The organism is Streptomyces sp. NPDC127190 (genome assembly GCF_042672505.1).
GTDB lineage: Bacteria > Actinomycetota > Actinomycetes > Streptomycetales > Streptomycetaceae > Streptomyces.
Map to the genome: position 1 here is coordinate 1 of NZ_JBHXVE010000026.1, position 57,671 is coordinate 57,671.

General features: G+C 72.7%; 50 protein-coding genes, 1 rRNA gene and 1 pseudogene (1 of these 52 running past the window's edge). 37 read left to right on the forward strand and 15 right to left on the reverse strand.

All coding sequences use genetic code 11. The features are described from left to right. Positions 1–92, forward strand: a 5S ribosomal RNA gene (gene rrf / locus ACFVIU_RS30680); the annotation flags it as partial. Between the two features lie 30 nt (positions 93–122). On the opposite strand, the gene ACFVIU_RS30685 is transcribed toward rrf, so the two are convergent. Then, positions 123–962 (reverse strand): hypothetical protein, encoded by an 840-nt coding sequence (locus ACFVIU_RS30685; protein ID WP_385846611.1) that lies wholly within the window; start codon positions 960–962, stop codon positions 123–125. 42 nt (positions 963–1,004) lie between these two features. Between ACFVIU_RS30685 and ACFVIU_RS30690 the strand changes: the two genes are divergently transcribed. Next, positions 1,005–1,775 carry a hypothetical protein gene (locus ACFVIU_RS30690; RefSeq protein WP_385846604.1) on the forward strand — a complete coding sequence of 257 codons (771 nt, stop codon included), beginning with the start codon at positions 1,005–1,007 and terminating at the stop codon, positions 1,773–1,775. Positions 1,776–1,857: 82 nt separating this feature from the next. On the opposite strand, the gene ACFVIU_RS30695 is transcribed toward ACFVIU_RS30690, so the two are convergent. After that, complete coding sequence (locus ACFVIU_RS30695; RefSeq protein ID WP_385846489.1) at positions 1,858–3,141, reverse strand: DUF1015 domain-containing protein; 1,284 nt, start codon at positions 3,139–3,141, stop codon at positions 1,858–1,860. A 73-nt stretch (positions 3,142–3,214) separates the two neighbouring features. Between ACFVIU_RS30695 and ACFVIU_RS30700 the strand changes: the two genes are divergently transcribed. The 4 genes from ACFVIU_RS30700 to ACFVIU_RS30715 are packed head-to-tail and all read left to right on the forward strand — an operon-like array spanning position 3,215 to position 7,223. Continuing rightward, positions 3,215–4,243 carry an HAD hydrolase-like protein gene (locus ACFVIU_RS30700; RefSeq protein ID WP_385846491.1) on the forward strand — a complete coding sequence of 343 codons (1,029 nt, stop codon included), beginning with the start codon at positions 3,215–3,217 and terminating at the stop codon, positions 4,241–4,243. Positions 4,244–4,291: 48 nt separating this feature from the next. After that, entirely contained in the window at positions 4,292–5,335 is a 1,044-nt protein-coding gene (locus ACFVIU_RS30705; RefSeq protein WP_385846492.1) for a FecCD family ABC transporter permease, read from the forward strand. Then, positions 5,332–6,378, forward strand: a complete 1,047-nt coding sequence (locus ACFVIU_RS30710) for a FecCD family ABC transporter permease (protein WP_385846493.1) — start codon at positions 5,332–5,334, stop codon at positions 6,376–6,378. Before ACFVIU_RS30705 ends, ACFVIU_RS30710 begins: the two co-directional genes overlap by 4 nt. Next, on the forward strand, positions 6,375–7,223 hold the full coding sequence (locus ACFVIU_RS30715) for an ABC transporter ATP-binding protein (protein WP_385846495.1): 849 nt from the start codon (positions 6,375–6,377) through the stop codon (positions 7,221–7,223). Before ACFVIU_RS30710 ends, ACFVIU_RS30715 begins: the two co-directional genes overlap by 4 nt. Here ACFVIU_RS30715 and ACFVIU_RS30720 read toward each other — a convergent pair. After that, complete coding sequence (locus ACFVIU_RS30720; RefSeq protein ID WP_385846496.1) at positions 7,207–7,554, reverse strand: sterol-binding protein; 348 nt, start codon at positions 7,552–7,554, stop codon at positions 7,207–7,209. The genes ACFVIU_RS30715 and ACFVIU_RS30720 overlap by 17 nt on opposite strands. Before the next feature lie 42 nt (positions 7,555–7,596). Here ACFVIU_RS30720 and ACFVIU_RS30725 point away from each other — a divergent pair, with 42 nt between their 5' ends. The 6 genes from ACFVIU_RS30725 (at position 7,597) to ACFVIU_RS30750 (ending at position 15,174) form a co-directional block, all read left to right on the forward strand. Further along, complete coding sequence (locus ACFVIU_RS30725) at positions 7,597–7,884, forward strand: hypothetical protein (protein ID WP_385846497.1); 288 nt, start codon at positions 7,597–7,599, stop codon at positions 7,882–7,884. A gap of 7 nt (positions 7,885–7,891) precedes the next feature. Beyond that, on the forward strand, positions 7,892–8,707 hold the full coding sequence (locus ACFVIU_RS30730; RefSeq protein ID WP_385846498.1) for a TlyA family RNA methyltransferase: 816 nt from the start codon (positions 7,892–7,894) through the stop codon (positions 8,705–8,707). After that, positions 8,704–9,609: an NAD kinase gene (locus ACFVIU_RS30735; protein WP_385846499.1), complete on the forward strand. Its 906-nt coding sequence runs from the start codon at positions 8,704–8,706 to the stop codon at positions 9,607–9,609. The genes ACFVIU_RS30730 and ACFVIU_RS30735 overlap by 4 nt, the downstream gene beginning before the upstream one ends. 180 nt (positions 9,610–9,789) lie before the next feature. Beyond that, positions 9,790–11,349, forward strand: a complete 1,560-nt coding sequence (locus ACFVIU_RS30740) for a protease pro-enzyme activation domain-containing protein (protein ID WP_385846501.1) — start codon at positions 9,790–9,792, stop codon at positions 11,347–11,349. A 145-nt stretch (positions 11,350–11,494) separates the two neighbouring features. After that, positions 11,495–13,213, forward strand: coding sequence for a DNA repair protein RecN (gene recN / locus ACFVIU_RS30745; protein WP_385846605.1), 1,719 nt, complete (start codon positions 11,495–11,497; stop codon positions 13,211–13,213). An 824-nt stretch (positions 13,214–14,037) separates the two neighbouring features. After that, positions 14,038–15,174 carry a glycosyltransferase family 4 protein gene (locus tag ACFVIU_RS30750; protein WP_385846502.1) on the forward strand — a complete coding sequence of 379 codons (1,137 nt, stop codon included), beginning with the start codon at positions 14,038–14,040 and terminating at the stop codon, positions 15,172–15,174. Positions 15,175–15,181: 7 nt separating this feature from the next. Here ACFVIU_RS30750 and ACFVIU_RS30755 read toward each other — a convergent pair whose 3' ends face one another. The 3 genes from ACFVIU_RS30755 to ACFVIU_RS30765 form a co-directional block, all read right to left on the reverse strand. Further along, positions 15,182–16,840 (reverse strand): PucR family transcriptional regulator, encoded by a 1,659-nt coding sequence (locus ACFVIU_RS30755; RefSeq protein WP_385846503.1) that lies wholly within the window; start codon positions 16,838–16,840, stop codon positions 15,182–15,184. 44 nt (positions 16,841–16,884) lie between these two features. Next, positions 16,885–18,267, reverse strand: coding sequence for an FAD-binding oxidoreductase (locus tag ACFVIU_RS30760; RefSeq protein WP_385846504.1), 1,383 nt, complete (start codon positions 18,265–18,267; stop codon positions 16,885–16,887). Between the two features lie 135 nt (positions 18,268–18,402). Next, positions 18,403–20,205, reverse strand: coding sequence for a glycoside hydrolase family 15 protein (locus ACFVIU_RS30765; protein WP_385846606.1), 1,803 nt, complete (start codon positions 20,203–20,205; stop codon positions 18,403–18,405). A 571-nt stretch (positions 20,206–20,776) separates the two neighbouring features. On the opposite strand from ACFVIU_RS30765, the gene ACFVIU_RS30770 reads away from it, so the two are divergent. From ACFVIU_RS30770 to ACFVIU_RS30820, 11 genes are all read left to right on the forward strand, one after another. After that, complete coding sequence (locus tag ACFVIU_RS30770) at positions 20,777–22,444, forward strand: CTP synthase (protein WP_385846607.1); 1,668 nt, start codon at positions 20,777–20,779, stop codon at positions 22,442–22,444. 84 nt (positions 22,445–22,528) lie between these two features. Beyond that, the gene (locus ACFVIU_RS30775) at positions 22,529–23,155 is read left to right on the forward strand and encodes an NUDIX domain-containing protein (protein ID WP_385846506.1); all 627 of its coding nucleotides are present in this window, start codon (positions 22,529–22,531) and stop codon (positions 23,153–23,155) included. 164 nt (positions 23,156–23,319) lie between these two features. Next, the gene (locus ACFVIU_RS30780) at positions 23,320–25,386 is read left to right on the forward strand and encodes a tetratricopeptide repeat protein (RefSeq protein ID WP_385846507.1); all 2,067 of its coding nucleotides are present in this window, start codon (positions 23,320–23,322) and stop codon (positions 25,384–25,386) included. A gap of 149 nt (positions 25,387–25,535) precedes the next feature. Next, positions 25,536–26,651: an alanine dehydrogenase gene (gene ald / locus ACFVIU_RS30785; RefSeq protein ID WP_385846608.1), complete on the forward strand. Its 1,116-nt coding sequence runs from the start codon at positions 25,536–25,538 to the stop codon at positions 26,649–26,651. A 426-nt stretch (positions 26,652–27,077) separates the two neighbouring features. Continuing rightward, on the forward strand, positions 27,078–28,211 hold the full coding sequence (locus ACFVIU_RS30790) for a ParA family protein (protein WP_385846508.1): 1,134 nt from the start codon (positions 27,078–27,080) through the stop codon (positions 28,209–28,211). Then, positions 28,196–28,744 carry a hypothetical protein gene (locus tag ACFVIU_RS30795; RefSeq protein WP_385846509.1) on the forward strand — a complete coding sequence of 183 codons (549 nt, stop codon included), beginning with the start codon at positions 28,196–28,198 and terminating at the stop codon, positions 28,742–28,744. The genes ACFVIU_RS30790 and ACFVIU_RS30795 overlap by 16 nt, the downstream gene beginning before the upstream one ends. 858 nt (positions 28,745–29,602) lie before the next feature. Next, entirely contained in the window at positions 29,603–30,580 is a 978-nt protein-coding gene (locus ACFVIU_RS30800; RefSeq protein ID WP_385846609.1) for a segregation and condensation protein A, read from the forward strand. Then, on the forward strand, positions 30,577–31,227 hold the full coding sequence (gene scpB, locus ACFVIU_RS30805; protein ID WP_385846510.1) for an SMC-Scp complex subunit ScpB: 651 nt from the start codon (positions 30,577–30,579) through the stop codon (positions 31,225–31,227). Before ACFVIU_RS30800 ends, scpB begins: the two co-directional genes overlap by 4 nt. Then, entirely contained in the window at positions 31,227–32,348 is a 1,122-nt protein-coding gene (locus tag ACFVIU_RS30810; protein ID WP_385846511.1) for a pseudouridine synthase, read from the forward strand. Before scpB ends, ACFVIU_RS30810 begins: the two co-directional genes overlap by 1 nt. A gap of 54 nt (positions 32,349–32,402) precedes the next feature. Further along, positions 32,403–33,422 carry an ADP-ribosylglycohydrolase family protein gene (locus ACFVIU_RS30815; protein WP_385846512.1) on the forward strand — a complete coding sequence of 340 codons (1,020 nt, stop codon included), beginning with the start codon at positions 32,403–32,405 and terminating at the stop codon, positions 33,420–33,422. A 4-nt stretch (positions 33,423–33,426) separates the two neighbouring features. Then, complete coding sequence (locus ACFVIU_RS30820) at positions 33,427–34,176, forward strand: DNA polymerase beta superfamily protein (RefSeq protein ID WP_385846513.1); 750 nt, start codon at positions 33,427–33,429, stop codon at positions 34,174–34,176. Here the strand turns inward: ACFVIU_RS30820 and ACFVIU_RS30825 are convergent. After that, positions 34,102–34,854: a DNA polymerase beta superfamily protein gene (locus ACFVIU_RS30825; protein ID WP_385846514.1), complete on the reverse strand. Its 753-nt coding sequence runs from the start codon at positions 34,852–34,854 to the stop codon at positions 34,102–34,104. The genes ACFVIU_RS30820 and ACFVIU_RS30825 overlap by 75 nt on opposite strands. A 22-nt stretch (positions 34,855–34,876) precedes the next feature. Beyond that, a complete protein-coding gene (locus tag ACFVIU_RS30830; protein WP_385846515.1) occupies positions 34,877–35,296 on the reverse strand; it encodes a Rieske (2Fe-2S) protein in 420 nt (139 codons plus the stop codon). A 146-nt stretch (positions 35,297–35,442) separates the two neighbouring features. On the opposite strand from ACFVIU_RS30830, the gene aroH reads away from it, so the two are divergent. The 5 genes from aroH to der all read left to right on the forward strand — a co-directional run bounded on the left by aroH (position 35,443) and on the right by der (position 39,891). Continuing rightward, a complete protein-coding gene (gene aroH, locus ACFVIU_RS30835) occupies positions 35,443–35,805 on the forward strand; it encodes a chorismate mutase (protein WP_385846517.1) in 363 nt (120 codons plus the stop codon). Further along, positions 35,802–36,887 (forward strand): prephenate dehydrogenase, encoded by a 1,086-nt coding sequence (locus ACFVIU_RS30840; RefSeq protein WP_385846518.1) that lies wholly within the window; start codon positions 35,802–35,804, stop codon positions 36,885–36,887. The genes aroH and ACFVIU_RS30840 overlap by 4 nt, the downstream gene beginning before the upstream one ends. A gap of 118 nt (positions 36,888–37,005) precedes the next feature. Beyond that, positions 37,006–37,701 (forward strand): (d)CMP kinase, encoded by a 696-nt coding sequence (cmk, locus tag ACFVIU_RS30845; RefSeq protein WP_385846519.1) that lies wholly within the window; start codon positions 37,006–37,008, stop codon positions 37,699–37,701. Beyond that, complete coding sequence (locus ACFVIU_RS30850; protein WP_385846521.1) at positions 37,659–38,342, forward strand: lysophospholipid acyltransferase family protein; 684 nt, start codon at positions 37,659–37,661, stop codon at positions 38,340–38,342. The genes cmk and ACFVIU_RS30850 overlap by 43 nt, the downstream gene beginning before the upstream one ends. Positions 38,343–38,415: 73 nt before the next feature. Then, positions 38,416–39,891 carry a ribosome biogenesis GTPase Der gene (gene der, locus ACFVIU_RS30855; RefSeq protein ID WP_385846522.1) on the forward strand — a complete coding sequence of 492 codons (1,476 nt, stop codon included), beginning with the start codon at positions 38,416–38,418 and terminating at the stop codon, positions 39,889–39,891. Positions 39,892–39,951: 60 nt separating this feature from the next. On the opposite strand, the gene ACFVIU_RS30860 is transcribed toward der, so the two are convergent. Both ACFVIU_RS30860 and ACFVIU_RS30865 read right to left on the reverse strand, forming a co-directional pair. Beyond that, a complete protein-coding gene (locus ACFVIU_RS30860; protein ID WP_385846523.1) occupies positions 39,952–40,359 on the reverse strand; it encodes a hypothetical protein in 408 nt (135 codons plus the stop codon). A 55-nt stretch (positions 40,360–40,414) separates the two neighbouring features. Next, positions 40,415–41,197: a hypothetical protein gene (locus ACFVIU_RS30865; RefSeq protein WP_385846524.1), complete on the reverse strand. Its 783-nt coding sequence runs from the start codon at positions 41,195–41,197 to the stop codon at positions 40,415–40,417. A gap of 542 nt (positions 41,198–41,739) precedes the next feature. Between ACFVIU_RS30865 and ACFVIU_RS30870 the strand changes: the two genes are divergently transcribed. Further along, entirely contained in the window at positions 41,740–42,435 is a 696-nt protein-coding gene (locus ACFVIU_RS30870) for a transglycosylase family protein (protein ID WP_385846526.1), read from the forward strand. A 396-nt stretch (positions 42,436–42,831) separates the two neighbouring features. Next, entirely contained in the window at positions 42,832–43,047 is a 216-nt protein-coding gene (locus ACFVIU_RS30875) for an I78 family peptidase inhibitor (RefSeq protein ID WP_385846527.1), read from the forward strand. Between the two features lie 92 nt (positions 43,048–43,139). On the opposite strand, the gene ACFVIU_RS30880 is transcribed toward ACFVIU_RS30875, so the two are convergent. After that, a complete protein-coding gene (locus ACFVIU_RS30880) occupies positions 43,140–44,165 on the reverse strand; it encodes a phosphatase PAP2 family protein (protein WP_385846529.1) in 1,026 nt (341 codons plus the stop codon). 238 nt (positions 44,166–44,403) lie between these two features. Continuing rightward, a complete protein-coding gene (locus tag ACFVIU_RS30885) occupies positions 44,404–45,588 on the reverse strand; it encodes a mannosyltransferase family protein (protein ID WP_385846530.1) in 1,185 nt (394 codons plus the stop codon). 265 nt (positions 45,589–45,853) lie between these two features. Between ACFVIU_RS30885 and ACFVIU_RS30890 the strand changes: the two genes are divergently transcribed. Both ACFVIU_RS30890 and ACFVIU_RS30895 read left to right on the forward strand, forming a co-directional pair. Next, positions 45,854–47,500: an MFS transporter gene (locus ACFVIU_RS30890; protein ID WP_385846532.1), complete on the forward strand. Its 1,647-nt coding sequence runs from the start codon at positions 45,854–45,856 to the stop codon at positions 47,498–47,500. A 93-nt stretch (positions 47,501–47,593) separates the two neighbouring features. Next, complete coding sequence (locus ACFVIU_RS30895; protein WP_385846533.1) at positions 47,594–48,784, forward strand: acyl-CoA dehydrogenase family protein; 1,191 nt, start codon at positions 47,594–47,596, stop codon at positions 48,782–48,784. A 37-nt stretch (positions 48,785–48,821) separates the two neighbouring features. Here the strand turns inward: ACFVIU_RS30895 and ACFVIU_RS30900 are convergent, their stop codons facing one another. Next, a complete protein-coding gene (locus ACFVIU_RS30900; RefSeq protein ID WP_385846534.1) occupies positions 48,822–49,265 on the reverse strand; it encodes a cell division protein SepF in 444 nt (147 codons plus the stop codon). A gap of 266 nt (positions 49,266–49,531) precedes the next feature. On the opposite strand from ACFVIU_RS30900, the gene ACFVIU_RS30905 reads away from it, so the two are divergent. Continuing rightward, positions 49,532–50,620: a DUF5685 family protein gene (locus tag ACFVIU_RS30905; protein ID WP_385846535.1), complete on the forward strand. Its 1,089-nt coding sequence runs from the start codon at positions 49,532–49,534 to the stop codon at positions 50,618–50,620. Between the two features lie 29 nt (positions 50,621–50,649). Here ACFVIU_RS30905 and ACFVIU_RS30910 read toward each other — a convergent pair whose 3' ends face one another. Continuing rightward, entirely contained in the window at positions 50,650–50,898 is a 249-nt protein-coding gene (locus ACFVIU_RS30910) for a hypothetical protein (RefSeq protein WP_385846536.1), read from the reverse strand. Here ACFVIU_RS30910 and ACFVIU_RS30915 point away from each other — a divergent pair, their 5' ends adjacent. Both ACFVIU_RS30915 and ACFVIU_RS30920 read left to right on the forward strand, forming a co-directional pair. Then, on the forward strand, positions 50,899–51,576 hold the full coding sequence (locus ACFVIU_RS30915; RefSeq protein ID WP_385846537.1) for a teichoic acid biosynthesis protein C: 678 nt from the start codon (positions 50,899–50,901) through the stop codon (positions 51,574–51,576). 293 nt (positions 51,577–51,869) lie between these two features. Beyond that, on the forward strand, positions 51,870–52,769 hold the full coding sequence (locus ACFVIU_RS30920) for a S1 family peptidase (protein WP_385846538.1): 900 nt from the start codon (positions 51,870–51,872) through the stop codon (positions 52,767–52,769). Here the strand turns inward: ACFVIU_RS30920 and ACFVIU_RS30925 are convergent. Then, entirely contained in the window at positions 52,748–53,890 is a 1,143-nt protein-coding gene (locus ACFVIU_RS30925) for a DUF3533 domain-containing protein (protein ID WP_385846539.1), read from the reverse strand. The two genes, ACFVIU_RS30920 and ACFVIU_RS30925, sit on opposite strands and share 22 nt — an antisense overlap. Before the next feature lie 130 nt (positions 53,891–54,020). Here ACFVIU_RS30925 and ACFVIU_RS30930 point away from each other — a divergent pair, with 130 nt between their 5' ends. Further along, positions 54,021–57,437, forward strand: a complete 3,417-nt coding sequence (locus tag ACFVIU_RS30930; protein ID WP_385846540.1) for a DNA polymerase III subunit alpha — start codon at positions 54,021–54,023, stop codon at positions 57,435–57,437. Beyond that, a pseudogene (locus ACFVIU_RS30935) lies at positions 57,434–57,671 on the forward strand (hypothetical protein); its annotated part runs 195 nt beyond the window's last position; the annotation flags it as partial. The gene ACFVIU_RS30930 and the pseudogene ACFVIU_RS30935, both read left to right, overlap by 4 nt.

The following is a 57,671-nucleotide window of genomic DNA, read 5'->3' on the forward strand; positions in this document are numbered from 1 at the left end:
CGCCCGGTTACATTCCGAACCCGGAAGCTAAGCCTCACAGCGCCGATGGTACTGCAGGGGGGACCCTGTGGGAGAGTAGGACACCGCCGAACAATCTTTGGAAGGACCCTTGGTCCCAGCGTTCAGCTGGGACCAAGGGTCCTTTTGTTTTTACAATGCTTGCGGTACCGAAGACAGGAGTCACCATGTCCACCAACTCTCCCGACGACCGACCGGAGCGCGACCAGCGGCGACGGGACAGTGGTGACCGTGGTGGATACCGCGGCGACCGCGGTGACCGTGGCGACCGCGGCGGGTTCCGCCGTGACAACGACCGTCGTGACAACGACCGTGGCGGCTACGGTCGGCGTGACGACAACCGCGGCGGCTTCGGCCGGCGCGATGACCGCCGGGACGACCGTCGTGATGACCGTCGTGATGACCGTGACCGTGGTGAGCGGGGCGGTTTCCGGCGTGATGACAGCCGCGGTGGTGGCTACCGCGGCCGTGAGGGCGACCGGGGTTCGCGTCCGGCGTTCCAGCGCGACGACCGCCGTGACGACCGCCGGGGCGACGACCGCGGTGGCTTCCGCGGCCGTGACGAGCGCGGTGGCGACCGCGGTGGCGACCGCGGCTTCCGCCGCGACGACCGCGGTGAGCGCCCCGCCTTCCGCCGCGACGACCGACGGGACGACCGACGCGACGACCGCGGCGGCTTCGACCGCCGTGACGACCGCCGTGGTGACGACCGCGGTGGCTTCCGCGGCCGTGACGACCGGCGCGACGACCGGCGCGATGACCGCCGTGACGACCGCCGCGGTTACGGCGACCGTGGTGACCGCAGCGGTGACCGTGGTGGCTTCGGCGGTGGCGGCCGTAGGGACGACCGTGGCGGTCGGCCCGGTGGCTTCCGCGGGCGTGACGACCGGCGGGACGACCGCCGCGGTGGTGGTGGCGGCCGCTTCCGCGACCAGCGGGACCACCGGGACCGCGACAGGGACCGTGACCGCGAGCCGATCAAGCGGCTGCCGATCCCGGAGGACGTCACCGGCGACGAGATCGACAAGGACGTGCGGCAGGAGCTCCAGAGCCTGCCCAAGACGCTCGCGGAAGACGTCGCCAAGAACCTGGTGATGGTCGCCCGGCTCATCGACGAGGACCCCGAGGGCGCGTACGGCTACTCCAGGGTGGCCCTGCGGCTGGCCTCGCGGGTGGCCGCCGTACGGGAGGCCGCCGGCTTCGCCGCGTACGCCAACCAGAAGTACTCCGAGGCCCTGGCAGAGTTCCGGGCCGCCCGCCGGATGACCGGGTCCGTGGAGCTGTGGCCGGTGATGGCCGACTGCGAGCGTGGGCTCGGGCGGCCGGAGAAGGCGCTGGACATGGCCGGTGCCCCCGAGGTGCACAAGCTGGACAAGGCCGGCCAGGTGGAGATGCGGCTCGTCGCGGCCGGTGCCCGGCGTGACATGGGCCAGCTGGACGCGGCCATCGTCACCCTGCAGAGCCCCGAGCTGGCCTCCAACGCGGTCCAGCCCTGGACCGCGCGGCTGCGGTACGCCTACGCCGACGCCCTGCTCGCCGTCGGCCGGCAGGACGAGGCGCGCGAGTGGTTCGCCAAGGCCGTGGAGGCCGACCGGGACGGCAGCACGGACGCTTCCGACCGGCTCGCCGAGCTGGACGGCGTGGAGTTCGTCGACGCGCTGGACGAGAGCGAGGTCGAGACCGAGGGCGAGAGCGAGAGCGAGGCGAAGGACGAGGCCGCGCAGCCCGCTGAGGGCCCCGAGGGTCAGCAGGACTGACGGCGGGCCGGACGGCCTGGGCAGTCTGTGAGAAGAGGGCAGGTCCCCTGGGGGACCTGCCCTCTTCTGCGTTGAGGGGGCTTCAGATGTCGAGGGCGCGCAGGACCAGTCCGGTGGCCGGCTTGGGGCCGAACGACGTCGACTTGCCGGGCATGGTCACGCCCTGCTGGGCCAGTTCGCGCACCACGTCCTCGCGGACCGGGTGCATGAGCACGGCCGTACCGCCGTCGCGTTCCGCCTTGCGGACCGTGGCGGCGGTGTCGTGTATGTAGGCGATGTGCGCGGGTGAGTCCTCGGGGATGCCCCAGACGTGCTCCAGCAGCGTGGAGTGCAGGACGGTGGCGTCCAGGGAGCGCCAGGCGGCCGGGCGGTCGGCCGGGATCGTGCGGGCCAGCAGCTCGGGGTCCGGATCGTCGAGCAGATGGAAGGCGCCGTCACCGGCCAGCAGGAAGGCGTTGCCGGCGCAGGAGGCGTCCGCGAGCGCCTCCAGGGCCTCGGGCAGAGGTACGGCGAGGCGTCGTACACGGAACAGGCCGTCGACCGCCGCCAGGGCGTCCGCGATCGGCAGGCCGTGCAGCAGACGGTGGATGGCGCGGACGCGCAGCGGGTAGCGGGCGGTGTCGACCAGCAGGACCAGGCCGTAGTCCCAGGGGCTGGGGGAGGGGTGCTCGGCGCGCAGCCGCAGATAGGTGGCCCAGCGGTGGTGGCCGTCGGCGATCAGCGCCTGGCGCTGGGCCAGGTCGGACTGGATGCGGGCCAGGTCGGCGGGGTCGGTGACCGACCACAGGGCGTGGTGGAAGCCGTCCTCGGTGGTCGTGGCGAGCAGCGGCGGGCGCTGCACGGTGCGGTCGACGACCTCGGCGGCCGTGCCGTCGCCGCGGTAGGACAGCAGCAGCGGCTCCAGGTTCGCGCGCGTGGCGCGCATCAGGGCCGCGCGGTCGGCGACCACCGGCGGCATGACGTCCTCGTGCGGCAGCACCAGGCCCTCGTCGGGGGCGGAGATCCGCAGGGTGCCGATGACGCCGCGCTGGAGCATGCCGTTGCCGTCGCGCTGCTCGTAGACGTACAGGCCGGGCTCCGCGTCCGCGGTGAGGATGCCCTCGTCCAGCCAGCGGCGCAGGGTGTCGGCCGCCTGCTCGGTGCGGGCACTCGGGGTACCGGCCTGGGGCAGGATGAGCCGGACGATGTTGTGCGGGTCGGCCGACTGAAGGTGGTGCACCCCGTCGGGCCGTACCACGACGTCGTACGGCGGTGAGGTGACGGAGGCGAGGCTGCCGACCCGGTCGGGGTCGTAGCGAAGGCCTCGGAACGGGGTGAGTTCCAGGCCTCGGCGCGCCGTTGCTTCCGAGTGACCTGCAGTGTTCATCCCGGCATCGTACGTGTGTCAGTGGCATGCGGGATGATCGGATGGAAAAGCGAGTGCGAGGAGCGATGCGGATATGAGCCAGGGTGCGAGGACACGGCCCGCGGGCAGCGAGCGGCCCCTGAGCGAGGCGTACGACACGGCGCTGCTGGACCTGGACGGGGTGGTGTACGCGGGCGGGGAGGCGATCGCGCACGCGGTCGACTCGCTGGCGGCGGCCCGGTCGGGCGGCATGCACCTGGCCTATGTGACCAACAACGCGCTGCGCACGCCGGACACCGTGGCCGAGCACCTGACGGAGCTGGGCATACCGACGGGGGCGGACGACGTGATCACCTCCGCGCAGGCCGTCGCCCGGCTGATCGCCGAGCAGGTGCCGGCGGGGGCGCGGGTGCTGGTGATCGGTGGTGAGGGGCTGCGGGTGGCGCTGCGCGAGCGGGGCCTGGTCCCGGTGGACTCGGCGGACGACGACCCGGCGGCGGTCGTGCAGGGGTACGGCGGTCCGGAGCTGACCTGGGGCCGGTTCGCGGAGGCGTCGTACGCGGTCGCGCGCGGGGTGCCGTGGTTCGCGTCCAACACCGACCTGACGATTCCGAGCGGGCGCGGGATCGCGCCGGGCAACGGTGCGGCGGTGGAGGTCGTACGGATCGCGACGGGCAGGGAGCCGCAGGTGGCGGGCAAGCCGCTGCCGCCGATGCACCGGGAGACCGTCATCCGGACCGGTGCGCGGCGCCCGCTGGTGGTGGGGGACCGGCTGGACACGGACATCGAGGGCGCGTTCAACGGCGAGGTGGACTCGCTGCTGGTGCTGACCGGTGTCACCGACGGCGCCCTGCTGCTCGCGGCGCCGCCGCAGCACCGGCCGACGTATGTGGACGCCGATCTGCGCGGGCTGCTCACCGGGCAGCCGGTGGTCGATGCCGAGGGCGACGGTTTCCGCTGCGGCGGGTTCACGGCGACGGCGCGGGCCGGCCGGCTGGAGCTGGACGGCGACGGCGAGGCGCTGGACGGGCTGCGGGCGCTGTGTGCGGCGGCCTGGACGGCGGCCGGGGACGGCTCGTGTGCGCTGGACGCGGGGAAGGCGCTGGCGCGGCTGGGGCTCTGACGGGAACCGGGGATCGAGATCGTAGCGAGGGTAGGCTAACCTAACCTCGTGTTGGTCGACAGTCCTCCGGAACCGCGCGCGGAGACCGCAGCCGCGCCCCCAACCCGCCGAGCCGCACGGGCCCTTGGGCTCCTGCTCTCCGTGGTGGTCCTGCTGCTCGTGGCCCTGGCGAGCATCGCGATCGGTGCGAAAGCCCTGTCGCCGGACCAGGTCTGGCACGGCCTGTTCCAGGACACGGGGACCTACGGTGACGTCGTCGTGGACGAGCGGCTCTCCCGTACGGTCCTCGGGCTGCTCGCCGGTGCCGCGCTCGGTCTCGCGGGCGCGGTGCTCCAGGCGCTCACCCGCAATCCGCTGGCCGACCCCGGGCTGCTGGGCATCAACGCGGGCGCCTCGGCGGCCGTCGTCACGGCCATCACCTACTTCGGCGTCACCAGCCTCACCGGGTATGTGTGGTTCGCCTTCCTCGGCGCGGCGGTGGTCGGCGCGCTGGTGTGGTTCCTCGGCGGCAGCCGGGGCGCCACCCCGGTACGGCTCGCCCTGGCGGGTACGGCGATCAGCACGGCCCTGTACGGCTATCTCCAGGCGGCGATGATCCTGGACGACGCCGCGCTCGCCAGGATGCGCTTCTGGACGGTGGGTTCGCTGGCCTCGGCCTCCGACGCCACCATCGTGCAGGTGCTGCCGTTCCTCGCGGTCGGCACGGTCCTCGCGCTGGCCCTGGCCCGTCCGCTCAACGCGGTCGAGATGGGCGACGACACCGCCCGCGCGCTCGGCGCCGGCCTCGGCCGCACCCGCGCCCTGGCCATGCTGGCCGCCGTACTGCTGTGCGGGGCGGCCACCGCCGCCTGCGGTCCGATCGCCTTCGTCGGCCTGATGGTGCCGCACGCGGTGCGCTCCTTCACCGGCCCCGACCTGCGCTGGATCCTGCCGTACGCCACCGTCCTGTCGCCCGTGCTGCTGCTCGGCGCCGATGTCATCGGCCGGGTCGTGGCCCGCCCCGCCGAGTTGCAGGTCGGCATCGTCACCGCCCTGATCGGCGGTCCGGTCTTCATCTTTCTCGTACGACGGCGAAGGACGGCCCAGCTGTGAAGACCCGCTCCCCGCACCGGGCGGTGCGCACCCCCGGCGGGTTCTCCGTGCGCCTGGACCTGCGGGCCCTGACCGTCGTCGTCCTGCTGCTGGTTGCCGCGGGCGCCGCCGGGGTCGCGCTGATCGGCACCGGCGACGCGCAGATCCCCGCGGGCGACGTCCTGCGCACCCTCGCCGGGAACGGCACCGCGTACCAGGACTTCATCGTCAACGAGCTGCGGCTGCCGCGGGTGCTGGTCGGCCTGCTGGTCGGTGCCTCGCTCGGGCTCGGCGGGGCGCTGTTCCAGGCCGTCTCGCGCAATCCGCTGGGCAGTCCGGACGTGCTCGGTCTCTCCCAGGGTTCGACGGCCGGCGCGCTGGTGGTGATCGTGCTGATGTCCGGCAGCGCCACCGAGGTCACCCTGGGCGCGCTGGCCGGCGGTCTGGTGACCGGGCTCGCGATCTATCTGCTCGCCTGGAAGCGCGGAGTGCACGGCTATCGGCTGGTCCTGGTCGGCATCGGTGTCTCCGCGATCGTCACCGCGGTCAACGGCTATCTGCTGACCAAGGCCGACCTGATGGACGCGGCCCGGGCCATCGTGTGGATGACCGGCTCGCTGGCCGGCCGTGACTGGACCCAGGTGTGGCCGCTGCTCGCGCTGTGCGCGGTCCTCCTCCCGCTGGTCCTCGCCCACGCGCGCGGCCTGCGGATGATGGAGATGGGCGACGACGTCTCCAGCGCCCTCGGGGTGCGGGTGCAGCGGGTCCGGATGGTGCTGCTGGTCTGCGCCGTCCTGCTCACCGCGGCCGCCACCGCCGCCGCCGGCCCGGTCAGCTTCGTCGCGCTCACCGCGCCCCAGCTCGCCCGCCGGCTGACCCGCTCCCCGGGACCCAATCTGGTGCCCTCGCTCTGCATGGGCGGCGCCCTGCTGGTCGGAGCCGACTGGGCCTCGCAGCTGGCCTTCGGCGCCGACCAGCTGCCGGTCGGCGTGGTCACCGGCGTCGTCGGCGGCGCCTATCTGCTGTGGCTGCTGGTCACCGAGCGCCGGGCGGGCCGGATATGAGCGGCACCCCCTCGAACACCCCAAGGAGCACTGTGAACCGGCTGTCCGCCGAGAACGTCACCCTCGCCTACGACCAGCGCGTCATCGCCGAACAGCTCTCGGTGGAGATCCCGGACCAGTCCTTCACGGTGATCGTCGGCCCGAACGCCTGCGGCAAGTCGACGCTGCTGCGGGCGCTGTCCCGGATGCTCAGGCCCAGCCACGGCCGGGTGCTGCTCGACGGGCAGGCCATCCAGTCGATGCCGGCGAAGAAGGTCGCGCGCACGCTCGGGCTGCTCCCGCAGTCGTCCATCGCGCCCGACGGCATCACGGTCGCCGATCTCGTCGGCCGGGGCCGCTACCCGCACCAGGGGCTGCTGCGCCAGTGGTCCGCCGAGGACGAGCGGGTGGTCCAGGAGTCGATGGCGCAGACCGGCGTCGCCGAGCTGGCCGACCGGTACGTGGACGAGCTGTCCGGCGGCCAGCGGCAGCGGGTGTGGATCGCCATGGCGCTCGCCCAGCAGACCCCGCTGCTGCTCCTGGACGAGCCGACCACCTATCTCGACATCCAGCACCAGATCGACGTCCTCGACCTGTGCGCGGAGCTGCACGAGACCCAGGGGCGGACGCTGGTGGCGGTGCTGCACGACCTGAACCACGCCGCCCGCTACGCCACCCACCTCATCGCCCTGCGCGGCGGCAGGGTGATCGCCGAGGGCGCCCCGAACGACATCGTCACCGCCGAGCTGGTGGAGGAGGTCTTCGGACTGCGCTGTCAGGTCATCGACGATCCGGAGACCGGCACCCCGCTGATCGTGCCGGCGGCCCGCAGGGCGCGCGCGGAGCGCGTCACAGCAGCTTCCTGAGCCGGAACAGATCCAGCAGGCTCGCCTCCAGCCGCACCCGGCCCCTGCCCCAGGCGGTCGCGAAGTTCAGCTCCCCGTCCACCAGGGCCACCAGGTCGTCGCCGGCCAGGACGAGCCTGATCTGCGCCCGCTCGCGCGGCGGACCGGGCAGGGTCTCGTCCACCTCGATCCGGCCGCCCGTCATGCGGCCGGCGAAGGTGACGTCCAGGTCGGTGATGTGGCAGCTCACCGTGCGGTCCAGGGCGGCGGCCGCGCGGACCTCGCCCTCGGCCCCCTGCATGTTGTCCGAAAGCTTTCCCAGTGCGGCGCGGCACTCCTCGATCGTGGCCATCGCCACCGACCGTACCCCAGCGGTTCGGGGTAGCGTCTGGGCATGAGCGACTCGGTTCCGCAGACGGAGTATCCGGCGGAGGCGGAGGAGGGGGCGGAAGAGGCGTACGAACCCGCCGCGCCCGCCCCCCTGAACGTCCCGCGCACCCCCACCGGCGACGCCCGGATCGACGCCCGGCTGGAGCGGCTGGCCGACGCCGACCACCTCGCCACCGACGGACACCTCGAGGTGTACGAGGATGTACACCAGGGGCTGCGCGACGCGCTCGACGCGCTCGACGCCCGCCAGGGACCCCCGGTCCCGTCACCGTCGTACCAACACAGGAGCTGAACCCACCGTGGCAGGAGTCGCACGTCGCCGTCTGGACGCGGAGCTGGTCCGCCGGAAGCTCGCGCGCTCGCGTGAGCATGCCAGCCAGCTGATCGCCGCCGGGCGGGTCACCGTCGGCAGGACCGTGGCGACCAAGCCGGCCACACAGGTGGAGACCGCCGCCGCGATCGTGGTGCGGTCCGACGACAGCGATCCCGACTACGTCTCCCGGGGCGGGCACAAGCTCGCCGGGGCGCTCGAGGCCTTCGTGCCGCAGGGGCTCGTGGTGAAGGGCCGGCGTGCGCTGGACGCCGGCGCGTCCACCGGCGGCTTCACCGATGTGCTGCTGCGCGCGGGCGCCGCGCATGTCGTCGCCGTGGACGTCGGATACGGACAGCTCGCCTGGTCGCTCCAGAACGATGAACGCGTCACCGTCAAGGACCGTACGAACGTACGCGAGTTGACGCTGGAGGCGATCGACGGAGAACCTGTGGATCTTGTCGTGGGTGATCTGTCCTTCATCCCGCTCGGGCTGGTGCTGCCCGCCCTGAAGCGGTGTGTGAAGCCGGACGCCGACCTGGTGATGATGGTCAAGCCGCAGTTCGAGGTGGGGAAGGAGCGGCTGGGCAGCGGAGGTGTCGTACGGAGTCCGCAGCTGCGGGCGGAGGCCGTGCGGGGAGTGGCCGAGAAGGCCTGGGAGCTGGGGCTCGGGGTGCAGGGAGTCACCGCGAGCCCGCTGCCGGGCCCCTCGGGGAACGTCGAGTACTTTCTCTGGTTGCGGGCGGGGGCACCCGAGGTGGACCCGGCCGACGTCGAGCGTGCAGTGGCGGAGGGGCCGCGTTGACACAGAACCTGGCACGTACTGTCTTCCTGCTGGCCCACACCGGGCGGCCCGCGGCGATCCGCAGCGCGGAACTCGTCGTCAAGGGCCTGCTGCGGCACGGCATCGGGGTGCGGGTGCTGGAGGAGGAGGCGCGGGATCTGCCGCTGCCGGACGAGGTGGACCTCGTCAAGGAGGCGACCCCGCAGAGCCTGGACGGGTGCGAGCTGCTGATCGTGCTCGGCGGCGACGGCACGCTGCTGCGCGGCGCCGAGTTCGCGCGGGCCTCCGGGGTGCCGATGCTCGGCGTCAACCTCGGGCGGGTCGGCTTCCTCGCGGAGGCCGAACGCGACGACCTCGACCGGGTGGTCGACCGGGTGGTCGCCCGCTCCTACGAGGTCGAGGAGCGGATGACCGTCGATGTCGTCGTGCACCGCAACGGGGACATCGTGCACACCGACTGGGCGCTGAACGAGGCCGCCGTGCAGAAGGCGGGCGCCGAGAAGCTGCTGGAAGTCGTGCTGGAGATCGACGGGCGGCCGGTGACCGGCTTCGGCTGCGACGGTGTGGTGCTGTCCACGCCGACCGGGTCCACGGCCTACGCCTTCTCCGCGGGCGGGCCCGTGGTGTGGCCCGAGGTGGAGGCGCTGCTGATGGTGCCGATCAGCGCGCACGCCCTGTTCGCCAAGCCGCTGGTCACCTCCCCGGACTCGGTGCTCGCGGTGGAGGTGCTGCCGCACATCCCGCCCGGCGTGCTGTGGTGCGACGGGCGGCGCACGGTCGAGCTGCCGCCGGGGGCGCGGGTGGAGGTGCGGCGGGGGGCGGTGCCGGTGCGGCTCGCCCGGCTGCACCACTCCTCCTTCACCGACCGGCTGGTGGCGAAGTTCGCGCTGCCGACCACGGGCTGGCGGGGAGCGCCGCACTGAGCCGTCGCCGACGGCCGTCGTCCGTACTCCATCCCGGGCAGGGCGTGCCCTGTCCGGGTGGCCGGAGTCTGCCAGGCATATTTTTCCGGCAATGTCCGGATATACCTCGCCGAGTAGCCCACTTCCGACCCGAGCCGGTCGGTCCCGGCTGTGCGGCAGGCCGGCTCCGAGGAGACGACGATGAACGAACAACACGTGGCCTTGGCGGGCAGCACCCGCCCTGCCAAGGCCGACGCCACCCGGCTGCGGGACGCTGACCCGCAGCACCCCGTGGAAGTCACCCTCACCCTGCGCGGCAAGGTGGCCCCCACCGACCAGATCCCTGACGAGCGGCGCCAGGACGCCGAGAAGACCCAGTCCGTGCTCGAACGCTACGGCCTCTCGGTCGACCAGGTCCGGCTCGGACCGGGCAGCGTCGTGGTCAGCGGTCCGGTGTCCGCGATGAACGCCGCCTTCAAGGCCGACCTCGGCATCTACCACAGCCCCACCCAGGGCGAGTTCCGCGGCCGCGAGGGCGAGCTGCACATCCCCGCCGAACTGGAAGGCATCGTGACCGGTGTCTTCGGGCTCGACCAGCGGCAGATGGCGCGGCGCAAGTCCGTCCAGGGCCACGGCTTCCAGGGGGCGATGACGCCGGACGACCTGGAACGGCTGTACAACTTCCCGGCGGGCGACGGGGAGGGCCAGAAGGTCGGCATCGCCGAGTTCGGCGGCTGCTACTTCGAGGACGACCTGCGTGCCTTCTGCGAGGCGCACAACCGGCCGGTGCCGCGCGCCGAGGTGGTGCCCCTGAACCTCGACCCGCCCCGGTCGTTGCAGCAACTTCGGCAGTTGCCGCCCATGGAGCAGCAGTTCGCGTTCGAGGCCGCGGGCGAGGTGATGATGGACGTGCAGATCGTCGCCGGGCTGTGTCCGGCGGCGGAGATCTCCGTCTACTTCGCCACCTTCGACCAGCGCGGCTGGGTCGAACTGCTCGACCAGGTCCTCGCGGACAGGCCGGTGAGCGTGCCGATCAGCTGGGGCCTGAGCGAGGACGATCACGGCTGGTCGCCCACCGCGCTCCGGGAGATCAACAAGCGCCTGGAGGGCGCGGCGAACGCCGGCATCACGGTCTGCGTGGCCTCCGGTGACGACGGTTCGGGCGACCAGATCCCGGACGGCCGCGCCCACGTCGACTTCCCCAGCAGCAGCCCCTTCACGCTGGCCGTCGGCGGCACCATGGCCGACCCCTCCCAGCAGGAGGTCGCCTGGTGGCAGCCGCCCGGTCACCGCACCCCGCACGGCGGCGGCGCCACCGGCGGCGGGGTCTCCAGCAAGTTCGACCGCCCGGCCTACCAGCAGAGCATCACCATCGACTCCCTGAACCCGGGCAGCATCCGCGGGCGGGCCGTGCCGGACGTCGCGGCGCTCGCGGGCCCGCCGTTCTACGACCTGATCCTGCTCGGCCAGCCTGCGCCCAACGGCGGCACCAGCGCCTCCGCCCCGCTGTGGGGCGCCCTGATCGCCCGGATCAACGCGCTGCTGCCCCCGGACAAGCGCCAGCGCTTCCTCACCCCGCTGCTCTACGACACCGGCAGCAACGGCCGCCCGCTCGGCGAGGTGGCCTGCCGCGACATCGCGGTCGGCCATGACAACGGCTCCCACCCGCCCGCGGTGGGCTACCCGGTGAGGACGGGGTACGACGCCGTCACCGGCATGGGGGTGCCCGACGGCGTGGCCCTGCTCAAGGGGCTGCACTAGCCGCACCGCGCCGACCGCACTGCACTCGCCCGGGTGACAGCGCGCGCCGCATCGACGTGCGTCACCTGGACCTTCACACAAGCGGGGCGGGGTCGGTCACACTCCCGTCCCCCGACCTCGTAAGGTCTTATCCGTGTTGGAGGAGATGCGGATACGGTCGCTCGGGGTCATCGACGATGCCGTCGTCGAGCTGTCGCCGGGGTTCACCGCGGTCACCGGTGAGACGGGTGCGGGCAAGACCATGGTGGTCACCAGCCTGGGACTGCTGCTCGGGGGCCGGGCGGACCCCGCGCTCGTGCGGATCGGGGCCGAGAAGGCGGTCGTGGAGGGGCGGATCACGGTGTCCGCGGACGCCTCCGTCGCCGTACGCGCCGAGGAGGCGGGGGCCGAGCTGGACGACGGCGCCCTGCTGATCAGCCGTACCGTTTCCGCCGAGGGACGGTCCCGGGCGCACCTGGGCGGGCGCAGCGTGCCGGTGGGCATGCTCGCCGAGCTGGCCGACGAGCTGGTGGCCGTGCACGGGCAGACCGACCAGCAGGGGCTGCTGAAGCTGTCCCGGCAGCGGCAGGCGCTGGACCGGTACGCGGGCGACGCGGTCGCCGTGCCGCTCGCCAAGTACGCCGAGGCCTACAAGCGGCTGCGGGCCGTCTCCGCCGAGCTGGAGGAGATCACCACGCGCGCGCGTGAGCGGGCGCAGGAAGCCGACATGCTGCGGTACGGGCTGGACGAGATCGCCGCCGTGGAGCCGCGCGCCGGGGAGGACGTGGAGCTGGCAGAGGAGGCGGAGCGGCTCGGGCACGCCGAGGCGCTGGCGTCCGCCGCGACCGCCGCACACGCCGCTCTCGCGGGCGATCCGGAGGACCCCGAGGGGATCGACGCCACGACGCTGGTCGCGGGCGCCCACCGGGCCCTGGAGGCCGTACGGTCCCACGACCCGGCGCTGGCCTCCCTGGCCGACCGGATCGGCGAGATCGGGATCCTGCTCGGCGATGTCGCGGGCGAGCTGGCCGGGTACGCCGACGACCTCGACGCCGATCCGCGCCGGCTCGCGGCCGTGGAGGAGCGGCGGGCCGCTCTCACCGCGCTCACCCGCAAGTACGGCGAGGACGTCGCTGCCGTCCTGGCCTGGGCCGAGCGGAGCGCCGCCCGGCTCACCGAGCTGGACGGCGACGACGAGCGGATCGCCGAGCTGACCGCCGAGCGGGACGCGCTGCGCACCGAACTGGGCGGGCTCGCCCAGGCGCTGACCGACGCGCGGACCGAGGCCGCCGAGCGGTTCGCCGCCGCGGTGACGGCCGAGCTGGCCTCGCTCGCGATGCCGCACGCGCGCGTGTCCTTCGACATCCGGCAGACCGAGGATCCGGAGGGCGTCGAGGTCGGCGGACGCACGGTCGGCTACGGGCCGTCCGGCGTGGACGAGGTCGAGCTGCTGCTCGCCCCGCATCCCGGAGCCCCGCCGCGGCCCATCGCCAAGGGCGCGTCCGGCGGTGAGCTGTCCCGGGTGATGCTGGCCGTGGAGGTCGTCTTCGCGGGCACCGATCCCGTGCCGACGTACCTCTTCGACGAGGTCGACGCCGGCGTCGGCGGCAAGGCGGCCGTCGAGATCGGCCGGCGGCTGGCGAAACTCGCCAAGACCGCGCAGGTCGTGGTCGTCACCCATCTGCCGCAGGTCGCCGCGTTCGCCGACCGACAGCTGCTGGTGGAGAAGACCAACGACGGGTCGGTCACCCGGTCCGGGGTGAAGGTCCTGGAGGGCGAGGAACGGGTCCGCGAACTGTCCCGGATGCTGGCCGGCCAGGAGGACTCCGAGACGGCCCGCGCCCACGCGGAGGAGTTGCTGGCAACGGCCCGCGCGGACGCGTAGGCGGGAGCGGGGCAGAGCAGAGCCGCTTCGTCCGGTGCCGGGCGACACCGGCGCCCGGCGCGTGCGTTCGGCTTCCCGCCGGGGGCACGGGTGCCGGGTGTCCCGCCGGGGGCACGGGTGCCGGGGGATGCGCTCGGTGTGGTGCGGGGCGGCCGTGTAGCGCCTTGCGGGCCACCCGCACCCGGCGCCGGTCGATCACACCTGCTGGTGTCGCGCCGGGGGCAGGTGCGCCGGGGGGATGCGGGGCGGCCGCGCCCGGTGCCGGTCGGCCACACGTGCTGGTGTCGCCGGGGTAGTGCGTGGTGTCGTACCGGCGCGTGCGGTTGTTCGTGCGCGCCTTTCTTCGTTGTGCGCCCCCCGGCGTGCGCGGTCGGTCCCCGGCGTGCGCCGCCGCTGACCGGGGGCCGCCTCGCTGTTCGTGTGCCACCGCGGGCGGTCGGCCGCCGGGCTGTTCGGGTGCCGCTTCCGGCGTTCGGCCGGGCCGCCGTTCGCGCGCCCCGCCGGATCCGGTCCGGGGGGCCGCGCCCAGGGCTCCGACCTGGGGGGACGCGGTCGTCGCGCGTTCCGTCGTGGCAGGGTTTCTCTCACTCGTGTGGGTGACGTGCTCCGGCGCATTGCCCCGGGCCGCCGCAGAGTGCGCCCTCGCGGGTTTCCCGGAACAGCCGTACGCCCTGGCATGCTTGAGGCAGCACGCCGGACGGGCGACGGGTGCGAACCGACCGCGCGGGAGGCGCGCGGGCTGTGCCCTTCCGCCTCCGTGAGCCCGCTACCTTCTGTACGTTTCCTCGTGTCCCCGCGAGCCCCCGAACCAGGAGCCCGGCCCCGTGACCCCGCTGAGCAGCAACGCACCGCACGGCCAGTCGCCGCTGCGCACCGTGCAGGTGCTCGGCGGAGGCAACGCCGGCAGCAGCGCGCATGTGCGCTCGCTGGCCGAGGGGCTGGTGGCGAGGGGCGTGCGGGTGACGGTGTGCGCCCCCGTCGAGGCCGACCGCCGCTACGACTTCACCGGGACCGGCGCCGCCCATGTGCATGTGCCGCGCAGCAGCGACCCCGCCTCCGTGGCCGCGCTCCGGGCGGCCTGCGCGGACGCCGACCTGGTGCACGCCCACGGGCTGCACGCCTCCTTTCGCGCCGTGCTCGCGCTCAGCCGGCGCGCCACCCCGCTGGTGGTGACCTGGCACAACCGGGCGGAGGCGGAGGGCGCGCGGGCGCATCTGCTGCGGCTGCTGGAGCGCCGGGTGGCGAAGACGGCGGCCGTGGTCCTCGGCACCAGCTCCGACCTGGTGGACCGGGCCCGGCGCACCGGGGCGCGGGACGCCCGGCTCGCCGCCGTCGGCCTGCCCGGACAGCGCCGGCCCGTCACCCATGACGACCCCGACCGGCTGCGGCCCAAGGTGCGCGCCGAACTCGGCGCGGGCGAACGCCCGTTGCTGATCGCGGTCGGCTCCCTCGACCGGCATCGCGGCTACGACGTCCTGCTCGACGCGGCCCGTGCCTGGCGCGGCCTGGACCCGGTGCCGCTGGTCGTCGTCGCGGGGGAGGGGCCGCTGCGCCCCGCGCTGCAACGGCGCATCGAGGAGGAGGAGCTTCCGGTACGGCTCGTCGGCCGTCGCGAGGACGTGCCCGAGCTGCTCGCCGCCGCCGACCTGGCGCTGCTGACCAGCAGTTGGGAGTCACGGTCGGTGCTGGCCCAGGAGGCGCTCCACGCGCGCGTGCCGCTCGTCGCCACCCGGGTCGGCGGCATACCGGACCTGGTCGGCGACGCCGCCGAACTCGTCCCGTACGGCGACGCGGACGCGCTCGCCGCCACCGTCGTACGCCTGCTCGCCGATCCGGCGCGCCGGGAACTGCTCCGGGCGCGGGGCGTACGGCAGGCCGCCACCTGGCCCACCGAGGACGAGACGGTCGCCCAAGTGCTCAGTGTCTACGACGAGTTGACGCGGCCCTGGCCGCTCGCCTGACGGCCTCTCACGGCACGTGGCGGCGGGCGCGCAGGGCGAGGCTCAGGGCCAGGACCGTCTGCGGGTCGTCCAGGTCGGTGCCCAGCAACTCACCGATACGGGCGAGGCGGTTGTAGAGGGTCTGCCGGTTGAGATGGAGTTCGCGGGCCGTCTCCGCCTTGCGGCCCGCGTGCGCCAGATAGGTCTCCAGGGTCGGCAGCAGCGGCGGCTTGGACCGGTGGTCGTGGTCGCGCAGCGGACCGATCGCCCGGTCCACGAAGGCGGCCAGGTCCGGGTGGTCGCGCAGCCGCCACAGCAACAGGTCGATGTCGAGGCGCCGGGCGTCGTACCAGGGCCGGTCGGTCAGGCCCTGGGCCGCCGTCGCCGTTTCCGCCGCGTGCCGCAGCCCGGCCGAGGCGGCCGCCCAGCCGCCCGCCACCCCGACCACCACGACCGGCGGCGGCGCGCCCGGCCGCTGCATGCCGGCCCGCTCCACGCCCGCCCGCAGCGCCGCCGCCACCCGGTCGGCCACCGCCGGCCGCTCCGGCTCCGAGCGCAGCCCGAGCAGCACCAGCACCCGGCCCTCCACCGGCCGCACCCCCAGCAGCACCGGCACGCCCACCGTGGCCAGCTCCTCGGAGACCGCCCGGGCCAGCACCGCCCAGCCCCCGCCGGGGGACAGCGGATCGCCGACCCGCATGACCACGGGCAGCAGCGGACTGCCGCCGGGCTTGAAGCCGAGCACCCGGGCCTGCGCGGGGGCGTCCTCCGCGGTGATCCGGCCCTCGGCGAGATCGGTGAGGAAGTCACCGCGCCCGCGCGCCGCCAGCTCCTCCTCCTGCCGGGCCTGCATCAGCACCACGGCCAGAATCCCCGCGGCCCGCTCGGCGGCGATCCGGTGCACCGGCGCCAGCGGGGAGCGGACCGGCAGCATCACCAGCCGGGCCCGTACCGAGCCCGCCGTACCGGGGCCGCCGCCGGGCACGTCCACCAGTACCGAACCGGCGGGCGGCGGCGCGTCCTTGTGCGGCCCGCGCAGCCCCTCCCACACCTGGAGCGGATCCGCGCCCTCGGGCCCCTCCCCGGCCGCGTACAGCAGCCGGCCGTCGGGCGTCTCCAGGAACACCGGGTTGCCGCCGAAACCGGCCAGGATGGCCAGCACCTGCGGCACGCCGCCACCGCCCAGCAGCGCCTCGGTACAGCGCCGGTGCACCTCCTCCGCCCGCTGGAGCAGGGCGTAGTGGCCGTTGACGATCTCGGTGTGGATCTCCTCGGTCACCGCCACGAACGGCACCTCGCGATGCAGCTGGACCAGCGGCAGACCGGCCGCCCGCGCGGTGTCCACCAGCGCGGCCGGCAGCCGGGTGAAGCGCGGGCCCAGCTCCACCACCAGGGCGGCGATCCCGCGCTCGGCCAGCGTGCGCACGAACGCCCGCTGCTCGGCCGGGCGGGTGCCGAGACCGTAGCCCGTGGTGAGCAGCAGCTCGCCGCCCTTGAGCAGCGAGGCGATGTTCGGCACCTCGCCCGCGTGCACCCAGCGCACGGTACGGCCCAGCCGGTCGGCGCCCGCCACGATCTCCGGCAGCCCACTGCGCAGCCCGGGCAGCTCCAGCGCCCGCTGCACGGTGATCCCGGCGCCCTGCGTGGCGGGTCTGCGCTCCGTGCCGTTGTCCGTACCGCTGTTCATGCAGCGGACGCTACCTGCGAAAACGCCCTCGGGACAGCTGCGGGTCAGACCGGTTGCACGTTGTGGTTGAAGCGGAAGACGTTGTCGGGGTCGTACCGCCGTTTCACCTTCTCCAGCCGCAGCGTGTTCCCCGCGCCCAGACCCGCCCGGACCCGGTCCGGGCCCTCGTCGCCGATGAGGTTGAGGGGGACGGCCCCCGTGCTCCAGGGGCGTACACCGGCGCGTGCCGCCCGCACCCAGGCCATCGTCCGCTCGTCGTCGGCCGGGTCCGCCCAGTTGCCGAACGGGTGCACCACCCAGGGCGCGTCCCGGTACGGCACCGGGTACTCCCGGGGTCCGGCGGCGACCGCTCCGCCCTGCGGGAAGAGGATGTACTGGCTGCCGGTCGGCACCGGCATGCTCTCGGCGTGGGCGCAGAAGACGTCCACCAGCTCGTCGGGCAGACCGCTCAGACACTCCGCCGACCAGTGGTTGCGCAGCCCCGGCGGCTCGTCCAGCAGGCACTGCACATCGGCGTACGGCACGGCGCCCACGATCTCCGCCACGTGCGGCAGCGCCAGCAGCGGACCGGCGAGCCGGCGCAGCCCGGCCGCACCGCCCGCGTACGTCAGCAGACAGCCGCACAGCAGCCTGCCCACCAGCTCCGGCGGGACGAACCGGGCCGGCGGGCCGGTTGTGTACAGCACGGCACCGCCCGCCTCGTTCGGGGCGGTGCGGATCACCTCGCGGAAGGCGCGGACCAGCTCCGGGCCGAACCGGGGCAGGCAGAGCAGCAGCGCGATCCGGAACTCCGGCAGTTCGTGCAGCTCCAAGGTGAGCGCGGTGGCGATGCCGAAGTTGCCCCCGCCGCCGTGCAGCGCCCAGAACAGCTCGGGGTTCTCGTCCGCGTTGGCGTGCACCCGCTCGGCGTCGGCGGTCACCAGCTCCACCCCGATGAGGTTGTCGGCGGCGAGACCGAAGGCGCGGTCCAGCCAGCCGGTGCCGCCGCCGAGGACATGGCCGCCGACCCCGACGCCGGAGGCCCGGCCGCCGGTGGTCGCGAGCCCGTACGGCTGGGTGGCCCGGTCCAGCCGGCCCACCGTGGCCCCGCCCTCGATCCGCACCGCCTCGGCCGCCGGGTCGACGGTCACGGCGTGCATCCGGCGCAGGTCCACCACGAGCGCGTTGTCGGCCACGGCCGGGCCGGCCACGCCGTGCCCGCCGCCGCGCACCGCGATGTGCAGATCCAGGTCCCGGGCGAAGCGCACGGCGCGGACCACGTCGCCCGCGTGCGCGCACCGGGCGATCACGGCCGGACGCCGGTCGATCAGCGCGTTGAAGACGGTCCGGGCGCCGTCGTAGCCCGGGTCCCCCGGGGCGAACACCTCGCCGGCGAGATCCTCGCGCAGCGCGGCGAGAGCGGTCTGCGCCGTGGAGAAGGAAGCCATGGCCGCCCCCTTCCGTGCCAGGGGCTGCTGTCGGCTTCCAGCCTAGGCACGGAAGGGTGGGAGCCGGGACGGCTCCCACGGGGGCGGGGGGACGGCTCCCGCGGGGGCGGGGGGACGGCTCCCGCGGGGGCGGGGTCAGCCGCCGTACGCCCCGGACGCCGTCAGCCGCAGGGCCGTGTCGATCAGCGGCACGTGGCTGAAGGCCTGCGGGAAGTTGCCGACCTGGCGCTGGAGACGCGGGTCCCACTCCTCGGCGAGCAGGCCCAGGTCGTTGCGGAGCGCGAGGAGCTTCTCGAACAGCCTGCGGGCCTCGTCCACCCGGCCGATCATCGCCAGGTCGTCCGCCATCCAGAACGAGCAGGCCAGGAAGGCGCCCTCGTCGCCGGGCAGACCGTCGACGCCCGCCGTGTCACCCTCGGTCGGGTACCGCAGGATGAACCCGTCCGGGGTGGACAGCTCGCGCTGGATCGCCTCGATGGTGCCGATGACCCGCTTGTCGTCCGGCGGCAGAAAACCCATCTGGGGGATGAGCAGCAGCGAGGCGTCCAGCTCCTGGGAGCCGTAGGACTGGGTGAAGGTGTTGCGCTCCTTGTCGTAGCCCTTCTCGCAGACGTCCCGGTGGATGTCGTCGCGCAGTTCCTTCCAGCGCTCCAGCGGGCCGTCCGCGTCCCCGGACTCGATCAGCTTGATGGTGCGGTCCACCGCGACCCAGGCCATCACCTTGGAGTGCACGAAGTGCCGGCGCGGGCCGCGCACCTCCCAGATGCCCTCGTCCGGCTCCTGCCAGTGGTCCTCCAGGTAGCGGATCAGCTTCAGCTGGAGCAGGGACGCGTAGTCGTTGCGGGCGAGACCCGTCATGTGCGCCAGGTGCAGCGCCTCGGTGACCTCGCCGTACACGTCCAGCTGGAGCTGGTGCGCCGCGCCGTTGCCGACCCGGACCGGGGCGGAGTTCTCGTAACCGGGCAGCCAGTCCAGCTCGGCCTCGCCCAGCTCGCGCTCGCCCGCGATGCCGTACATGATCTGGAGGTTCTCCGGGTCGCCCGCGACCGCGCGCAGCAGCCACTCGCGCCAGGCGCGCGCCTCCTCGCGGTAGCCGGTGCGCAGCAGCGAGGACAGCGTGATCGCCGCGTCGCGCAGCCAGGTGTAGCGGTAGTCCCAGTTGCGGACGCCGCCGATGTCCTCGGGCAGCGAGGTGGTGGGGGCCGCGACGATGCCGCCGGTCGGGGCGTACGTCAGGGCCTTCAGCGTGATCAGCGAGCGGACCACCGCCTCGCGGTACGGGCCGTGGTACGTACAGTGCTCCACCCACTCCCGCCAGAAGTCCTCCGTCGCCTCCAGCGACTGCTCGGGCTCCGGCAGCGGCGGCGGCTCCTTGTGCGAGGGCTGCCACGAGATGGTGAACGCGATCCGGTCACCCGGGGCGACCGTGAAGTCGGCGTAGGTCGTCAGCGCCTTGCCGTAGGTCTCGGCCTCCGTGTCGAACCACACCGAGTCGGGACCGGCCACCGCGACCGTGCGTCCGTCGTGCTTGTGCACCCACGGCACCACCCGGCCGTAGGAGAACCGCATGCGCAGCACCGAGCGCATGGGCACCCGGCCGGTGACCCCCTCGACGATCCGGATCAGCTGCGGCGCGCCGTCACGCGGGGGCATGAAATCGGTCACCCGGACCGTGCCGCGCGGGGTGTCCCACTCGGATTCCAGGATCAGCGAGTCGCCGCGATAGCTGCGCCGGACGGCCGAGGGCGGTTCGGCGTCGGCGGCGTGCGCCGGGCCGAGCCGCCAGAAGCCGTGCTCCTCGGTGCCCAGCAGGCCGGCGAAGATGGCATGCGAGTCGAAGCGGGGCAGGCACAGCCAGTCCACCGTGCCGTCCCGGCAGACCAGTGCGGCGGTCTGCATGTCTCCGATGAGTGCGTAGTCTTCGATGCGCCCGGCCACGTGCAACTCCAGTCGAACGGCCACGTCACACCCCCGCGCAGGGGGCTGTCGCTAGTGCGGTCAAGGGTTCGTTGTTGTGCGTCGTTGAGCGGTGAAGCAAAGCAGCCCGCCGAGCCCTGAGGCAACACGACAGTCTTAGCTCAACGAACTGCCGCGCTCTCGTTGTTCCGGTTGATGCTGGCGGGGGTGTGCCGTCGTTCCGGCCGGGCTCGGCAGCGAGTGTCCGAGCAGGATACGACGCACGTAGATGATCTGCGTGCCGCTCCGGACAACCCGTGTGGGCCGAATGAGTGACCAACGGGTGATGACCGTGTGACAGGCGCGAGCCTGTGGTGACACGTGTGGCGTGTGACGAACGAGGGTCGCAGGTGACGGCCCCGGCCTGACCACCCCGTGCCCGCCCGGCTGCGGAGCGTGGCCGGAAGCCATCTCCTCCAGGCGCTGATACCCTGGTAGCCCGTGGACCGGTGGGACTGAAACCCCCGAACCGCAGCGACGGCGCCCCCGGAAATCTCCGGACCGGAAGCCGCACCGCACGACAGATAGCGACCACGGGAGCCCCCTCTTGGCCATGCCGCCCGCTGCTTTTCGAAACAGCACAGCCACGACGACCAAGCACATCTTCGTCACCGGGGGTGTCGCCTCCTCGCTCGGCAAGGGTCTGACGGCCTCCAGCCTGGGCATGCTGCTCAAGGCACGGGGTCTGCGCGTGGTGATGCAGAAGCTCGACCCGTACCTGAACGTCGACCCGGGCACGATGAACCCGTTCCAGCACGGTGAGGTGTTCGTCACCAACGACGGCGCCGAGACCGACCTGGACATCGGTCACTACGAGCGGTTCCTCGACCGTGACCTGGACGGTTCGGCGAACGTCACCACCGGTCAGGTGTACTCCACCGTGATCGCCAAGGAGCGCCGGGGCGAGTACCTGGGCGACACGGTGCAGGTGATCCCGCACATCACCAACGAGATCAAGCACCGCATCCGGCGGATGGCCACCGACGAGGTCGACGTGGTCATCACCGAGGTCGGCGGCACGGTCGGCGACATCGAGTCGCTGCCGTTCCTGGAGACCGTCCGCCAGGTCCGGCACGAGGTCGGCCGGGACAACGTCTTCGTCGTGCACATCTCGCTGCTGCCCTACATCGGTCCCTCGGGCGAGCTGAAGACCAAGCCGACCCAGCACTCGGTGGCGGCGCTGCGCAACATCGGTATCCAGCCGGACGCGATCGTGCTGCGCTGCGACCGCGAGGTGCCGACCGCGATCAAGCGGAAGATCTCGCTGATGTGCGACGTGGACGAGGCGGCCGTGGTGGCCTGCCCGGACGCCCGCTCCATCTACGACATCCCCAAGGTCGTGCACGCCGAGGGCCTGGACGCCTACGTGGTGCGCAAGCTCGACCTGCCGTTCCGTGACGTGGACTGGACGACCTGGGACGACCTGCTGGACCGGGTCCACAACCCCGACCACGAGATCACCCTCGCCCTGGTCGGCAAGTACATCGACCTGCCCGACGCCTACCTGTCGGTGACCGAGGCGCTGCGCGCCGGCGGCTTCGCCAACCGTGCCCGGGTCAAGATCAAGTGGGTGACCTCCGACGACTGCAAGACCCCGGCCGGCGCGAAGGCGCAGCTGGCGGACGTCGACGGCATCTGCATCCCGGGCGGCTTCGGCGACCGCGGTGTGCTCGGCAAGGTCGGCGCCATCCGCTACGCCCGGGAGAACAAGATCCCGCTGCTGGGCCTGTGCCTGGGCCTCCAGTGCATCGTGATCGAGGCGGCGCGCAACCTGGCGGGTATCGCGGACGCGAACTCCACCGAGTTCGACCCCGCCACCGCGCACCCGGTGATCTCCACGATGGCCGAGCAGCTGGACATCGTCGCCGGTGAGGGCGACATGGGCGGCACCATGCGGCTGGGCATGTACCCGGCGAAGCTGGCCGAGGGCTCGATCGTGCGCGAGGTGTACGACGGCAAGGAGTACATCGAGGAGCGCCACCGCCACCGCTACGAGGTGAACAACGCCTACCGCGCGGAGCTGGAGAAGAAGGCCGGCATCCAGTTCTCGGGCACCTCCCCGGACGGCAAGCTGGTGGAGTACGTGGAGTACCCGCGTGAGGTCCACCCCTACCTGGTCGCGACCCAGGCCCACCCCGAGCTGCGCTCGCGGCCGACCCGCCCGCACCCGCTCTTCGCCGGCCTGGTGAAGGCCGCGGTCGAGCGGAAGACGTCGAAGTAACACATCAGTTGTACGGTGGCCGGGGTGCGTACCTCTCAGTAGGGAGCACCCCGGCTTTCGTATGTGCACGTGGGAGGACAGGGCATGACGATCAAGGACACCCCGGAGGAGTGGGAGACCCGGAACACGGAGACCCCCTTCGTGGGCAACAAGACCTCGGTCCGGACGGACGAGGTGGTCATGCCCGACGGCTCGGTGGTCCGCCGCGACTACCAGGTCCACCCGGGCTCGGTGGCCGTGCTCGCCCTGGACGAGGAGGACCGGGTGCTGCTGATCAAGCAGTACCGCCACCCGGTGCGGCAGAAGCTGTGGGAGATCCCGGCCGGGCTGCTCGACGTGCCCGGCGAGAACCCGCTGCACGCCGCGCAGCGCGAGCTGTACGAGGAGGCGCACGCCAAGGCCGAGGACTGGCGGGTGCTGACCGACGTGTACACCACCCCGGGCGGCTGCGACGAGGCCGTACGGATCTTCCTCGCCCGTGACCTGTCCGAGGCCGACGGCGAGCGCTTCGCGACGGAGCACGAGGAGACCGACATGGAGCACGCGCGCGTGCCGGTCGACGAGCTGGTGCGCCGGGTCCTCGCCGGTGATGTGCACAACAACTGCCTCGTCGTCGGCGTCCTCTCCCTGGCGGCCGCCCGCGCCGGTGACGGCCTGGACGCGCTGCGCCCGGCCGACGCCCCCTGGCCCGCCCGCCCCTTCACGGCCTGAGCCCTCACCCGCCCGGCGCACGTGTATGACCATCGCCTGATCCGATCGGGCGATGTGTCCGCTGTGCTCCTCAGGGAACGTCGCAGAGCGTGAACTAGGCTCTGGAAAGCCCGTACCGGAAGATCCGGCGGGCTTGCGCGTGCGGTGGGACGGGAGTGTGGCCCGTGACGGATCAGGTGGTGGACACAGGCGACGTACGGCTGTCGGCGTCCGGGGCCGCGGAGGGTCATTTCCTGGGCCGGACACGGGAGTTGAAGGAGCTGCGCGCCGACATCGAGCGCGCGGGCCTGGACACCCTGTCCGGCCGCAAGGCGCCCCGCGCACGGGTGCTGCTCATCGCGGGCCGGCCCGGCTCCGGCCGGACCGCCCTCGCCGGGGAACTCGTCCGGCAGGTCGCCGGCCGCTACCCGGACGGGGTGCTGCGGGCCCGGCTCAGCGAGCCCGACGGCACCCCGGTGCCGGTCGAGCGGGCCGCCCGCGACCTGCTCGCCGCGCTGGACGTGCCGGCCCCCGCCGGAGCCGCCGAGGACGAGCTGACCGCGGCGCTGCGCACCGCGCTGACCGGCCGGCGGGTCCTGCTCCTGCTGGACGACGCGGCCGGCGCCGACCAGGTCGACGCCCTGCTCCCGGACGCCCCCGACTGCCTGGTGGTGGCCGTCTCCAGCGGCCCGCTCACCGGCATCGCCGACGTCCGCCCGTGCACCCTGGGCGGGCTGGACACCAAGTCCGCGGTGGAACTGCTCACCCGCTTCACCGGCTCCGTCCGGATCACCGTCGACCCGCGCTCGGCGGAGAGCCTGGCCGAGGCCTGCCACGGCCACCCGGCCGCCCTCGTCCTGGCCGGCGGCTGGCTCGCCGCCCGCCCCCAGGCCGCCGTCTCCGACCTCGCCAAGCGGCTGCACGCGGACACCGAGGCGGGGGCCGACGGCACCCCGCTGGCCCGTGTCTTCCGTCTGGTGCACGACGAGCTGCCCGGCCCGGCCGCCCGGATACTGCGCCTGCTCTCCCTCGCCCCGGCCGGCCTGGTCGACCCGCACACCGCCGCCGCGCTGGCCGGCTGCTCGGTCGAGGCCGCGCACGCCACCCTGGACGACTTCGTCGGCCTCGGCCTGCTGCACGCCGTGGACTCCCCACTGCCCCAGTACGGCATCCCGGGCTGTCTGCACCCCCTGCTGCGCGCCCTCGCCGGCAGCCGGGAACGCCCGGCGGAGCTCCAGCTGGCCCGGGCCCGGATGCTGGAGCGGACGGTACGGCTGCTCCAGTCCTGCCGGGCGATCACCGAGACGGACAGCCCGCAGTTCCGCGAGAAGCTGCTGGCCATGCAGCCGGCGGTGCGCTTCCCGACCCCCCGCGCGGCCGCCGAATGGCTGCGGGTGCGCCGCCCGGCCCTGCTGGCCTCCGCGCGCCTCGCGGTGGCCGACGGCGAGCTGGACACCCTCGCCCGACGGCTGCTGTCGCAGCTGGTCAGGGCCTTGGTGGCGCATGTCGGCACGCAGGCCGCCGCGCCCGACCTGTACGGCGTCCACGGCCTTGTCCTCGATGTCGCCGAGCGGCGCGGACTGGCCCGGGAGAAGGCCGCGGCCCTGCTGAACCTGGGCGATCTGGACGCGCAGACCGGCCGCACCCGGGAGGCGCTGGCCCGCTACCGGTCCGCCCTGGACGCCGGACGGCAGGCGAACGACCCGTACGCCACCGGCCGCGCGATGGAATCCGTAGGCGGCGCCCATCTGGAGCTGGGGGACTACGACCGGGCCGCCGACTGGTTCGGGCGCGCGCTGTCCGACCGGCTGGCCCGGGGCGAGCGCGCGGAGGCCGCCCGGCTGTACGGCCGGATCGCCACCGCGCACACCTACGCGGGCCGGTACGGCGAGGCCGTACGGAACTGGCGGGCGGCCGCCGCGGGCTACCGCAAGAGCGGCGATGTCGCCGCCCACGCGCGGGCGTTGAGCGAGATCGCCCGGGTCCAGGAGTACGCGGGACGGCCCGAGGAGTCGCTGCGCACCTGCCAGGAGGCGGTGGAATGGGCCCGGCAGGCGGAGGACGTCCGGTTGCAGGCCGCGCTCCAGCTGCGGCTGGCCGCCGTCCTGGAGCACCTCGGCGACCCCGCGGCCGCCCGACTGCACCGCGCGGCGGCCGAGCGCATGCTGGAGGAGGAGGCGCCGGAAACGGGTGAACCCCTGGATCAGAGCGGAATCGCCTGCGAAATCCGCAGTCCATCCAGTGAAGATTGATGCAATGAAAGGCTAGACAGCCAGAACACCTTCATTAAACTGGCTCTGCCGCACGTTCTCCTGCGGTGTCTCCCGGTGTGCCCCCGCATGCCTGGGTATGTCATGCAATGACACCCCCCATACCCTCTGAGCCAAGGACCGTGATCGACGTGAAGGTCGGCATCCCCCGCGAGGTCAAGAACAACGAGTTCCGGGTGGCCATCACCCCCGCCGGTGTGCACGAGCTGGTGCGCAACGGTCACCAGGTCGTCATCGAGCGGGGCGCCGGCCTCGGCTCCTCGATCACGGACCAGGAGTACGTCTCCGCCGGCGCCGCGATCCTCGACACCGCCGACGAGGTCTGGGCCGCCGCCGACCTGCTGCTGAAGGTCAAGGAGCCCATCGCCGAGGAGTACCACCGCCTCCGCAAGGACCAGATCCTCTTCACCTACCTGCACCTGGCCGCCTCCAAGGAGTGCACGGACGCGCTGCTGGCGTCCGGCACCACCGCGATCGCCTACGAGACCGTCGAGCTGCCGAGCCGCGCGCTGCCGCTGCTCGCCCCGATGTCCGAGGTCGCGGGCCGGCTGGCCCCGCAGGTCGGCGCCTACCACCTGATGCGCGCGGCCGGCGGCCGTGGCGTGCTGCCCGGCGGTGTCCCGGGCGTGACCCCGGCCAAGGCCGTGGTCATCGGCGGCGGTGTCTCCGGCTGGAACGCCACCCAGGTCGCCGTCGGCATGGGCTTCGACGTCACCCTGCTCGACCGTGACATCAACAAGCTGCGCGAGGCCGACAAGATCTTCGGTACGAAGGTCAAGGCGATCATGTCCAACTCCTTCGAGCTGGAGAAGGCCGTCCTCGAGGCCGACCTCGTCATCGGCGCGGTCCTCATCCCGGGCGCCAAGGCCCCGAAGCTGGTCACCAACGAGCTGGTGGCCCGTATGAAGCCGGGAAGTGTCCTTGTCGACATCGCGATCGACCAGGGCGGCTGCTTCGAGGACTCCCGTCCCACCACGCACGCCGAGCCGACCTTCCAGGTCCACAACTCGGTCTTCTACTGCGTCGCCAACATGCCGGGCGCCGTGCCGAACACCTCCACCAACGCCCTCACCAACGCGACGCTGCCGTACATCGTCTCGCTCGCCAACAACGGCTGGGTGGAGGCGCTGCGCCGCGACGCCGCGCTCGCCAAGGGCCTCAACACCCATGACGGCAAGGTCGTTTACAAGGAGGTCGCCGAGGCCCACGGCCTGGAGCACGTCGAGCTGGAGACGCTGCTCGGCTGACCCGGTCGACCACCGCCCTGACCTGGTGAGTCGCTAAGTCACCAGCAGGCAAAAGGCGATTCGTCAACACGTCTCGTCAACCGCGCGCATCCGGCCGGACCTTGCCCGACAAGGTCCGGCCGGATGTGTGTATGGTCACTTTGCGGCTCTCGGTCAACTCGCCTCGAACGTAACCCTTCGACCGATTCGCACACCGGTGAAACCTGCTGTGCGACGGCCGTACGCCCTTGACAGCGGGATGTTTCATTGCCGACACATCCGGCCGGGTCCGGCGGATTGTGTTGCTGCGGACCGCCGACACGCCATAGAGTCGCCAACCGTCGGCATGGTGCCACGCTGACCTTGTCTAGAAGTTTCCTGGTCACCAAGGAGGTAAGACGACTTGTGAATGAGTCGACATTTTCTCCCGGGGGTGGTCAACCAGGAATGCCTGCACGGGGCCAGGGCCCCGCGGGATTCGAGGCTGTCGGCTCCGTCGCTGTGCGCACCTTCGCAGCCCACCAGAGTCCGGGAACCCAGACCGCCCGGACAGCACACCAGAGCATGGATGGCCATCACGTGAACGCCATGGCCGGCGACGGAAGTGGCGCGCCCCACAACCACTTCGCCGACTACGACGAACTGCCCGAGGGGCACTTCTACGACCCCGACGCCGAGTACGAGCCCGATCCGGAGTACGCGGCCACGCTCGCGCCCGACGCGGCCCGCCAGCGCCGCGAGCGCATCGGCCCGACCGGGCGCCCGCTGCCGTACTTCCCGATCCCGGGCCCGCTGACCGACCACGGACCCGCGAAGATCATCGCGATGTGCAACCAGAAGGGCGGCGTCGGCAAGACGACGTCGACCATCAACCTGGGTGCCGCGCTCGCGGAGTACGGCCGGCGCGTGCTGCTCGTGGACTTCGACCCGCAGGGCGCGCTGTCGGTGGGTCTCGGTGTCAACCCCATGGAACTCGACCTGACGGTCTACAACCTGCTCATGGAGCGGGGCATGTCCGCGGACGAGGTCCTGCTGAAGACCGCGGTCCCCAACATGGACCTGCTGCCCTCCAACATCGACCTGTCGGCCGCCGAGGTCCAGCTGGTCTCCGAGGTCGCGCGCGAGTCCACGCTCCAGCGCGCCCTGAAGCCGCTGCTGCCGGACTACGACTACATCGTGATCGACTGTCAGCCCTCGCTCGGCCTGCTCACGGTCAACGCGCTGACGGCCGCCCACAAGGTCATCGTGCCGCTCGAGTGCGAGTTCTTCGCGCTGCGCGGTGTCGCGTTGCTGACCGAGACCATCGAGAAGGTCCAGGAGCGGCTCAACCCCGAGCTGGAACTGGACGGCATCCTCGCCACGATGTACGACTCGCGCACGGTCCACAGCCGTGAGGTGCTGGCCCGTGTGGTCGAGGCGTTCGACGACCACGTCTACCACACGGTCATCGGGCGCACGGTCCGCTTCCCGGAGACCACGGTCGCCGGTGAGCCGATCACCACCTACGCCTCCAACTCCGTCGGTGCCGCCGCCTACCGCCAGCTCGCCAGGGAGGTGCTCGCCCGGTGTCACGCCGAGTGAGTCTGCCGGGGGCCGACGAACTCTTCCGTACCACAGGGGGGATGGCGCTCCAGCCGTCGGCTCCACGGCGCTCGGCCGGTGAGGCCCGGGTGCCGGCTCCCGCCGGGGAGAGCGACGACATGGCCGGCGCCGAGGACGTACCGCCGTCGGTGCCCGTGCAGGGTGGCGACGGAGAGGGCGCGGAGCATGTCGCCGCGGAGGCCGGGCCGGACGGGACCGGCGAGTCCCGCACCCGGCCGGCGCGCCGGCAGTCGGCGCAGGAAGGTTCAGCCGCCGCCGCGCCGCAGCGCAAGCGGGGCCGGGCGGCGGCCCGCCGGCCCAGCGGACGGGAACGGCACGACGAGAAGATCACCGTGTATGTCTCCGCCGAGGAGCTGATGGATCTGGAGCACGCCCGGCTCGTGCTCCGCGGCGAGCACGGGCTCGCCGTCGACCGCGGGCGGATCGTCCGCGAGGCGGTGGCCGTGGTCCTGGCCGACCTGGAGTCCCGTGGGGACGCGAGCATCCTCGTACGCCGGCTGCGGGGGCGGTAGGGGTAGCCTGCGAGGTCTATGACCTCGAACGACGCTCCCGCCCCCGGCCCCGCCGCCGGCCGCCGACGCGCGCTGGGGCGTGGGCCGGGGGGTCGAGCCGTACCCGGTGACCCACCGGCCGAGACTCCCGAGGCCACAGCCCCCGAAGAGCCGGTCCGGCCCGAGGAGCCGGTTGCGCCCGGGTGGCCGACGGCGCCCGAAGAAGCGGTCGTGCCCGGAGTGCCGGTGGCGTCTGGTGAAGCCGTCGCGCCGGAGGGGGCGGCCGCATCCGGAGAGCTGGTCCTGCCGGAGGAGCCGGTTGTGCCGGGGTGGTCGACGGCGCCCGAGGAAGCGGTCGTGCCCGGAGTGCTGGTGAGGTCTGGTGAAGCCGCCGCGCCGGAGGGGTCGGCCGCGGCCGGAGAGCTGGTCCTGCCGGAGGAGCCGGTTGTGCCCGGGTGGTCGACGGCGCCCGAGGAAGTGGTCGTGCTCGGAGTGCCGGTGGCGTCTGGTGAAGCCGCCGCGCTGGAGGGGGCGGCCGCATCCGGAGAGCTGGTCCTGCCGGAGGAGCCGGTTGTGCCGGGGTGGTCGACGGCGCCCGAGGAAGTGGTCGTGCTCGGAGTGCTGGTGAGGTCTGGTGAAGCCGCCGCGCTGGAGGGGGCGGCCGCGGCCGGAGAGCTGGTCCTGCCGGAGGAGCCGGTTGTGCCGGGGTGGTCGACGGCGCCCGAGGAAGCGGTCGTGCCCGGAGTGCCGGTGGCGTCCGGTGAAGCCGTCGCGCCGGATACCTCGCCCGCGTCCGGAGAGCCCGCCGCGCTGGAGGGGGCGGCCGCGGCCGGAGGGCCGGTCCTGCCCGAAGAGCCGGTCGCGCCCGGAGAGCCGCTCGTGCCCGGAGTGCCGGCCGCGGCCGGAGGAGCCGCCGCGCGGGGGGAGTCGGGCGCATCCGGAGAGCCGGCCGCACCTGGAGAAGCCGCCGTACCCGAGGAGGCCCGGGACGGGGTTTTCAAGGTTCGGCTTGCCAACTTCGAGGGGCCTTTCGACCTGCTCCTCCAGTTGATCTCCAAGCACAAGCTGGACGTCACCGAGGTCGCCCTGTCCAAGGTCACCGACGAGTTCATGGCGCACATCCGGGCCATGGGGCCGGACTGGGACCTGGACCAGACGACCGAGTTCCTCGTCGTGGCGGCCACGCTGCTGGATCTGAAGGCGGCCCGGCTGCTGCCCGCCGCCGAGGTGGAGGACGAGGCCGACCTCGCCCTGCTGGAGGCCCGGGACCTGCTGTTCGCGCGGCTGTTGCAGTACCGCGCGTACAAACAGATCGCCGACATCTTCAACGCCCGCATCGAGGACGAGGCCCGGCGATACCCCCGTACCGTCGGTCTCGAACCCGAGCACGCCGAGCTGCTGCCCGAGGTGGTCATCAGCATCGGCCCCGAGGGCTTCGCGAAGCTCGCCGTCAAGGCGATGCAGCCCAGGCCCCGACCGCAGGTATACGTCGACCACATCCACGCCCCGCTGGTCAGCGTGCAGGAGCAGGCCCGGATCGTGGTGGCCCGGCTGCGCGAGCTGGGCGAGGCGGGCTTTCGCGAGCTGATCGCGGACACCGAGGACACGCTGACGGTCGTGGCGCGGTTCCTCGCCCTGCTGGAGCTGTACCGGGAGAAGGCCGTGGCGCTGGAGCAGGAGGCCGCGCTCGGGGAGCTGACCGTGCGCTGGACGGGCGGGGACGGCGACACCGCCCCGATGGTCACCGACGAGTTCGACAGGCCGCCCAAGGAGCCCCAGGACGCTTCCGGCGGCCCGCGGGAGGCCACCGGCCCACGGGAGGTCGCCGGGGCCGGCGGGAAGGAGAGGAAGCCGTGAGCGAGACCACCGACGTCCCGGCCGGGCTGCGCGCGGTCGCCGGGCTGGACCTCAGGCCGGCCCTGGAAGCGGTCCTCATGGTCGTGGACGAACCCGCGACCGAGGAGCACCTGGCGCGGATCCTGGAGCGGCCGAGGCGCCTGGTCGCCGACGCGCTGCGGGAGCTGGCCGACGAGTACACCGCGCAGGGCCGCGGCTTCGAGCTGCGGTACGTCGCCGGAGGCTGGCGTTTCTACACGCGCGCGGAGTACGCCCCGGCCGTGGAGAAGCTGGTCCTGGACGGCCAGACCGCCCGGCTCACCCAGGCGGCGCTGGAGACCCTCGCGGTGGTCGCCTACCGCCAGCCGGTCAGCCGCAGCCGGGTCTCCGCCGTGCGCGGAGTCAACTGCGACGGTGTGATGCGCACCCTGCTCCAGCGCGGTCTGGTCGAGGAGGCGGGCGCGGAACCCGAAACAGGTGCGATCCTGTACAGGACGACGAACTACTTCCTGGAGCGGATGGGCCTGCGCGGCCTGGACGAGCTTCCGGAGCTCGCGCCCTTCCTCCCGGAGGCGGCGGCGATCGAGGCCGAGACACTGGAAGGGGTTCCGTCGTTCGATCCGGACGCTCCGGATTCCGAGGACGCAGACGACAAGACGGAACTTTGATGCGAAGCAGCAGCGGCAGGAACAGCAGCGGAAACAACGGCGGGAGCCGTGGTGGCAACAGCGGCGGCCGCGGCGGGAGCAGCGGTGGCCGCGGTAATTTCCGCGGCGCCGGTAACAACCGCGACGACAAGCAGGGCGGCCGGCCGAAGAAGCCCCGCCCGGAGGAGCGACGCTACGACGTGGGCCCCGGCGCCACCCAGGACGGCCCGAAGTCGGGGCGCGGCGCCTCGGCGCGCGGCGGCGCCAAGGGCGGCCCCAAGCAGGGCCAGGGCACGGGGCGCGGCCGTTCGGTCCCGGCGACCTCCCGTGAGTACGAGGCGCGCGCCGAGGAGCGCAACCGGGAGCGGTACGCGGGCAAGAAGGACGTCAAGCTGCCCAAGACCTTCCCGGGCGCCGAGCAGGAGGGCGAGCGGCTCCAGAAGGTCCTCGCGCGCGCGGGCTACGGCTCCCGGCGCGCCTGCGAGGAGCTGATCGACCAGGCCCGGGTCGAGATCAACGGCGAGATCGTGACCGAGCAGGGCCGCCGCGTCGACCCGGAGAAGGACGAGGTCAAGGTCGACGGGCTGACGGTCGCGACGCAGTCGTACCAGTTCTTCTCGCTGAACAAGCCCGCCGGTGTCGTCTCCACCATGGAGGACCCCGAGGGCCGGCAGTGCCTCGGTGACTACGTCACCAACCGGGAGACCCGGCTCTTCCACGTCGGCCGGCTGGACACCGAGACCGAGGGCGTCATCCTGCTCACCAACCACGGCGAGCTGGCGCACCGCCTCACGCACCCGAAGTACGGCGTGAAGAAGACCTACCTGGCGGCCATCGTCGGTCCGATCCCGCGGGACCTCGGCAAGCGTCTGAAGGACGGCATCCAGCTGGAGGACGGCTACGCGCGCGCGGACCACTTCCGGGTGGTCGAGCAGACCGGCAAGAACTACCTGGTCGAGGTGGTCCTGCACGAGGGCCGCAAGCACATCGTGCGCCGGATGCTGGCGGAGGCGGGCTTCCCCGTCGAGAAGCTGGTGCGCACCGCCTTCGGGCCGATCACCCTCGGCGACCAGAAGTCGGGCTGGCTGCGCCGCCTGTCCAACACCGAGGTCGGCATGCTGATGAAGGAAGTCGATCTCTAGAGCGGCTTGCGGGGGTTCACCATCCCCTTTATTGTCAGAGTGACGATAAAGGGGATGGTGAACCGCGTGTCGAAACAAGCCGCAACCGGAGCACTGCTCGGCCTCGCCCTCGGGGACGCCCTCGGCTACCCGACCGAGTTCCGTGACGTGCCCTCGATCCTCGCCACCTGGGGGCCCTGGCGGCGGATGGAGCTGCCGGCCCGGGCCCTGGTCTCCGACGACACGCAGATGACCCTCGCCCTCGGGCGCGCGCTCACCACGGCCATGGAGCGGGGCTATCTCGCGCCGAAGCGGCTGGAGCGTCCGCTGCGCGAGGAGTTCCTGGACTGGTACCACTCGCCGGAGAACAACCGGGCCCCGGGCAACACCTGCCTCACGGCGTGCAGCCTCCTCAAGGAGGAGGGCCGCCCCTGGCAGGACGCCAGCCGGCTCGGCTCCAAGGGCTGCGGCGCCAACATGCGCGTCGCCCCCATCGGCCTCGCCCCCGGCCTCGACGCCCACCAGCGCTCGGGCGCCGCCCAGTTGCAGGCCGCGCTCACCCACGGCCACCCCACCGCGCTGGCCGCCTCCGACCTCACCGCGCACGCCGTCCACCTGCTCGCGCAGGGCACCGACCCGACCGGGCTCGTCGGACGCCTGCGCTCCTACGCGCTCGACCACCGCACCCACTACGACCACACCTGGCTCGGCGACCTGTGGACCCGCTCCCAGGACCCCACCCCCGAGCACTTCGCCGCGCGCGGCTGGGACGAGTGCCTGGCGATCCTCGACCGGCTCCAGCAGGCCGTGCGGACCGTCTCCCCGGAGACCGACCCGTGCCTGGCCACCGGCGAGGGCTGGATCGCCGAGGAGGCGCTCGCCACCGGACTGCTGTGCTTCCTGCTCTTCCCCGACGAGCCCGTCACCGCCCTGCGCCGGGCCGCCTGCACCGCCGGCGACTCCGACTCCATCGCCTGCCTCACCGGCGCCTTCGCGGGCGCCTGGCTGGGCGCGGACGCCTGGCCGGCCGACTGGACCGGGCGGATCGAACACCGGGGCGACCTGTTGACCATGGGAGCGCTCTGGGACGCTTGATCCCATGATCGACGACCTCGACATCGACCTTGCGCCCGTGGTCGCCGAACAGCCCGACCCGCTGCTGTTCGCGACCGTCTCCGGAGCTCATCTGTACGGCTTCCCCTCGCAGGACTCCGACGTGGACCTGCGCGGCGTCCATCTGCTGCCCGCCGCGGACCTGGTGGGGCTGCGCGAGCCGGAGGAGACCCGCTCCCGGGCCTGGGTGCGCTACGGCCACGAACTGGACCTCGTCACCCACGACCTGCGCAAGTTCGTACGGCTCATGCTCCGCCGCAACGGCTATGTGCTGGAGCAGCTGCTCTCGCCCCTCGTCGTCCACACCGGCGACGCCCACCGCGAGCTGGCCGCCCTGGCACCCGGCGTCCTCACCAGCCACCACGCCCACCACTACCGCGGCTTCGCGGTGACCCAGTGGCGGCTGTTCGAGAAGACCGGCGAACTCAAGCCGCTGCTCTACACGTTCCGGGTGCTGCTCACCGGTATCCACCTGATGCGCAGCGGCGAGATCCAGGCCCATCTGCCCACGCTCCTGGACGAGCTGGACGCTCCCGGCTATCTGCCCGAGCTGATAGCCGCCAAGCGGGAACGCGAGCACGGCACGGCCGTGGTCGACCGCGCGCGCGTGGAGGCGGACGTGGAGCGGCTGCACACCGTGCTCGACACCGCGCAGACCGCCTCAGCCCTGCCCGACGCGCCCACCGCCCACGACGCCCTGCACGACTTCGTGGTCCGCCTGCGCCTCGCGGGCTGAGTCCCGGCGCACCCGGAACAGGAAGTCGGCCACGCGCGCGTGGTCCGGCTCCGCCGGCAGCGGGGTGCCGCGCAGGGCCTCCTCGGTCTCGGCCGCCAGCCGGGCCATCCGCGTCTCGACCTCCGCCCACGGCACCTCGCCCCGCTTCACCGCCAGCAGCGACTCGCGCCGGTCCCCGACATCGATCCGCAGCTCGCCGGTGCGCAGCAGATCCCGGGCGCTGAGCAGCAGGCGCAGCAGATGCATCGCGTGCTTCCAGCGCGGGGCGCCGGTCGTGCGCACGTCGGCGTCCAGCTTGCGGCGCTGGCCGAGGGCGTACCGGGTGAAGGTGTCGTGGGCCCGGCGGGACAGGAAGGCGCCGCGCAGCGCCAGCAGCTCCCGGCCGGTGGCGTCCACGTGCTCCACCAGCGGGGAGTGCAGGCACTCCAGGATGTTCGGGTTGCCGCGCAGCGCCAGCTCGCAGAACCGCTCCAGCTCCCAGGAGAACTGCTCCTCGCCCGGCCCCTCCACATGGGTCGGCGGCTTGTCGAACCGCCAGAACAGGGGAGTGGGGGCGAGGAACACGCCCCGCCGGTCGGTGTCGCTCGCCTCCGTCGCCAGGCCGAACGCCCGCGAGCCCATGACACAGGCGTAGATCGTGTGCTCCCGCACCAGGTCCTCGGGGTTCTCCGGCTGCATGCCCGGAGCGTACGCGGGCCCCTCACGCCAGGTGGATCGAATTTCCCTCCACCCTGATCGACTCCTTGGGGAGCGGCTCGGTCGCGGGCCCCTGGACCACCGAGCCGTCGGCGATGCGGTACTTGCTGCCGTGGCACGGGCACACGATCGTGCCGTTCGTGACCTGGGCCACCGTGCAGCCCATATGGGTGCAGACCGCCGAGAACGCCTTGAAGCGGCCCTTCGACGGCTGGGTGACCACCACCTTGCGGTCCTTGAAGATCTTGCCGCCGCCCTCCGGGATCTCGCTGGTCCGCGCCAGCGTCGGTCCGCTCTTCTGGCCGCCCGAGGCCGCGGGCGGCGCGGCGGACGAGTCGGTGTTCCCGCCGCATCCCGTGCAGCCCACCGCGAGCGCCGCCGCCCCTGTCGCCAGAACCGTGCGCCGTGTCGCACTCTGCGTCATGTCACCACTCCATACAGGCGTAACAAACCGGTCGAAAATGGACCTTCGTATCGTCTCAGCGGTCGGGCGGCGGACGCCCGGCCAGCGCGGGCTGACTACGCTGGACGGACCAAGAACCCATACGCATCGCAGCGAGGAGCAGCGCCGTGGCGGTACGAGCGGTCCGCGGGGCCGTCCAACTCGAGCGGGACGAGGCCGGACACATGGACGAGCAGGTCGGAGCCCTGCTCACCGCCATCCTGGAGCGGAACGGACTGACCGCCGACGACCTGATCAGCATCTGGTTCACGGCCACCCCCGACCTGCACAGCGACTTCCCGGCCGCCGCCGCCCGCAAGCTCGGCATCGTCGACGTCCCGCTGATCTGCGCCCAGGAACTCGACGTCCAGGGCGCCATGCCCCGCGTCGTCCGGGTCCTCGCCCACATCGAGTCGGACCGGCCCCGCGCCGACATCGCCCACGTCTACCTCGGCGCCGCGGCCGCCCTGCGCAAGGACATCGCCCAGTGAGAACCGCCCTCGTCATCGGAACCGGCCTGATCGGCACCTCCGCCGCCCTGGCCCTCGCCCAGCGCGGCGTCGTCGTCCATCTCGCCGACCACGACCCCGAGCAGGCCCGCACCGCGGCCGCGCTCGGCGCCGGCACCGACCAGGCCCCCGACGGCCCCGTCGACCTGGCGGTCGTCGCCGCCCCGCCCGCCCACGTCGCCCAGGTCCTCGCCGACGCCATGCGCCGGGGCGTCGCCCGCGGCTACCTCGACGTGGCCAGCGTCAAGGGCGGCCCGCGCCGGGAGCTGGAGGCGATGGGCCTCGACCTCACCGCCTACATCGGCACCCACCCCATGTCCGGCCGGGAGAAGTCCGGCCCGCTGGCCGCCACCGGCGACCTCTTCGAGGGCCGCCCCTGGGTGCTCACCCCGACCCGGGACACCGACACCGAGGTGCTGAACCTCGCCCTCGAACTGGTCTCGCACTGCCGGGCGGTACCGGTCGTCATGGACGCCGACGCCCACGACCGCGCGGTGGCGCTGGTCTCCCACATGCCCCACCTGGTCTCCAGCCTGGTCGCCGCCCGCCTGGAGCACGCCGAGGAGTCGGCCGTACGGCTGTGCGGGCAGGGCATCCGGGACGTGACCCGGATCGCCGCGTCCGACCCGCGCATGTGGATCGACATCCTCTCCGCCAACCCCGGCCCGGTCGCCGACCTGCTCGCCGACGTCGCCTCCGACCTGGACGAGACCGTCCAGGCGCTGCGCGCCCTGCAATCCTCCGACGAGGACAAGCGGCGCGTGGGCAGCACCGGCATCGAGGACGTGCTGCGCCGCGGGAACGCGGGCCAGGTCCGGGTACCCGGCAAGCACGGCAGCGCGCCGCGGGCGTACGAGACCGTCGTCGTGCTCATCGACGACCAGCCCGGCCAGCTGGCCCGCATCTTCGCGGACGCGGGACGGGCCGGCGTCAACATCGAGGACGTCCGCATCGAGCACGCCACCGGGCAGCAGGCCGGTCTGGTCCAGCTGTCGGTCGAGCCGGCGGCGGCCCAGGCGCTGGCCACCGCGCTGCGGGAGCGGGGCTGGGCGCTGCGGCAGTAGGCGGCCCGGGCCCGGGAGGCGGGCGTCCGTTCGGGTCACCCGGACCCAGTAACCTTGTGCGGGGCGCCCTCGCGTCCCGCACCCCGCCCACCACCCTTCACCAGGAAGGTGCCCACCCGTGGAAAACGGCGCCGCCCCGACCGCCAAGCCCGTGATCGTCGCCATCGACGGTCCCTCCGGCACGGGCAAGTCGAGCACGTCGAAGGCCGTGGCCGCGCAGCTCGGCCTGAGCTACCTGGACACCGGCGCCCAGTACCGGGCGATCACCTGGTGGATGGTGACCAACGGCATCGACCTGGAGGACCCGACCGCCATCGCGGCCGTCGCCGGCAAGCCGGAGATCGTCTCCGGCACCGACCCGGCCGCCCCGACCATCACGGTCGACGGCGTCGACGTGTCCGGCCCGATCCGCACCCAGGAGGTCACCTCCAAGGTGAGCGCGGTCAGCGCGGTGCCCGAGGTGCGCACCCGGATCACCGAGCTCCAGCGCTCCCTGGCCGCCTCCGCGGAGCACGGCATCGTGGTCGAGGGCCGCGACATCGGTACGACGGTGCTGCCCGACGCCGACCTCAAGATCTTCCTCACCGCCTCCGCGGAGGCCCGCGCCGCCCGCCGCAGCGGTGAGCTGAAGGGCGCCGACCTGCACGCCACCCGCGAGGCCCTGATCAAGCGGGACGCGGCCGACTCCAGCCGCAAGACCTCGCCGCTGGCCAAGGCCGACGACGCGGTCGAGGTGGACACCACCGAGCTCACCCTCGCCCAGGTCATCGAGTGCGTCGTCACCCTGGTCGAGGAGAAGCGGGCCGGGAAGTGAGCGTTCCGTCCGAGCGGGGCGCCGAGGTCGGGCGGCGCATCGGCGTCGGCCTGATGTACGGCCTGTGGAAGCCGCGGGTGTTCGGTGCCTGGAAGGTGCCGGCCACCGGCCCGTTGATCTTCGCGGTGAACCACTCCCACAACATCGACGGACCGATGGTCATGGGCGTGGCGCCCCGGCCCACGCACTTCCTGATCAAGAAGGAAGCCTTCGTCGGCCCGCTGGACCCCTTCCTGACCGGCATCGGCCAGCTGAAGGTGGACCGCGCCGCCGCCGACCGCACCGCGATCTCCCAGGCCCTGGGCGTGCTCCAGGCCGGGGGAGTGCTGGGCATCTTCCCGGAGGGCACCCGGGGCGAGGGCGACTTCGCCTCGCTGCGCGCCGGGCTCGCCTACTTCGCGGTGCGCGGCGGGGCGCCGATCGTGCCCGTCGCCGTCCTGGGAAGCTCCGAGCGGCGCGGACGGTTGATGAAGGGACTGCCCCCGCTGCGCTCCCGCGTCGACGTCGTCTTCGGCGACCCCTTCGAGGCGGGCGACGGCAGCGGACGGCGCACCCGCAAGGCCCTGGACGAGGCGACCGAGCGCGTCCAGAAGCAGCTCACCGGCCACCTGGAAAACGCCAGGCGCCTGACCGGGCGCTAGGCGACACTTGAGTAGTGGATCAGCTCCCCGGGCCGGTCCACCGATCACCACGAACGAACGAGGTACGGACTTCATGAACGACGACATCCAGCCCGAGGGCTCGCACGAGTACGAGCACGGGGCTCTCGGCGACGCCGAGTACGCGGAGTTCATGGAGCTCGCCGCGGAAGAGGGCTTCGACATCGAGGACGTCGAGGGCGCCATCGAGGCGGCGGGCCACGGTCCGCTGCCCGTGCTCGCCGTCGTCGGCCGCCCCAATGTCGGCAAGTCGACCCTGGTCAACCGGATGATCGGCCGCCGTGAGGCGGTGGTCGAGGACCGGCCGGGCGTCACCCGGGACCGTGTCACCTACGAGGCCGAGTGGGCCGGCCGCCGCTTCAAGGTGGTCGACACCGGCGGCTGGGAGCAGGACGTCCTCGGCATCGACGCCTCCGTCGCCGCCCAGGCCGAGTACGCCATCGAGGCGGCCGACGCGGTCGTCTTCGTGGTGGACGCCAAGGTCGGCGCCACCGACACCGACGAGGCGGTCGTACGGCTGCTGCGCAAGGCCGGCAAGCCGGTCGTGCTGTGCGCCAACAAGGTCGACGGCCCGAGCGGCGAGGCCGACGCCGCCTACCTGTGGAACCTGGGCCTCGGCGAGCCCCACCCGGTCTCGGCCCTGCACGGCCGCGGCACCGGCGACATGCTCGACGCCGTCCTGGAGGTGCTGCCGGACGCGCCCGAGCAGTCCTTCGGCACCGCGCTCGGCGGCCCGCGCCGTATCGCCCTCATCGGCCGCCCGAACGTCGGCAAGTCCTCCCTGCTCAACAAGGTGGCCGGCGAGGAGCGGGTCGTCGTCAACGAGCTGGCGGGCACCACCCGTGACCCGGTGGACGAGATCATCGAACTCGGCGGCAAGACCTGGAAGTTCGTGGACACCGCCGGTATCCGCAAGCGCGTCCACCTCCAGCAGGGCGCCGACTACTACGCCTCCCTGCGCACCGCCGCCGCCGTGGAGAAGGCCGAGGTCGCGGTCGTCCTGATCGACGCCTCCGAGAACATCTCCGTGCAGGACCAGCGGATCATCACCATGGCCGTCGAGGCGGGCCGCGCCCTGGTCATCGCCTACAACAAGTGGGACACCCTCGACGAGGAGCGCCGCTACTACCTGGAGCGGGAGATCGAGACCGAGCTGGGCCAGGTCACCTGGGCCCCGCGGGTGAACGTCTCGGCCCGCACCGGCCGCCACATGGAGAAGCTGGTCCCGGCGATCGAGACCGCCCTCGCCGGCTGGGAGACCCGCGTCCCCACCGGCCGCCTCAACGCCTTCCTCGGCGAGCTGGTCTCGGCCCACCCGCACCCGATCCGGGGCGGCAAGCAGCCGCGCATCCTGTTCGGCACCCAGGCCGGCACCAAGCCCCCGCGGTTCGTGCTCTTCGCCTCCGGCTTCATCGAGGCGGGCTACCGGCGCTTCATCGAGCGCCGGCTGCGCGAGGAGTTCGGCTTCGAGGGCACCCCGATCCACATCTCGGTGCGGGTGCGCGAGAAGCGCGGCCAGAAGAAGAAGTAGTCGCAAACGGCAGGAAGGGCGCCCCCTGGTCTCCAGAGGGCGCCCTTCGCCGTACCTCGGTCACACGCCCCGGCGCGGACCCGGCGGCAGCGCCGGGGCCGGGACGTAGTGCATCCCGGTGTCGTGCTGCTGTTGCCGTCCGACCGTGCCGACCCGCTGCCACTGCGACTGGGACTGCTGGCGGGCGCTGTAGGCCCCGGCGCTGTAGGCGCTGTACGAGCTGCTGAACGACCCCGCCCGGTGGCCGCCGTAGGAGCCCAGGGCGTCCGGGAGGGTCCCGAAGGCGCTGAACCTCAGCCCCTCCTCGCCGCTGCGGTCCCCCGGCAGCGTCCGGAAGGTCTTGACCCACTCCGCGTAGAGCGAGTCGTAGATCGGCGTGGCCGACGGCCCCCCGGAAGGCTCGTGAGCCATCCGGGCGGACGGGACGGAGGAGAAGGAGAGCCGGGGAGAAGTGTCGTATGCGTGCACGTATGTCCAAACGACAGCGCCCGGGAAGAGATACGGCTACCCGGGTGGGCGCGACTCAGGTGCCCGCGAGCGGCAGCGCCGCCGCCACCAGCTTCCCCTGCGCCGCAGCCTTGTCGAGAGCGGCCCGCAGCAGGTCCTCCCGCGGCTGCCGGCCGATCGCCCCGACCGGCGCCGCGAACATCAGCACCTGCTGGTGCTTGTTGGCGGCCGCCCGCCAGTTGTCGGCGACCTGGAGCGGCTGGTGCGCCTGCCACCAGGCGACCGGCTGGCCGCCGTTCTGGCCCGGTTGGAGGACGGCGTGCAGCTGGCCCACGGCCAGCAGCACCGACCAGCCGTGCAGCACCGGCGGCACGGTGGCCAGTTCGGTCACCGGCATGAAGCCCTGCTCGATGAGGAGCGGAAGGAAGTCGTCACCGGTCGCGCTGGAGCCGGGGCGCACGATGGCCGAGGTCGGCTCGACGACGAGCGCGGGGTGCAGCTCGCCCTCGATCAGCACCAGACCGCTGGTCACGCCGAGTACGGCCTGCTCGGGCACGGCCTTCTCGGGCTCGCTGTGGGTGGTGTCGCCGCCGATGGAGCGGACGGCGCCCTGGAGTTGCTCCTCGGTGACCTGGACGACCTGCGAGGGCAGGCAGCCGGCGTGGGCGAAGGCGAGGACGGCGGTCTCCTCGCCGACGAAGAGGACGGTGCTGGTGCGCTCCTGTTCGGAGTCGCCCGGGGTGCGACAGGACGTGCAGTCGTAACTGCCCGGGGCGTTCTCTCCGGCGAGCAGCCGGTCGGCTTCTTCGTCGCCGATCTCGGCGCGTACGGCGTCACTGACGTCGAGCATGCGCGGCACGGGTGGCTCCCTCGGGATGCGTGCTGGGTCGGCCGGGTGGCTCCCGGCCGATGAGCCCCGGGGTTCCGGGCTCATGAAGATGACAACGGGCGTCCTGTGGTGGGAGTCACGCTCGACACGGATCGGGTTCCCCTCAGCCCTCGCCGGTGATCGCTGTAGGTAAGAGTTTCGGTACACGGCGTCAACTCTTTGTGTCGTCAAGGAACTTGAACGGGTGAAGTGGGTCACAGGCGGCTTCGGCGAGTGGTCGACAAATCATAAAAAGAGGGGATGAAGTGGGTGGCCGAAAATCGCCGATACCCGCGGTAACGCCCAACTGGCCTGGACGGACGGGGTGTTGGTTGATGACAGCCGCTCAACCTCCCTACATTCCTCCGCCGTGTGCAACGAGCACCGCTCGGGTACGTCCGCCGGCCGGCACCAGGCAGAGCACGACCGCCAGGTACGGCCGCGGTGGACGGGGCGGGCGCGGCGAACCACGGTCATGCGTGGCAAGGCGCGCTCCGCCTGGGGGGAACCCGGGTTCGTGGAGAGGGAATTACATGTCCGAGTGTGCCGATACCACCCGTAGCACCGCCCGCGTCGAGGGCGCCCGCAAGGGCCGTACGACGGCCGCGCTCGCCGGAGCCGCGCTGCTGGCCCCGCTGGGGCTGCTGGCCGCGACCGGCAACGCCGCCGCGGCGGACAACGGGGTGTGGGACCGCATCGCCCAGTGCGAGAGCGGCGGCAACTGGCACATCAACACCGGCAACGGCTACTACGGCGGGCTCCAGTTCTCCGCCGGCACCTGGCGCGCGTACGGCGGCACCGCCTACGCCCCGACGGCCGACCAGGCCTCGAGAAGCGCGCAGATCGCCGTCGCCACCAGGGTCCAGCAGTCCCAGGGCTGGGGCGCCTGGCCGGTCTGCTCCGGCCGCGCCGGTGCCTCCGGCGCCGCCCCGGCGGCCGAGACCACCGGTTCCTCCGGTACGGCCACCACCCACCACTCGGCCCCGCGGCAGAGCGTGCCGACGAAGTCCCACGCCCAGGAACACACCTGGCGCGCGGCACCCGAACGCCCGTCCGGGCACATCAACCGCGGCGCGTCCCGCGGCGACTACACGGTCCGCGAGGGCGACACGCTGAGCGCCATCGCCGCCCGGCACGGCACCAGCTGGCAGCGCCTCTACGCCGCCAACAGGGCCGTCATCGGGGACGACCCGAACCTGATCGTGCCCGGCCAGCGCCTGGCCCTCTGACCGGCCGACGCGCCCCGCGCCCCGCGCCCCGCCCGCACCGGCGGCGCGCGGGGCGCGTGCGCGTTCGGCGGCCGCCGCCCGTGTGCTCGATCCGTGAATTTCCTATGCGGTGTCAGCTCGCCCGGCAGAGGAGCGGATTGCGCGGGGAATCACGCCGCGGAGCCCGTCCGAACCATGCCCGTGCGGCTTTCCGCGGGCCAATTCGGGACGGCTCCGGGGCAGGCGTGAATTCGGCTGGATTGCGCCGGTGGGCGGTACGGAAACCCTCGTACGTGTGACGGAGTTCGGCGGAAACGCGTGTCGGCAAGCTGTGACACAAGTGTGACGGGTTTCTGATGCTCCTCTTACTCGCGGGCTCGGCTTCCGCCACCGCCGGTCGCGGCCTAGGTTGGCGGTATGGCATCGATTCCCACTCCGTCCGCGGAGCCCCAGGACAGTCCCGACGGGTACGTCGGCCTCGACGCCGGAGAGGCGGAGCGGCTCGCCCGGGAGCGGGGGTGGTCGACGGTGCGGGCGCTGGCGCCGGGCACGGTCATCACCCTGGAGTACCGGGTGGGGCGGCTGAACTTCGAGGTGCGGGAGGGGCTGGTGGTGCGGGCCTGGAAGGGCTGAGCGGGCTTCTCGCGCAGTTCCCCGCGCCCCTGGGGGGCGCGGGGTGCGGTGTGTGCGTACCGGACTGCGCTGCTGCGGCCGTCAGGCCGCCGTCACGGGCGGGCCGGCTGGGTGGTGCCGCGGGGGTGGCGGTCGGCGTGCGGCGGGCGGCGGCTGCCCACCGGGGTGACCGGGGTGCGCTCCGCACGGCTGGTGTGCGGGCCGGGGGCCAGATGCGCCAGGCCACGCGAGGCCCTGGTGGTGGAGACCGGCTCGCGGGCCGGCGCCGGCTGCTCGGCGGGGGTGGCGCGCGGCTTGACCACCACCGGGGTGACCGGGACGACCGGTTCGGGGGCGGGACGGCGGAGCCGGGCGCGGATCCGGTCGCGGATCTGGTCGCGCACGAAGAAGACGAACCGCTCCACCATGGAGATCAGCGGCTCCAGCCAGGGCAGCGCGAGCAGGATCAGCAGACCCGCGGCCCAGCCGAGGAGCACGTCGCTCAGCCAGTGCGTACCGAGGTAGACGGTGGTGAGGCCGACGCCGAGCGCGGTGACCGCGGACAGTGCCGACAGCCAGCGGCGGGCGCGCGGGGTGGAGGCCAGATACGCCAGGATGCCCCAGGTCACCACCGCGTTGGCGGTGTGGCCGCTGGGGAATATATCGCCGCCCATGCCCATCTCGTTCGAGCCGATGACGGTCGCGTAGTGCGGACCGAGCCGCCCCATCCCGTACTTGGCGGCGCCGACCGTCATGTTCAGCAGCAGCAGCGAGGCGGCCAGGCTCAGCAGCGGGCGGAGCGTGTGCTGCCGCCAGGAGCGCCAGCCGAGCCAGGCCGCGACCATCACGGCGGTCGGGCCGCGCTGGCCGAGCACCACGTAGTAGTCGAGGAAGGCGTGGATCTGCGGCCACTGCTGGTACGGCCGGAAGAACATGACCTGCCAGTCGAGCCGGACCAGCCAGGAGGTGGTCACCACGGCCCAGATGATCGCCAGGTAGAACGCCAGGGTCGCCGAGAACAGCACGACCCGGTGCCGGCTCATCCTCGGCACATCGATGTGGGCCGGTCGTTCCGGCTCACGGTCGAGTCTGGCGAACACCCGGTCCAGACGCCGGGTGAGGTTTCGTTCGGTACGCACCCAATCGACGTTACAGCGAGTGAGCTGTGTTCCCGGACGAAACAGCGGCTTTGTGATGACGATGTGATGTGGGAAACCTCTCAAGGGTGCGGAGAATTCCCTGGATTCCGTAATCCGGTGAGCTGGTCGGCCGCAATTCCTTTGATCATGCCGGGTGTTGTTTATATCGCGCTTATGAATGCGTTAACCGGATCCTGGTGCGCAATTCTCCGCGGTGTCATCGGGCCCACAAAGTGGATCATGGTGGGCCGGAGCCGTTCAGCCAGAACGCCCCGTAGGCCGCCGTCGCCACCGCCAACCCCCCGATGACCAGGGCGGATCGGGAGGTGCGCAGCCGGGCGAGGGCCTCGGCGAGCGGCAGCAGCACCGGGAAGGCCGGCATCAGCAGCCGGGGCTTGGAGCCGAAGTAGCTCGACGCGCACAGGGCGAGGACGAGCACCACACCCGTGTACACGAGCAGTGCGACGGGCTGCCGCCGGCGTACGCCGGTGAGGTACAGCCAGAGCAGCAGGGCCACGCCGATGATCAGGCCGGCGCCGGCGAGCGCGGCCGGAAAGGACGTGAGCTTGGCGGCCAGGAAGCGGGCGAAGGCGTAACCGCCGTCGAAGCCGTTGCGCCAGCCGGCCTGGACGTCCAGATATCCGAGCGGTCCCTTGCCGGTGTGCTGTCCGACCCACAGCACATATCCGGCGGCCCCGAGCGGGGCGATCAGCATGCCGAGCGCCCGGCGCCATCGTGGGGCGTGGGCACCGTCGTACGCGCCCGGCGTGCGCTCCGCGCTTCGCTCGTGCACGAACGAGACGGCACCCGCCGCCCACACGGCCGCGACCACCGCCAGGCCCACCGGCCGGGTCAGCCCCGCCAGGGCCGCCAGCACACCGGCGCTCAGCCAGCGTCCGGTCAGCACCGCGTACAGCGCCCACGCCGCCAGCGCCGTGAACAGTGACTCGCTGTACGCCATCGACTGCACGATCCCGACCGGCAGCACCGCCCACAGCAGGACGGCGCAGACCCCCACCCGGGAGCCGTACACCCGCTCGGCGACCGCGAAGATCCCCGCCGCCGCGGCCAGCGACGCGAGCAGGCTGACGGTGAAGCCGGCGTCCGCGTACGACACCGGCGCCACCGCGTGCCCCAGCCGCTCCAGCCAGGGCAGCAGCGGGAAGAACGCCAGGTCGGAGTGGACGTCCCCGTTCGGCAGCCGCACCTGGTAGCCGTAGCCCAGCTGGGCGACCCGCACGTACCAGAGCGAGTCCCAGCGCGCGGTCAGCAGCGTGTACGCGCTCTTGCCGCGCGCGGCGCTCCAGACCGCCAGCACGAGCACCCCCAGGGCGCGGACCGCCGCATAGCCCAGGAGGGCGGGGAGGGCCCGGCGCGGCAGGGGGGCGCGGGGCGGGACCACGCGCGTTTCAAGATCGGTCACGGACTCGATTATCGACCGGGCCGGGGACCGGACCGGTCGCCGGGTCCTGGTCAAGAGGGGTGGGTGTGGCGTACGCCACACGGGTTCCGTCGCGCGTGTGAGAGGTCCACCACGTGAACGCGCGGCGAACTCGCGTACGCTGACGAGTCACCCGCGAGGGTTCACGTGGGCCGGAGACACCGCACCGCTCCTCTCCGGCCGTACGGCAGGGAGTCCCCACCCCGCCGTCCGCCCCACGCGCGGGGAGCATCTGGGAGGTACGTACATGTCCGGGACGACCACGGCCGCCGTCCGGCGGCATCGTCGGGCGGCCGGGGCCGGTGCCAACCGCTGGGTCGTCCTCGTCGTCCTCTGTGTCAGCCTGCTGCTCGTCGCGCTGGACGCGACCGTGCTGCACGTGGCGGTCCCCGCCGTCAGCGAGGACCTCAGGCCCGGCGCCATAGAACTGCTCTGGATCGTCGACGTCTACCCGCTGGTCTGCGCCTCGCTGCTGATCCTCTTCGGCACTCTCGGCGACCGGGTCGGGCGCAGACGGATCCTGCTGCTCGGGTACGCCCTCTTCGGCGTCGCCTCCGCCGTGGCCGCGTTCGCGCCCTCGGCCGAGACCCTGATCCTGGCCCGCGCGCTGCTCGGCGTCGGCGGCGCGATGATCATGCCCGCGACCCTGTCCATCCTCCGCCAGGTCTTCCCCGACCGGCGCGAGCGCGCGCTCGCCATCGGCATCTGGAGCGCGGTGGCCGCCGTCGGCGCGGCCGTGGGCCCGCTGCTCGGCGGGTTCCTCGTCGAACACTTCTGGTGGGGCTCGGTCTTCCTGGTCAACATCCCGCTGATGCTGGTCAGCCTGCCGGTCGGCCGGATCCTGCTGCCCGAGTCCCGCGGTGACGGCGCCGGTCCCTGGGACGTGACCGGCGCGCTGATGGCGGCGGCCGGCCTCTTCGGTGTCGTCCTCGGCGTGAAGCGGCTGGGCGGCGGCGAGGCCGTGGCAGGCCCGTTCACCGTGCTGCCCCTGCTCGTCGGCGCGGCCCTCCTGGTGCTCTTCGTGCGCCGGCAGCGCCGGCTGCCGCACCCCCTGGTGGACCTGCGGATGTTCGGCCGGCCGGCGTTCAGCACCTCGGTGGGCTGCATCGTGCTGGCGATGCTCGCGCTGGTCGGCCTGGAGCTGATCGCCGCCCAGTATCTGCAACTGGTGCTCGGGTTGTCCCCGCTGCGGACGGGCCTCAGGCTGCTGCCGCTGACCGTCGCCGCGATGGCGGCCGGTCTCGCGGGGGCGCGGATGCTGCGCCGCTTCGGGCCGCGCCGGATGGTCAGCCTCGGCTTCTGTCTGACGGCCGCCGCGGTGCTGACCCTGACCGCGATGGGCGGCACCGACAACGCGCCGCTGCTGCTGTCCGCCTTCGTGCTGCTCGGCTTCGGCCTGGAGACCACGCTCTTCGGCGCCTACGAGTCGATGCTCAGCGAGTCCCCGGCCGACCAGGCCGGCGGCGCGGCGGCGGTCGGCGAGACGTCGTACCAGCTCGGCGCCGGTATCGGCATCGCGCTGCTGGGCAGCGTGATGAACGCGGCCTACGCGCCCGGCCTGCGGTCGGTGCCCGGGGTGCCTCCGCACGCCTCGGCCGCGGCCGGGCACTCGCTCGGCGAGGCCTACGACATCGCCGGACGCCTCGGCGGGTCCACCGGGGCCGCGCTGCACCGGGCGGCCCGCGACTCCTTCGTGCACGGGCTGCATGTGACGCTGCTGGTGAGCGCGGGACTGCTGCTGCTCGGCGCGGTGCTCGCACTGCGGCTGCCGCGGGTCATGCAGTGCGCGGAACCGGAGCAGGAGCAGCCGGCCGTGGTGGAGCTGCCCGCGCCGCGGGACATGGCGCCCGCCCGGGTGGAGTCCTCCCGGGTGGAGTCCCGGGTCTCGGTCTGACGGCCGGTGTACTGGACGTGCGGGACACTGCACCGTAACGTCGGCGGCACAATGTAACTAGCGCTGCTAGTTTATCGTGCCGGAGGGTGCCCCATGTCCGCGTCCGCGAAGTTGCCCCCCTTCGATCCCGCCGACCCGCTCGGGATCGACGACCTCCTCGAACCGGAGGATCTGGCGATCCGGGACACGGTCCGCGACTGGGCGGCCGACCGGGTGCTGCCGTACGTCGCCGACTGGTACGAGCGGGGCGAGCTGCCCGTGATCCGGGACCTCGCCCGCGAACTCGGCTCCATCGGCGCCCTCGGCATGTCCCTCACCGGGTACGGCTGCGCGGGCGCCAGCGCTGTCCAGTACGGCCTCGCCTGCCTGGAGCTGGAGGCCGCCGACTCCGGCATCCGCTCCCTGGTCTCCGTCCAGGGCTCGCTCGCGATGTACGCGATCCACCGCTTCGGCAGCGAGGAGCAGAAGCAGCAGTGGCTGCCGCGCATGGCCGCCGGCGAGGTGATCGGCTGCTTCGGGCTGACCGAGCCCGACCACGGCTCCGACCCCGCCTCGATGCGCACCCACGCCAAGCGCGACGGCGACGACTGGGTGCTCAACGGCCGCAAGATGTGGATCACCAACGGATCGGTCGCCGGGGTGGCCGTCGTCTGGGCGCAGACCGAGGAGGGCATTCGCGGGTTCGTCGTACCGACCGACAGTCCGGGCTTCTCGGCGCCCGAGATCAAGCACAAGTGGTCCCTGCGCGCCTCCGTCACCAGTGAACTCGTCCTCGACGGCGTCCGGCTGCCCGGCACCGCCGTGCTCCCCGAGGGCGCCGGTCTGCGCGGGCCGCTCAGCTGTCTGTCGCACGCCCGCTACGGCATCGTCTGGGGAGCGATGGGTGCCGCGCGCAGCTCCTTCGAGGCGGCCGTGGAGTACGCGAAGACCCGGGAGCAGTTCGGGCGGCCCATCGGCGGCTTCCAGCTCACCCAGGCCAAGCTCGCCGACATGGCGGTCGAACTGCACAAGGGGATCCTGCTCGCCCATCATCTGGGGCGGCGGATGGACGCCGGCCGCCTGCGTCCCGAGCAGGTCAGCTTCGGCAAGCTCAACAACGTCCGCGAGGCGATCGAGATCTGCCGTACCGCGCGGACCATCCTCGGTGCCAACGGGATCTCCCTCGAATACCCCGTGATGCGGCACGCGACCAATCTGGAGTCGGTGCTCACCTACGAGGGCACCGTCGAGATGCACCAGCTCGTGCTGGGCAAGGCGCTCACCGGGCTCGACGCCTTCCGGTGAGCCCCCGGGTGGGGCAGGGCCGGGATGCGGCCCTGCCTCAGCTCTGGTTGAAGAAGCCGTCGGAGCGGTGTGCCGAAGCCTCACCGCTGATGATCTCCGTGTCGGCCGGGGTCAGCAGGAACACCCGGTTCGACACCCGGTCGATGGAGCCGCGCAGGCCGAAGATGAGCCCCGCCGCGAAGTCCACGACCCGCTTGGCGTCGCCCGGCTCCATGTTGGTCAGGTTCATGATGACCGGGACCCCGTCCCGGAACAGCTCACCGATCGCCCGGGCGTCCCGGAAGCTGTCCGGGGTGACCGTCGCGATCCGGCGGCCCTTGTCCTCGGCCGTGTCCGTGGCCACCTTCACCCGGGGGTCCGTGACCCAGGCGTCCTGGGACCCGGACTCGGTGCCCTCGGAGTAGTCGTCGTCGTAGTAGCGCTCGTCATCGTTGTCGTCGACGAGGCCGAGCCACGCACTCGCCTTGCGTACCGATCCCATGGACGCCTCCTCTCACAGCGGTCTTTCTTGCTTTCCGCACCCCTATGGTCATCCATGATGCGGACGGCGCGCCAAGTGGATAGACGCCGCGCGGGGGGTTTGTGACGGTACTGGTGCACAGCGGATCCGTCGAGAGTCCTTGTGCCCCAAGGGGCGCGACCCATACGGCTGCTGACTGTGAGTGAAATATGATCGTCGACGGCGGACGGGTGATGCACGGTGCGTACGGGTGAATGTCAACATCGTGCCGGATACGGGGGATCGGTGTGTTCGGAATAGTCAGACCTTGCGCTCATCGGCTCGGTGAGCGCCTCAAGGCCGAGTGGATGGCGCACTTGTGCGGGCTCTGCCTCGCGCTGCGCCACGACCACGGACAGTTCGCGCGTGTCGCGACCAATTACGACGGGCTGCTCATATCGGTCCTGACGGAGGCTCAGGCCGGCCGCGCCGACGGCGCACGCCGTACGGCCGGACCGTGCGCGCTGCGCGGGATGCGGACCGCGTCCGTCGCACAGGGCGAGGGCGCGCGGCTCGCCGCCGCCGTGTCCCTGGTGCTCGCCGCGGCGAAGGTACGCGACCATGTCGCCGACCGGGACGGGCTGCTGGCCCGCCGGCCCATGGCCGCCGCCGCCCGCCGGGTCGCCGCGGGCTGGGGCCGGGCCGGCGCGCACAGCGGGGCGGCGGTCGGCTTCGACACCGGCGTCCTGGTCGAGGCCGTCGACCGGCAGCTCGGCATCGAGACCCTGGCCGGGCCCGGCACCCCGATCCTGACGGTCACCGAGCCGACCGAGACGGCGACGGCGGCCGCCTTCGCGCACACGGCGGTGCTCGCCGGACGGCCCGGCAACGCCGAGCCGCTCGCGGAGGTGGGGCGGCTCTTCGGGCGCCTCGCGCATCTGCTGGACGCCGTCGAGGACCAGCAGGCCGATGCCGCGGCGGGTGCCTGGAACCCGCTCACCGCCACCGGCACCTCCCGCGCCGAGGCCCGCCGGCTCGCCGACGACGCCCTGCACGGCATCCGGCTCGCGCTTGCGGAGGCCGAGTTCAGCGACGCCCGGCTCGCCCATCTGCTCCTCGCGCACGAGCTGCGGCGCTCGGTGGACCGGGCGTTCGGCCCCCCGGTCCACCAGCCCCCGAAGCCGCGTGGCTTCCTGCCCGGCTGCGGCATGTTCCTGGTGCTGTGCTGCACCTGCCAGATGTGCTGCGCCTCCGAGTACGAGGGCCCCTGGTCCCGGAAGAAGCGGGAAGGGTGCTGCCAGGACTGCGACTGCGACGGCTGTTCCGGCTGCGGCGGTGACTGCAACGGCTGCGGCTGCGACAGCTGCGACTGCTGCTGTCCCTGCGACGGTTGCTGAGCGGGGTCACGGTCTTTCGGTGCGCCGGGTCAGGCGGGGGTGGCGAGCGCCGGATCCGAATGGTGTGCCGCCTCCAGGAATCCGTCCTCGCCGAAGCTGAGCACGGTCTTCGAGGAGTTCATCCGCCACCAGACCTCACCCGCGGCGAACGGCTCGCACTGTTCCAGGGAAACACCCCTCTTCTCCGCGATAGCGGCGATCTCCCCGAGGGTGAGGTTCGGGGTGTTCGGCCCGAGGGCCGGGACGGAGATCTCCGGGCCGTACGGTTCCACGGCCATGTGCCACAGCGTTCCGTCGGCGTCGAGCCCTCCGGCAACAGCGCCTACCTGTACACCGAGACCGACTCCGTGCCCGACAGCCAGAGCACCGGCTACGGCACCACCATCGCCCGGTTCAAGTTCGCCAACGGCGCCGTCCTGCTGCCCACCTCACAGCAGGTCACCCGCTACACCCCGGTCCCCGGCTCCGACCACAACACCGTCGCCATCGACCCCGTCACCAGCCGCATCGCCCACCGCTACCGCGTCAACGGCACCACCTGGAAGTACAGCCTGTACGACCTGGCGGGCTTCAAGGCCGGCACCTTCACCCCGCTGGCCACCCTCACCCAGCCCTCGGTCCTCACCGGCCCGACCTTCCAGGGCTACACCTCGATGGGCCAGTACCTCTACACCATCGACGGCACCGCCTACACCTACGACAGCAGCGGCAACCGCACCAGCAGCAGCAACACCTACGTCACCTCGATCGACTGGAACACCGGCGCCGTCTACGAACGGCGGCTGTCCAACGCCGGCGAAAGCCTCTTCTACCGCGAACCCGAAGGCCTCGCCATCCAGATCCCGGACACCGCCAACCCCTCCGCCGCCCGTCTCTTCCTCGGCTTCGGCTCCGAGGAAAGCACCAGCCAGACCGACAAGAAGGCCAGCTTCTACTACAAGGACCTCCTCGTCTGACCGGGCCGGGTATCCGGAGGGTCGACTTCCGGACATTCCCGGGAGGCGTCGGCGGTGGGAAGACACAGGGGAAATGAGCGGGAGCCGAGCTGATGTCAGGGGTGCCTGCGTAAAGGGGGTTTAAAGTCCAACGGCCGAAAGGCGCTCTTGTGCCTACCGGCCGTTCGGCCGAATACTCCCCCTCAGCGCTTGTCAGGGGCATGGGTGTTCGGAATCCGAGCCGGCTCCTGGCTGCGCCTCACGGGCCCCCGAACCCCACACGGGCCCCCGACTTCCCTTGGAGGGAACGAAAAGTGAGGATCAAGCGCACCACTCCCCGCGGTGGCACCGCAAGACGGACCCGGCTGGTCGCCGTGGCCACCGGTTTCCTGGCCGCCGCGGCGTTCGCCGCCCCCACCGCGAACGCAAGTGACGCCCACACGTTCAGCGCCACCCAGCTCACCAGGGCGAGCGACGCCGTCCGGCAGGCCGACGTACCCGGCACGGCATGGGCGGTGGACAGCACGACCCACCGTGTCGTCGTCACCGTCGACAGCACCGTCTCCCAGGCCGAGATCGCCAAGATCAAGCGGCAGGCGGGCGCCGGTGCCGACGCGCTCACCATCAAGCACACCCCGGGCACGTTCAACAAGCTGATCAGCGGCGGGGACGCCATCTACGGCGGCCAGTACCGGTGCTCGCTCGGCTTCAACGTGCACAGCGGCAGCACCTACTACTTCCTCACCGCCGGGCACTGTGGCCAGGTGGCGTCCACCTGGTACTCCAACTCCGGTCACACCACGGTGCTGGGCACCAACGTCGACTACAGCTTCCCGGGCAACGACTTCGCGCTGGTGCGGTACACCAACAGCTCGATCTCGCACCCGAGTGCGGTGGGCAGCCAGTCCATCACCAGTGCGGCCACGCCCAGCGTGGGGCAGACCGTGTACCGGCGCGGGTCCACCACGGGCACGCACAGCGGGCGGGTCACCGCGCTGAACGCCACCGTCAACTACGGCAGCGGGGACGTCGTCTCCGGGCTGATCCAGACCACCGTCTGCGCCGAGGGCGGGGACAGCGGTGGTCCGCTGTACGCGGGTACGGTCGCCTATGGGCTGACCTCCGGCGGCAGCGGTGACTGCACCTCCGGTGGGACGACGTTCTTCCAGCCGGTCACCGAGGCGCTGAACTACTACGGGGTCACGCTTCCCTGATCGTGTGTTCCGGAGCCCCCGCCGTCGGTCCGACGTGCGGGGGCTCCGTCGTGTCGGCTGCTCGGCGGTGTTTCCGCCGGCCGCTGTGGGCGGACGCTCCCTGTCACGTCCCCTTCCCGCCGTGCGTGGACGACCGCTGCCAGGAGGGTCACCGCGACGCCGGCGACCGCCCATGCCGACAGCACCAGGAGTGCGTCGGTGAGCGCGTTGCCCCGGAAGTAGGCGATCGAGCGGGCCGCCCAGGTGCCCGCGCCCGGCGGCAGCGCCGGGCCGATCGCCTGCCAGAAGGGGGGCAGCAGCGGCAGCGGGAAGGCGCCGCCCGCGCTCGGGTTGCCCAGGATGACGATCAGCAGGATCGCCAGCCCGATGCCGATGATGCCGAAGAGTCCCTGGAGGGCGAGGGTGGCCGCGCCCACCGCGAAGGTGATCAGCGCGCCCAGGCCCCACAGCGCGGCGGTGCCGCCCGGGAGGGCGCCCAGCGCCGGGCCCACGATCAGCGCGCCGCCCAGGCCCCCGACCACCGCCACCAGGGCCATCGCGCCGAGTCTGATGAGCGCGCGGTGCGGGTTGGTGGGGCGGGCGCCGGTGCTGATCGCGAGGATCGAGGCGCACAGATAACCGCCCACGCACCAGCCGACCACCAGGTAGAAGGACGAGAGGCCGTTGAAGTCCGCGGGGGAGGCCGGGGCCACGTCCACGGTGCGCAGGCTTCGGCCCTGGGCGCGTTCCAGAGCGGTGGTGAGGGTCTTGAGGGAGGTGGCCAGGGCCGTGCCGCCGCCCGTCGCGACCAGCAGGGTGTCCGTGGTGCCCGTGGGGTCGACCAGCAGGGCGCCGTCGATGTCCCGGTGCAGGATCCGGTGGCGGGCCGTCGCCTCGTCCGGGAGGGCGCGGGGGTCCAGGGGGCTGCCGGGCAGCTGCTTCAGGCTCGCTGTCGTCCGGGCCGGCTGGGGGGACACCACGCCGAAGGGGATGTCCGTGGGCTTGGGGTGGTGCAGGGCGCCCACGTAGGAGGTGATGAAGAGCAGCTGGAGCGCGATCACCCCGATCACGAGCAGGGTGGCCCGCGGGGTCACGGCGTCCTTCAGTTCGGCCAGGAAGGCGGAGCGGGGCGGCTGTGTCATGTCCTCACGGTCCGGGCGGACGGGCGTTTGCGCAGGTGGGACGGGGCTGGACGGGTGTCGTACAGGTGTTCGGAAATGGGGGTATGGTGGGAGGGTGAACTGATGTTCGAGAGTGGTTCGGGAGGTGGGTGTGCCGGGCTTCGCGCATCTGCACACCGTCTCCGGGTTCTCCGTGCGGTACGGGGCGTCCCATCCGGAGCGGCTGGTCGAGCGTGCCTCGGAGCGGGGGATGGATGTGCTCGCGCTCACCGACCGGGACACGCTCGCCGGTGCGGTGCGCTTTGCCAAGGCCTGTGCCGGGAGCGGGGTGCGGCCGGTCTTCGGCGTCGATCTCGCGGTGGGGGAGCGTGCGGCCGTACGCCGGCGGGTGCCGGTGCGGGGCGGGGCCTTCGTCGACGAGTCGGCCCCCCGGGCGACCTTTCTCGCCCGGGACGGCGCCCGTGGCTGGGCTGAGCTGTGCCGGCTCGTCACCGCGGCGCACGCGCGGCCGGGCAGCCCGCTGCTGGCCTGGGAGGATCACCGCGGTGAGGGGCTCGTCGTGCTGCTCGGGCCCGGCTCCGACGTGGGCCGCGCCCTCGCGGCGGGGCGGCCCGACCGGGCGGCTGCGCTGCTGACGGCCTGGCGCGAGGTCTACGGGGACGCGGTGCGGCTGGAGGCCGTGTGGCACGGGCGTACCGGGACCGGGCCCGGCTCGCTCCGGCTCGCCGCCCGCACGGTCGGGCTCGCCGCCGAACAGGGGGTGCGGCCGGTGCTCGGCAACGCCGTGCGGTACGCGGATCGCGGGATGGGGGCGGTCGCCGATGTGCTGGATGCCGCGCGGCGGCTGGTGCCGGTCGATCCCCGGGGGGAACTGGATTCGGGCGAGGCCTGGCTGAAGGACGCGTCGGCGATGGCGGAGGTGGCCGAGCGGGTGGTCGAGGCGGCCGGGTACGGCAGGGGTGTCGCCCGGCGGCTGCTGGAGCAGACCCTGGCCACGGCCGAGGAGTGCCGGGTCGATCCCGGGGCGGACCTCGGGATCGGGGCCGTGCACTTCCCCGAGGCGCATCTGGTGGGGGCCGGCCGGCGCTCCGCCCAGCGGGCGCTCGCCTCACGGGCGGTGGCGGGGATGGTGCGGCTCGGGTACGGCGGCCGGCGGGAGTACTGGGAGCGGATGCACCACGAGCTGGACATCATCGCCCACCACGGCTTCGCCTCCTACTTCCTGACGGTCGCTCAGGTGGTGGACGACGTACGGGAGATGGGGATCCGGGTGGCCGCCCGCGGCTCCGGGGCCGGCTCGCTCGTCAACCATCTGCTGGGCATCGCGCACGCCGATCCGGTGGCGCACGGGCTGCTGATGGAGCGCTTCCTGTCCAGGGAACGCGTGGTGCTGCCCGACATCGACATCGATGTGGAGTCCGCGCGGCGGCTCGAGGTGTACCGGGCGATCATCGGGCGGTTCGGCGAGGAGCGGGTCGCCACCGTCGCGATGCCGGAGACCTATCGGGTGCGGCACGCCATCCGGGACGTGGGAGCCGCGCTGTCCATGGACCCGGCCGAGATCGATCGCGTGGCCAAGTCCTTTCCGCACATCCGGGCCCGGGACGCGCGGGCCGCGCTGGCGGAGCTGCCCGAGCTGAGGCGGCTGGCGGGGGAGAAGGAGCGGTTCGGGCGGCTGTGGGAACTGGTCGAGGCGCTGGACGCGCTGCCCCGCGGGGTCGCCATGCACCCGTGCGGGGTGCTGCTCTCCGACGGCTCGCTGCGGGCTCGTACGCCGGTGGTGCCGACCAGCGGTGAGGGCTTTCCGATGTCGCAGTTCGACAAGGAGGACGTGGAGGACCTCGGGCTGCTCAAGCTCGATGTGCTGGGTGTGCGGATGCAGTCGGCGATGGCGCACGCGGTCGCCGAGGTGGAGCGGGCGACGGGGGAGCGGGTCGACCTGGACGCGCTGCCGGAGGGGGACCCGGAGACCTACCGGCTGATCCGGTCCACCGAGACGCTCGGGTGCTTCCAGATCGAGTCGCCGGGGCAGCGGGACCTGGTGGGGCGGCTCCAGCCGAGCACCTTCCACGATCTCGTCGTGGACATCTCGCTGTTCCGGCCCGGGCCCGTCGCCGCGGACATGGTGCGGCCGTTCATCGAGGCGCGGCACGGGCGGGCACCGGTGCGCTATCCGCACCCGGACCTGGAGGAGGCGCTGCGCGGGACGTACGGCGTCGTCGTCTTCCACGAGCAGGTCATCGACATCGTCGCGGTGCTGACCGGATGCGGCCGGGGGGAGGCGGACCAGGTGCGGCGCGGGCTGTCCGATCCGCAGTCGCAGGCGCGGATCAAGGGGTGGTTCGCGCAGCGGGCGGCGGCCCGGGGGTACGACGCGGAGACCGTCCGGCGGACCTGGGAGATCGTGGAGGCCTTCGGGGCGTACGGCTTCTGCAAGGCGCACGCCGTCGCCTTCGCGGTGCCCACGTACCAGTCGGCCTGGCTGAAGGCCCATCATCCGGCCGCCTTCTACGCCGGGCTGCTCACCCATGACCCGGGGATGTATCCGAAGCGGCTGCTGCTGGCGGACGCACGGCGACGCGGGGTGCCGATCCTGCCGCTGGATGTCAATGTCTCCGGGGTCGCCCACCGGATCGAACTGGTGTCCGAGGGAAAGGTGTGGGGGCTGCGGCTCGCCCTCTCCGACGTACACGGCATCAGCGAGGCCGAGGCGAAGCGGATCGCGGAGGGACAGCCGTACTCCTCGCTGCTGGACTTCTGGGAGCGGGCGCGGCCCAGCCGGCCGCTGGCCCAACGGCTGGCGCAGGTGGGCGCGTTGGACGCCTTCGGTGCCAACCGGCGGGATCTGCAACTGCATCTGGCCGAGCTGCACCGGGGCGCCCGGGGCGGCGGCGGGGGACAGCTCCCGCTCGCCGGCGGACGCAGGACCGCGTCGGCGGGGCTGCCCGACCTGACGTCGGCGGAACGGCTCAGCGCCGAGCTGGGTGTGCTGTCCATGGACGCCTCGCGCAATCTGATGGACGACCACCAGGAGTTCCTGAAGGAGCTGGGCGTGGTGTCCGCGCGGCGGCTGCGAGAGGCCCGCAACGGCGAGACCGTGCTGGTCGCGGGCGCCAAGGCGGCCACCCAGACGCCGCCGATCCGGTCCGGCAAGCGGGTCGTCTTCTCCACGCTGGACGACGGCACGGGCCTGGTCGACCTGGCGTTCTTCGACGACTCGCACGACGCGTGCGCCTACACCGTCTTCCACTCGTGGCTGCTGCTGGTGCGGGGCGTGGTGCAGCGGCGCGGGCCGCGCAGCCTGAGCGTGGTGGGGTCCGCCGCCTGGAACCTCGCCGAGCTGGTCGAACTGCGCGCCGAGGGCGGCCTGGACGAGGTGGCGGCGCGGCTCGCGGAGCCCGTGGCGCGGGGGGCGGGCGAGGACCCGACCGGCGGGCGGCGGATCCAGCTGCCCACCGGATACGAGATGCATCCGTGGGCCGATCTGCGCCCCGCGGGACCGGAGGCCGCGCAAGGGCCTGCGGCGATACGGAAGTTGTGGCACCAGAGTCCGGGGAGTGCGGGATGACCATTCTCTGCGTACGTTTCCAGCTGCCGCCGATGTACGAGGCGGCCCTGCCCGGACTGCTCGGGCTGCTGGAGGAGTTCACCCCGGTCGTCGAGGCGCTGCCGCCGGACGGGGCGCTGGCCGATCTCCGGGGCGCCGAGCGGTACTTCGGGCGCAGCGCGGTGGAACTGGCCTCGGTGATCCGGGTGCGCGCGCTCGCACGGTACGGCGTCGACTGTGCGATCGGCGCCGGTC

Excerpts from the sequence above, each read along its gene's own strand:
- ACFVIU_RS30830 (WP_385846515.1), bottom strand. The coding sequence starts at position 35,296 with ATGACGCAGAGTGCGACACGGCGCACGGTTCTGGCGACAGGGGCGGCG.
- ACFVIU_RS30700 (WP_385846491.1), top strand. The coding sequence starts at position 3,215 with ATGAGCCAGGGTGCGAGGACACGGCCCGCGGGCAGCGAGCGGCCCCTG.
- ACFVIU_RS30720 (WP_385846496.1), bottom strand. The coding sequence starts at position 7,554 with ATGGCCACGATCGAGGAGTGCCGCGCCGCACTGGGAAAGCTTTCGGAC.
- ACFVIU_RS30910 (WP_385846536.1), bottom strand. The coding sequence starts at position 50,898 with ATGGCCGTGGAACCGTACGGCCCGGAGATCTCCGTCCCGGCCCTCGGG.
- ACFVIU_RS30740 (WP_385846501.1), top strand. The coding sequence starts at position 9,790 with ATGAACGAACAACACGTGGCCTTGGCGGGCAGCACCCGCCCTGCCAAG.
- ACFVIU_RS30695 (WP_385846489.1), bottom strand. The coding sequence starts at position 3,141 with ATGAACACTGCAGGTCACTCGGAAGCAACGGCGCGCCGAGGCCTGGAA.
- ACFVIU_RS30895 (WP_385846533.1), top strand. The coding sequence starts at position 47,594 with ATGTCCGCGTCCGCGAAGTTGCCCCCCTTCGATCCCGCCGACCCGCTC.
- ACFVIU_RS30825 (WP_385846514.1), bottom strand. The coding sequence starts at position 34,854 with ATGCAGCCGGAGAACCCCGAGGACCTGGTGCGGGAGCACACGATCTAC.
- ACFVIU_RS30820 (WP_385846513.1), top strand. The coding sequence starts at position 33,427 with ATGATCGACGACCTCGACATCGACCTTGCGCCCGTGGTCGCCGAACAG.
- ACFVIU_RS30770 (WP_385846607.1), top strand. The coding sequence starts at position 20,777 with ATGCCGCCCGCTGCTTTTCGAAACAGCACAGCCACGACGACCAAGCAC.
- ACFVIU_RS30875 (WP_385846527.1), top strand. The coding sequence starts at position 42,832 with ATGGCATCGATTCCCACTCCGTCCGCGGAGCCCCAGGACAGTCCCGAC.
- ACFVIU_RS30760 (WP_385846504.1), bottom strand. The coding sequence starts at position 18,267 with ATGGCTTCCTTCTCCACGGCGCAGACCGCTCTCGCCGCGCTGCGCGAG.
- ACFVIU_RS30890 (WP_385846532.1), top strand. The coding sequence starts at position 45,854 with ATGTCCGGGACGACCACGGCCGCCGTCCGGCGGCATCGTCGGGCGGCC.
- ACFVIU_RS30870 (WP_385846526.1), top strand. The coding sequence starts at position 41,740 with ATGTCCGAGTGTGCCGATACCACCCGTAGCACCGCCCGCGTCGAGGGC.
- ACFVIU_RS30900 (WP_385846534.1), bottom strand. The coding sequence starts at position 49,265 with ATGGGATCGGTACGCAAGGCGAGTGCGTGGCTCGGCCTCGTCGACGAC.
- ACFVIU_RS30775 (WP_385846506.1), top strand. The coding sequence starts at position 22,529 with ATGACGATCAAGGACACCCCGGAGGAGTGGGAGACCCGGAACACGGAG.
- recN (WP_385846605.1), top strand. The coding sequence starts at position 11,495 with ATGCGGATACGGTCGCTCGGGGTCATCGACGATGCCGTCGTCGAGCTG.
- ACFVIU_RS30925 (WP_385846539.1), bottom strand. The coding sequence starts at position 53,890 with ATGACACAGCCGCCCCGCTCCGCCTTCCTGGCCGAACTGAAGGACGCC.
- ACFVIU_RS30755 (WP_385846503.1), bottom strand. The coding sequence starts at position 16,840 with ATGAACAGCGGTACGGACAACGGCACGGAGCGCAGACCCGCCACGCAG.
- ACFVIU_RS30725 (WP_385846497.1), top strand. The coding sequence starts at position 7,597 with ATGAGCGACTCGGTTCCGCAGACGGAGTATCCGGCGGAGGCGGAGGAG.
- ACFVIU_RS30715 (WP_385846495.1), top strand. The coding sequence starts at position 6,375 with ATGAGCGGCACCCCCTCGAACACCCCAAGGAGCACTGTGAACCGGCTG.
- ACFVIU_RS30790 (WP_385846508.1), top strand. The coding sequence starts at position 27,078 with ATGCCTGCACGGGGCCAGGGCCCCGCGGGATTCGAGGCTGTCGGCTCC.
- der (WP_385846522.1), top strand. The coding sequence starts at position 38,416 with ATGAACGACGACATCCAGCCCGAGGGCTCGCACGAGTACGAGCACGGG.
- ACFVIU_RS30815 (WP_385846512.1), top strand. The coding sequence starts at position 32,403 with ATGGTGAACCGCGTGTCGAAACAAGCCGCAACCGGAGCACTGCTCGGC.
- ACFVIU_RS30810 (WP_385846511.1), top strand. The coding sequence starts at position 31,227 with ATGCGAAGCAGCAGCGGCAGGAACAGCAGCGGAAACAACGGCGGGAGC.